Annotated in this window: 46 protein-coding genes, 1 tRNA gene and 1 pseudogene (1 of these 48 running past the window's edge); 34 read left to right on the top strand and 14 right to left on the bottom strand. The window is 39.5% G+C overall.

The annotated features are described in order from the left end of the window. Positions 1 to 751 precede the first annotated feature (751 nt). The 5 genes from ACOVQQ_RS11575 (at position 752) to ACOVQQ_RS11595 (ending at position 5,428) form a co-directional block, all read left to right on the top strand. Positions 752 to 1,507, top strand: a complete 756-nt coding sequence (locus ACOVQQ_RS11575) for a Rossmann-like and DUF2520 domain-containing protein (protein ID WP_421818333.1) — start codon at positions 752 to 754, stop codon at positions 1,505 to 1,507. Then, the gene (locus ACOVQQ_RS11580; RefSeq protein WP_421818334.1) at positions 1,494 to 2,018 is read left to right on the top strand and encodes a KdsC family phosphatase; all 525 of its coding nucleotides are present in this window, start codon (positions 1,494 to 1,496) and stop codon (positions 2,016 to 2,018) included. Before ACOVQQ_RS11575 ends, ACOVQQ_RS11580 begins: the two co-directional genes overlap by 14 nt. A 46-nt stretch (positions 2,019 to 2,064) precedes the next feature. Continuing rightward, positions 2,065 to 3,282, top strand: coding sequence for an RsmB/NOP family class I SAM-dependent RNA methyltransferase (locus tag ACOVQQ_RS11585; RefSeq protein WP_421818335.1), 1,218 nt, complete (start codon positions 2,065 to 2,067; stop codon positions 3,280 to 3,282). Then, positions 3,279 to 4,355 carry an endonuclease gene (locus ACOVQQ_RS11590; protein ID WP_421818336.1) on the top strand — a complete coding sequence of 359 codons (1,077 nt, stop codon included), beginning with the start codon at positions 3,279 to 3,281 and terminating at the stop codon, positions 4,353 to 4,355. The genes ACOVQQ_RS11585 and ACOVQQ_RS11590 overlap by 4 nt, the downstream gene beginning before the upstream one ends. Positions 4,356 to 4,735: 380 nt before the next feature. Beyond that, a complete protein-coding gene (locus ACOVQQ_RS11595) occupies positions 4,736 to 5,428 on the top strand; it encodes a DUF4197 domain-containing protein (protein ID WP_421818337.1) in 693 nt (230 codons plus the stop codon). 232 nt (positions 5,429 to 5,660) lie between these two features. Here the strand turns inward: ACOVQQ_RS11595 and ACOVQQ_RS11600 are convergent, their stop codons facing one another. Next, positions 5,661 to 6,434, bottom strand: a complete 774-nt coding sequence (locus tag ACOVQQ_RS11600) for an alpha/beta fold hydrolase (protein WP_421818338.1) — start codon at positions 6,432 to 6,434, stop codon at positions 5,661 to 5,663. Next, entirely contained in the window at positions 6,434 to 7,231 is a 798-nt protein-coding gene (locus tag ACOVQQ_RS11605; protein ID WP_421818339.1) for an ABC transporter substrate-binding protein, read from the bottom strand. The genes ACOVQQ_RS11600 and ACOVQQ_RS11605 overlap by 1 nt, the downstream gene beginning before the upstream one ends. A 42-nt stretch (positions 7,232 to 7,273) precedes the next feature. Between ACOVQQ_RS11605 and rlmH the strand changes: the two genes are divergently transcribed. Further along, on the top strand, positions 7,274 to 7,747 hold the full coding sequence (gene rlmH, locus ACOVQQ_RS11610) for a 23S rRNA (pseudouridine(1915)-N(3))-methyltransferase RlmH (RefSeq protein ID WP_421818340.1): 474 nt from the start codon (positions 7,274 to 7,276) through the stop codon (positions 7,745 to 7,747). Positions 7,748 to 7,922: 175 nt separating this feature from the next. Here rlmH and ACOVQQ_RS11615 read toward each other — a convergent pair whose 3' ends face one another. Then, positions 7,923 to 8,603, bottom strand: a complete 681-nt coding sequence (locus ACOVQQ_RS11615) for an Abi family protein (RefSeq protein WP_421818341.1) — start codon at positions 8,601 to 8,603, stop codon at positions 7,923 to 7,925. Positions 8,604 to 9,238: 635 nt separating this feature from the next. Beyond that, positions 9,239 to 10,069 carry a dihydropteroate synthase gene (gene folP, locus ACOVQQ_RS11620; protein ID WP_421818342.1) on the bottom strand — a complete coding sequence of 277 codons (831 nt, stop codon included), beginning with the start codon at positions 10,067 to 10,069 and terminating at the stop codon, positions 9,239 to 9,241. 73 nt (positions 10,070 to 10,142) lie between these two features. Here folP and ACOVQQ_RS11625 point away from each other — a divergent pair, with 73 nt between their 5' ends. The 6 genes from ACOVQQ_RS11625 (at position 10,143) to ACOVQQ_RS11650 (ending at position 16,385) form a co-directional block, all read left to right on the top strand. Then, positions 10,143 to 10,685 (top strand): DUF1599 domain-containing protein, encoded by a 543-nt coding sequence (locus ACOVQQ_RS11625; protein ID WP_421818343.1) that lies wholly within the window; start codon positions 10,143 to 10,145, stop codon positions 10,683 to 10,685. Between the two features lie 55 nt (positions 10,686 to 10,740). Further along, positions 10,741 to 11,829, top strand: coding sequence for a MauE/DoxX family redox-associated membrane protein (locus ACOVQQ_RS11630; protein ID WP_421818344.1), 1,089 nt, complete (start codon positions 10,741 to 10,743; stop codon positions 11,827 to 11,829). Then, complete coding sequence (locus ACOVQQ_RS11635) at positions 11,829 to 12,329, top strand: TlpA family protein disulfide reductase (RefSeq protein ID WP_421818345.1); 501 nt, start codon at positions 11,829 to 11,831, stop codon at positions 12,327 to 12,329. The genes ACOVQQ_RS11630 and ACOVQQ_RS11635 overlap by 1 nt, the downstream gene beginning before the upstream one ends. Further along, complete coding sequence (gene tpiA, locus ACOVQQ_RS11640) at positions 12,326 to 13,078, top strand: triose-phosphate isomerase (protein WP_094486130.1); 753 nt, start codon at positions 12,326 to 12,328, stop codon at positions 13,076 to 13,078. The genes ACOVQQ_RS11635 and tpiA overlap by 4 nt, the downstream gene beginning before the upstream one ends. 597 nt (positions 13,079 to 13,675) lie before the next feature. Continuing rightward, complete coding sequence (locus ACOVQQ_RS11645) at positions 13,676 to 15,529, top strand: DEAD/DEAH box helicase (RefSeq protein WP_094485563.1); 1,854 nt, start codon at positions 13,676 to 13,678, stop codon at positions 15,527 to 15,529. A gap of 85 nt (positions 15,530 to 15,614) precedes the next feature. After that, the gene (locus ACOVQQ_RS11650; protein WP_421818346.1) at positions 15,615 to 16,385 is read left to right on the top strand and encodes a carboxypeptidase-like regulatory domain-containing protein; all 771 of its coding nucleotides are present in this window, start codon (positions 15,615 to 15,617) and stop codon (positions 16,383 to 16,385) included. Here ACOVQQ_RS11650 and ACOVQQ_RS11655 read toward each other — a convergent pair. Next, positions 16,382 to 17,050, bottom strand: coding sequence for a TrmH family RNA methyltransferase (locus tag ACOVQQ_RS11655; RefSeq protein WP_421818347.1), 669 nt, complete (start codon positions 17,048 to 17,050; stop codon positions 16,382 to 16,384). The genes ACOVQQ_RS11650 and ACOVQQ_RS11655 overlap by 4 nt on opposite strands. 61 nt (positions 17,051 to 17,111) lie before the next feature. Here ACOVQQ_RS11655 and ACOVQQ_RS11660 point away from each other — a divergent pair, with 61 nt between their 5' ends. The 3 genes from ACOVQQ_RS11660 to ACOVQQ_RS11670 all read left to right on the top strand — a co-directional run bounded on the left by ACOVQQ_RS11660 (position 17,112) and on the right by ACOVQQ_RS11670 (position 21,632). Next, complete coding sequence (locus tag ACOVQQ_RS11660) at positions 17,112 to 17,798, top strand: SIR2 family NAD-dependent protein deacylase (protein ID WP_421818348.1); 687 nt, start codon at positions 17,112 to 17,114, stop codon at positions 17,796 to 17,798. A gap of 48 nt (positions 17,799 to 17,846) precedes the next feature. Further along, the gene (purB, locus tag ACOVQQ_RS11665; RefSeq protein ID WP_421818349.1) at positions 17,847 to 19,193 is read left to right on the top strand and encodes an adenylosuccinate lyase; all 1,347 of its coding nucleotides are present in this window, start codon (positions 17,847 to 17,849) and stop codon (positions 19,191 to 19,193) included. Positions 19,194 to 19,391: 198 nt separating this feature from the next. Beyond that, positions 19,392 to 21,632: a cation:proton antiporter gene (locus tag ACOVQQ_RS11670; RefSeq protein ID WP_421818350.1), complete on the top strand. Its 2,241-nt coding sequence runs from the start codon at positions 19,392 to 19,394 to the stop codon at positions 21,630 to 21,632. On the opposite strand, the gene guaB is transcribed toward ACOVQQ_RS11670, so the two are convergent. The 3 genes from guaB to ACOVQQ_RS11685 form a co-directional block, all read right to left on the bottom strand. Beyond that, a complete protein-coding gene (guaB, locus tag ACOVQQ_RS11675; RefSeq protein WP_094485569.1) occupies positions 21,620 to 23,092 on the bottom strand; it encodes an IMP dehydrogenase in 1,473 nt (490 codons plus the stop codon). The two genes, ACOVQQ_RS11670 and guaB, sit on opposite strands and share 13 nt — an antisense overlap. A gap of 701 nt (positions 23,093 to 23,793) precedes the next feature. Next, entirely contained in the window at positions 23,794 to 24,657 is an 864-nt protein-coding gene (locus tag ACOVQQ_RS11680) for a hydroxymethylglutaryl-CoA lyase (RefSeq protein WP_421818351.1), read from the bottom strand. Positions 24,658 to 24,699: 42 nt separating this feature from the next. Then, positions 24,700 to 25,725, bottom strand: a complete 1,026-nt coding sequence (locus ACOVQQ_RS11685; protein WP_421818352.1) for a quinone-dependent dihydroorotate dehydrogenase — start codon at positions 25,723 to 25,725, stop codon at positions 24,700 to 24,702. A 191-nt stretch (positions 25,726 to 25,916) separates the two neighbouring features. Between ACOVQQ_RS11685 and ACOVQQ_RS11690 the strand changes: the two genes are divergently transcribed. The 7 genes from ACOVQQ_RS11690 to ACOVQQ_RS11720 all read left to right on the top strand — a co-directional run bounded on the left by ACOVQQ_RS11690 (position 25,917) and on the right by ACOVQQ_RS11720 (position 35,117). Further along, positions 25,917 to 26,300: a hypothetical protein gene (locus ACOVQQ_RS11690; protein WP_421818353.1), complete on the top strand. Its 384-nt coding sequence runs from the start codon at positions 25,917 to 25,919 to the stop codon at positions 26,298 to 26,300. 192 nt (positions 26,301 to 26,492) lie between these two features. Continuing rightward, a tRNA-Ser gene (locus ACOVQQ_RS11695) sits at positions 26,493 to 26,577 on the top strand. Between the two features lie 138 nt (positions 26,578 to 26,715). Then, positions 26,716 to 27,042, top strand: a complete 327-nt coding sequence (locus ACOVQQ_RS11700) for a DUF6660 family protein (protein ID WP_421818354.1) — start codon at positions 26,716 to 26,718, stop codon at positions 27,040 to 27,042. Positions 27,043 to 27,139: 97 nt separating this feature from the next. Further along, positions 27,140 to 31,453, top strand: a complete 4,314-nt coding sequence (locus tag ACOVQQ_RS11705) for a CusA/CzcA family heavy metal efflux RND transporter (protein ID WP_421818355.1) — start codon at positions 27,140 to 27,142, stop codon at positions 31,451 to 31,453. Between the two features lie 11 nt (positions 31,454 to 31,464). Further along, positions 31,465 to 32,679: an efflux RND transporter periplasmic adaptor subunit gene (locus ACOVQQ_RS11710; RefSeq protein ID WP_421818356.1), complete on the top strand. Its 1,215-nt coding sequence runs from the start codon at positions 31,465 to 31,467 to the stop codon at positions 32,677 to 32,679. A 26-nt stretch (positions 32,680 to 32,705) separates the two neighbouring features. After that, entirely contained in the window at positions 32,706 to 33,062 is a 357-nt protein-coding gene (locus ACOVQQ_RS11715; RefSeq protein ID WP_421818357.1) for a heavy-metal-associated domain-containing protein, read from the top strand. Between the two features lie 3 nt (positions 33,063 to 33,065). Continuing rightward, the gene (locus ACOVQQ_RS11720) at positions 33,066 to 35,117 is read left to right on the top strand and encodes a heavy metal translocating P-type ATPase (protein WP_421818358.1); all 2,052 of its coding nucleotides are present in this window, start codon (positions 33,066 to 33,068) and stop codon (positions 35,115 to 35,117) included. Positions 35,118 to 35,119: 2 nt separating this feature from the next. Here ACOVQQ_RS11720 and ACOVQQ_RS11725 read toward each other — a convergent pair whose 3' ends face one another. The 4 genes from ACOVQQ_RS11725 to ACOVQQ_RS11740 form a co-directional block, all read right to left on the bottom strand. After that, entirely contained in the window at positions 35,120 to 36,145 is a 1,026-nt protein-coding gene (locus tag ACOVQQ_RS11725) for a protein rep (RefSeq protein WP_421818359.1), read from the bottom strand. Between the two features lie 31 nt (positions 36,146 to 36,176). Continuing rightward, the gene (locus ACOVQQ_RS11730; RefSeq protein ID WP_421818360.1) at positions 36,177 to 36,452 is read right to left on the bottom strand and encodes a helix-turn-helix domain-containing protein; all 276 of its coding nucleotides are present in this window, start codon (positions 36,450 to 36,452) and stop codon (positions 36,177 to 36,179) included. Between the two features lie 81 nt (positions 36,453 to 36,533). Next, positions 36,534 to 37,904 carry a hypothetical protein gene (locus ACOVQQ_RS11735; RefSeq protein WP_421818361.1) on the bottom strand — a complete coding sequence of 457 codons (1,371 nt, stop codon included), beginning with the start codon at positions 37,902 to 37,904 and terminating at the stop codon, positions 36,534 to 36,536. Beyond that, positions 37,904 to 39,178 (bottom strand): tyrosine-type recombinase/integrase, encoded by a 1,275-nt coding sequence (locus ACOVQQ_RS11740; RefSeq protein ID WP_421818362.1) that lies wholly within the window; start codon positions 39,176 to 39,178, stop codon positions 37,904 to 37,906. The genes ACOVQQ_RS11735 and ACOVQQ_RS11740 overlap by 1 nt, the downstream gene beginning before the upstream one ends. A 602-nt stretch (positions 39,179 to 39,780) precedes the next feature. On the opposite strand from ACOVQQ_RS11740, the gene ACOVQQ_RS11745 reads away from it, so the two are divergent. The 12 genes from ACOVQQ_RS11745 to ACOVQQ_RS11800 all read left to right on the top strand — a co-directional run bounded on the left by ACOVQQ_RS11745 (position 39,781) and on the right by ACOVQQ_RS11800 (position 56,945). Beyond that, complete coding sequence (locus ACOVQQ_RS11745) at positions 39,781 to 40,398, top strand: TetR/AcrR family transcriptional regulator (RefSeq protein WP_421818363.1); 618 nt, start codon at positions 39,781 to 39,783, stop codon at positions 40,396 to 40,398. A 50-nt stretch (positions 40,399 to 40,448) separates the two neighbouring features. Further along, positions 40,449 to 41,789 carry a TolC family protein gene (locus ACOVQQ_RS11750; protein ID WP_421818364.1) on the top strand — a complete coding sequence of 447 codons (1,341 nt, stop codon included), beginning with the start codon at positions 40,449 to 40,451 and terminating at the stop codon, positions 41,787 to 41,789. Between the two features lie 10 nt (positions 41,790 to 41,799). After that, on the top strand, positions 41,800 to 42,828 hold the full coding sequence (locus ACOVQQ_RS11755) for an efflux RND transporter periplasmic adaptor subunit (protein WP_421818365.1): 1,029 nt from the start codon (positions 41,800 to 41,802) through the stop codon (positions 42,826 to 42,828). A gap of 1 nt (position 42,829) precedes the next feature. Then, positions 42,830 to 45,883, top strand: a complete 3,054-nt coding sequence (locus tag ACOVQQ_RS11760; RefSeq protein WP_421818366.1) for an efflux RND transporter permease subunit — start codon at positions 42,830 to 42,832, stop codon at positions 45,881 to 45,883. A gap of 12 nt (positions 45,884 to 45,895) precedes the next feature. Next, complete coding sequence (locus tag ACOVQQ_RS11765; protein ID WP_421818367.1) at positions 45,896 to 46,318, top strand: DUF2147 domain-containing protein; 423 nt, start codon at positions 45,896 to 45,898, stop codon at positions 46,316 to 46,318. 6 nt (positions 46,319 to 46,324) lie between these two features. After that, complete coding sequence (locus tag ACOVQQ_RS11770; protein ID WP_421818368.1) at positions 46,325 to 47,104, top strand: SDR family NAD(P)-dependent oxidoreductase; 780 nt, start codon at positions 46,325 to 46,327, stop codon at positions 47,102 to 47,104. An 11-nt stretch (positions 47,105 to 47,115) separates the two neighbouring features. Beyond that, positions 47,116 to 47,748 carry a hypothetical protein gene (locus ACOVQQ_RS11775; RefSeq protein ID WP_421818369.1) on the top strand — a complete coding sequence of 211 codons (633 nt, stop codon included), beginning with the start codon at positions 47,116 to 47,118 and terminating at the stop codon, positions 47,746 to 47,748. A 46-nt stretch (positions 47,749 to 47,794) separates the two neighbouring features. Next, positions 47,795 to 48,568 carry a hypothetical protein gene (locus tag ACOVQQ_RS11780; RefSeq protein WP_421818370.1) on the top strand — a complete coding sequence of 258 codons (774 nt, stop codon included), beginning with the start codon at positions 47,795 to 47,797 and terminating at the stop codon, positions 48,566 to 48,568. Positions 48,569 to 48,866: 298 nt separating this feature from the next. Beyond that, complete coding sequence (locus ACOVQQ_RS11785) at positions 48,867 to 51,788, top strand: HD domain-containing protein (RefSeq protein ID WP_421818371.1); 2,922 nt, start codon at positions 48,867 to 48,869, stop codon at positions 51,786 to 51,788. After that, positions 51,775 to 52,392, top strand: coding sequence for a Pycsar system effector family protein (locus ACOVQQ_RS11790; RefSeq protein ID WP_421818372.1), 618 nt, complete (start codon positions 51,775 to 51,777; stop codon positions 52,390 to 52,392). Before ACOVQQ_RS11785 ends, ACOVQQ_RS11790 begins: the two co-directional genes overlap by 14 nt. Positions 52,393 to 52,402: 10 nt before the next feature. Continuing rightward, positions 52,403 to 56,071, top strand: a complete 3,669-nt coding sequence (locus tag ACOVQQ_RS11795; protein WP_421818373.1) for a metallophosphoesterase — start codon at positions 52,403 to 52,405, stop codon at positions 56,069 to 56,071. Positions 56,072 to 56,075: 4 nt separating this feature from the next. After that, positions 56,076 to 56,945 (top strand): hypothetical protein, encoded by an 870-nt coding sequence (locus tag ACOVQQ_RS11800; protein WP_421818374.1) that lies wholly within the window; start codon positions 56,076 to 56,078, stop codon positions 56,943 to 56,945. A 66-nt stretch (positions 56,946 to 57,011) separates the two neighbouring features. On the opposite strand, the gene ACOVQQ_RS11805 is transcribed toward ACOVQQ_RS11800, so the two are convergent. Then, positions 57,012 to 57,560, bottom strand: a complete 549-nt coding sequence (locus tag ACOVQQ_RS11805) for a chlorite dismutase family protein (protein WP_421818375.1) — start codon at positions 57,558 to 57,560, stop codon at positions 57,012 to 57,014. Between the two features lie 16 nt (positions 57,561 to 57,576). After that, positions 57,577 to 57,671 (bottom strand): annotated as a pseudogene (locus ACOVQQ_RS11810) (patatin-like phospholipase family protein) (its annotated part continues 4 nt past the right edge of the window); the annotation flags it as partial.

The raw sequence follows: 57,671 nt of genomic DNA on the forward strand, positions 1-57,671 counted from the left end.
AAAGTAGAACCACATACCGAACTGATTTGTATTGAGAAGAGGTAGTGGGAAGATTTAAAGATTTAAAGATTGAAAGATTGGCCTTCGACAGGCTCAGGCACCAGCTTTTTAAGCTCACAGAAAACACTGAATCTCACAGAATTTTGCGCAATAGGGTACCGTTGAGGAAAACACAGAACGTGTCAAGCCACTAAAAAATCGCACCAGCCTTCGACAGGCTCAGGCACCGATGATACGTGGTTTGGGTTGGGTAAAACGATACGTGGGTTAGGGAGGTTAATAGAATCGTCACAGGGTGAATTCATCGGAGTTTATCCCGATAGCTATCGGGACTCGTGTCTAGCTTCTAGTTTCTCAAAAAAATCTCCACCAGCCTTCGACAAGCTCACGTACCAGCTTTTTAAGCTCACAGAAAACACTGAATCTCACAGAATTTTGCGCAATAGGGTACCGTTGAGGAAAACACAGAACGTGTCAAGCCACCAAAAAATCGCAACAGCCTTCGACAGGCTAAGGCACCGATATTACGTGGGTTGGGTTGAGGAAAACGATACGTCTAGTGGTGAACGTCGCTGAGTCTTAATACTTAATACTCCCATCTTAATACTAACAAAAAACCTCTTTGCGAACTTTGCGCTTGCCTTTGCGAACTTTGCGGTTGCCTTCGACAGGCTCAGGTACCAGCCTTCGACAGGCTCAGGCAACTTATTTATCATCCGAGAAAAACAATCAAATTTGTACCTTTACCTCCATGTTGCACATTTCAATTGTCGGTACCGGAAACGTCGCCTTTCATTTGGCTCAGGCTATTGCCGATTGTAAAACGCTTAAACTTGTCGAAGTTGTTGGAAGAAATCCGGATGTGCAAGGCTTTCCCGTAAGTTGCTCAACATCTTTTAACCATATTTCTGAAACCGATTTAATACTAATTGCCGTTGCCGATAAAGCAATTGCTAGCGTAGTTGAGCAAATTCCAATTTCATTCCAAGGAACTGTTGCACACACAGCAGCTTCGATAGCAATGAGCGCACTCGGGCGATTCGAAAATCGCGGTGTTTTTTATCCGCTGCAAACCTTTTCGAAAACTAAAGCACTTTCGTGGAACAAACTACCTGTTTTTCTTGAATCGAATACTAATCAAGCGCAAAAATACTTGGAAATTTTAGCAGAGAATTTGCAAGCACAACTGCACTCTGCAAGCTCAGAACAACGGTTAAAACTGCATTTAGCCGCCGTGTTTAGCTGCAATTTCGTAAACGCTTTATTCGCTTCCGCAGAAGAAATTCTCGACGCCGAAAATGTGCCGTTTGACGTTCTAAAACCCTTGATTTACGAAACGGTCGACAAAGCGTTTTCATTAACGCCTAAAAAAGCACAAACCGGTCCGGCATTACGAAACGACCAGACAACGATGCAAAATCATGTACAAGCTCTAACTGATGCGGAATTGCGCAATTTATATCAAAAACTTTCCGAACTAATCCAAAATCAACATGGAATCTTATAAGCACCTACTCAATCATATTACTACATTCATTTTTGATGTCGACGGCGTGTTAACCAACGGCGAGGTTCACATCACCAGCGACGGAGAAATGTTGCGTACCATGTACATCCGCGATGGTTTTGCCATGAAAGCAGCAGTAGAATCTGGCTATCGTGTCATTATTATTTCTGGTGGTAAAAACGATGGCGTGCGCATTCGATTACAAAATTTGGGAATTACCGATATTGTTTTGGGTTCGGCCGATAAAGTCGAAACCTTTCACGAGATTATCGACGGTTATCAAATCAATCCGCAACACGTTTTGTATATGGGCGATGATATTCCGGATTATCATGTCATGAAACTAGTTGGCTTACCTACTTGTCCGCAGGATGCAGCGCCTGAAATCAAAGCCATTTCCAAGTACATTTCGCATAAAAATGGCGGTGTAGGAGCTGTGCGCGATGTTATTGAACAGACGATGCGCGTTCAAGGTAAATGGACCACGTATTTTGACGGCAAACACGACTAATGTTCCAAAAGAATGAGCTACCTTTGCGGGCTGATTTTTTTATAGCATGAGATTACACCGAAATCTGGTTTACACCACGATTGATTCCTTGAACATGATTTTCAACGAAGATGCCTACGCCGATAAAGTCGTTGCATTGGCTTTGAAAAAAGATAAGCGTTGGGGAAGCCACGATCGCAAATTTGTTGCCGAAACCATTTACGAAATTGTACGTTGGAAGCGACTATACGCGGAAATTGCCGACGTAAAAGCGCCCTTCGACCGACCAGACCTGTGGCGAATTTTTGCCGTATGGGCAGTGTTGCGCGGTTATCCAATTCCAGATTGGACGCAGTTACAAGGCGTGCCTGAACGAAAAATCAAAGGCCGTTTCGACGAACTTTCTAAACAACGCGTGTTCCGTGAAGCCATTCCTGATTGGATGGATGAAATGGCCGTCGCCGAACTCGGAGAAGAATTATGGACCAAAGAACTTCAAGCACAAAATCAGCAAGCAAAAGTTATTTTACGCGTAAATACGCTTAAAACGACACCTCAAAAATTGCGTGCGATTTTAATGGATCTCGATATAGCTACCGATTATCTTGAAGAGCAACCGCACGGTCTCGTACTTCGCGAACGTGCCAACGTATTTTTAACAGATGCTTTTAAAGAAGGTTTATTCGAAGTTCAAGATGCCAGTTCGCAGTTGGTAGCTCCCCTACTCGATGTTAAACCCGGGATGCGCGTAATCGATGCTTGTGCTGGAGCTGGTGGAAAAACTCTACACTTGGCTTCGTTGATGGAAAATAAGGGCCAGCTTATCGCGATGGATTTATACGAAAGCAAACTCAAGCAACTGAAACTTCGCGCCAAGCGAAACGGTGCTTTTAATATTGAATACCGCATTATCGATTCCACGAAAGTGATTAAAAAACTACACCAAAAAGCCGATCGTGTATTGATTGATGCGCCATGCAGCGGTTTGGGTGTGTTGAAACGCAATCCGGATTCGAAATGGAAACTACAGCCCGAATTTATCGATAATATTCGCGAAGTACAGCGCGATGTATTGTACCGCTACTCGGAAATGGTAAAGCCAGGTGGAAAGTTGGTTTATGCTACTTGTTCTATATTACCATCTGAAAATCAGCAGCAAGTAGCTGCATTTTTAGAAACCAACCACGGAAAAAACTTTAATTTTGTAACTGATAAAAACATCTTTGCCCACGAAACTGGTTTCGACGGATTTTACATGGCATTGTTAGAACGTAAAAACATATGAAGAGAATTATAAACGCACTATTTATAATAGTTGCCGCCGGCGTTTTTGCACAAGCTGGTGCACCCGCGGCGTATTACAACGGTTTTAACTGGAATCTTACAGGAAATGCCCTAAAAACAGCACTAACTACCAAGATAACAGACACCGATGTGGTAGACATTAGCTACAGCGATTTGTGGACTATTCTTAAGTTCACCGATTTAAACCCACAAAACTCCGCGCAAGTATTGTTGATGTACGGTTACGAAAACGGCACCGACGGCATGGCATTTAACGACCGTGCTCGCGACAAAAACAACGACGGTGGTGGCGCTGGACAATGGAATCGGGAACACGTATACGCGCAATCTGTTGGTACTCCCGACTTGGGACAATCAGGTCCGGGTGCCGACCCGCACATGTTGCGCCCTTGCGATGTTACGCAAAACAGTGCACGAGGCAACCGAAAGTTTGCTTCTGGAAGTGGTAATGCTGGAACAACGGGACAAAATTGGTATCCGGGAGATGAGTGGAAAGGAGACGTAGCGCGTATCATAATGTACATGTATTTGCGTTACGGAGATCAATGTCTTCCCGTTAATATTGGTGCGGGCAGTACAATTGCTTCCGACAGCAATATGCCGCAAATTTTCTTACAATGGAATGCCGAGGATCCCGTATCGCCGTTTGAAGATCAACGCAATACGTATATTCAAGTAACGGCACCTGCATCTTTACGCCAAGGAAACCGCAATCCGTTTATCGATAATCCTGTTTTAGCGACCCTAATTTGGGGCGGACCAGTAGCCGAAAACCGCTGGCCAAATTTATTCTTGAGCACCGAGACACGTACTCTAGACGAAGCTACTGCCATTTACCCAAATCCAGCTAAGGAAAATTACGTGTACGTAAATGCTTCGATAGATTTAGAAACTATTGAAGTAATTAACATTAACGGACAACTCGTTCAGCGAATTGCTAGACCAACGGAAGTTAACGACACCTATCAAATACAAAATTTAACCAAAGGGTTTTATCTCGTAAAACTTACGGCTAACGGTCAAACAACCACAAAGAAGCTTTTGGTGAATTAAGGTTTTTCATCAAAAACAAGGAAACAGCAGCTGAAATTTAGCTATTGCTTGTTTCTCGAAACCTTTCGTAACTTAAAGAAAGTTGAGCAAACGCACTATGTATGTATCGCTCAAAATCTGCTGTTGCAAAGCCTTTGTTCATTGTTTTACAGATGAAAGAGTCGCTATCATAGGAGCACATCTGTTTTCAAACATCTTTGCATTGCAACAGGTTTGTTCCTTATGGCAAAGAAATGTACAGATTTTAAAAATGCTATTTTAGCTACTTATTTTGTCGAGTAACAAGTTGAGCAAAAACTAACTCAACTTATGATTGATATTCCTTAGATTACAAATCAGTAGACAGCCAAGAGTAGGAAATGATTAAAAAATGTATTGCTATGAAAAAACTAAGTCTAATTGTACTCGTTCTTGTTCTAAGTTCCTGCGCCGAAATGCAAAAAATCGCATCGGAATACGGTGGAATGGCAAACCCTGATATTGCGGCCGGACTGCGACAAGCACTGCAATTTGGCATTGATAAACAAGTTCAAAAACTTACGGCAACCGATGGCTTTTTTAAAAACCAGGCTGTAAAAATTATGTTGCCCGACGAGCTTAAAAAAGTAGATGCTACGCTTCGTAAAATTGGCTTAAGTTCATTAGCCGACGACGGGTTGCGCGTACTGAATCGCGCTGCTGAATCGGCTGTAAAAGAAGCGACGCCCGTATTTGTTGACGCCGTTCAAAAACTTAGCTTCAATGATGCCAAAAACATACTTTTAGGTGGCAAAACTGCGGCAACACAATACTTGCAACAAACAACCACAACACCGCTGTACGGAAAATTCAATCCGGTGGTAAAACAATCGCTCAGTAAAGTTGGAGCTGATAAAGTGTGGAAAGAAATTATCTCAAAATACAATGGGGTTCCGCTTGTCAGCAAAGTAAATCCAGACCTCACCGATTACGTGACAAACAAAGCACTAGAAGGCGTTTTTAAAATGATTGCCGTAGAAGAACAAGAAATTCGAAGCAACCTGCAAGCACGAACAACGCCATTACTTAAACAAGTATTTGCTATGCAAGATTAATTTAACGGCAAATCAAGCTAAAGTTTTGTGACAGCAATAACAAATTAATAACACAGCATTAACACATTGAATGTGAATTACTAAGCATCTTTGTATTGTAGAAATACATACATTGGTTTGGTTAGTTAGCAAAGGAGAGGTGATATTCGTATCACCTCTTTTTTTGTGCATACTCAAGTGAAAACGACAAACAAAAACACCTCATTTTCAATACTTAAGACAGTAGTTTCTTCTATTCTTCTTTTAGAAACGACTCGACCAGTTGGTTAAAAACGTCGGATTGTTCTACATTCACCACATGTCCGCAGTTAGGAATAACAGCCAGTTTAGCGCTCTTTTGTTGCTGAACAGTGGCTCGTACGCTGGGTAAAAACATAAAATCTTCACTGCCACTGATGAAAAGTGCCTGCGTTTGCAGCTGCGTTTCGCGCAATAGACGCAATTCGGCATTCACGTTTAAAGTAAGTTTGTACCAGCGAACAAACTCGCCTTCGCGTAAACGTTTGGCTTCTCGGATGAACAAACGTCGGGATGGAGCATGATTCTTCTTCGGCATGATAATCCACGCGAAAAAAATATACAGCCATAAATAAGGAACAGCATTCTTCAGAACTTTTCCCAAATTCATCAGAACTTGTGCACGAAAGTTAAGTTGCAAAATAGCGCCGCCGGGCACCAATTTATTGCATAAATCTGGACGCAGTTGCGCCAATTTGAAAATAAGAATCGACCCCAATGAAATTCCTACAAAATGCGATTTCTGAATCTTCAGATGATCTAACACTTCGATAATTTCTGCCGTAATATCTACAAAAGTGTAGGGTTTCTCGGAAACGGCTTGTTTGGCCGACGCGCCGTGTCCGCGTAAATCGATCAATAAAATCCGATACTTCGGCGCAAAATAACGCAGCTGTTTGTACCAAATTGCCGAGCTTCCGCCAGCGCCGTGAATAAACGTAATCCAAGGAGCGCTGGTATCCGATCCGTATATAGTGTACGCCAACATTAGCCGTTGATTTTCTCTTGTAACAATTCAAAATACGCCAATGCCGTGTGCAAACCCGTTCCGAACCACGAAAAAGCTTCGCCGTCAACAAAAACGGTTTTGGCGTGATGTGTAAACCGACCTACTTCAAACGCATCGGCATCAGAAAATGGATACGGCTCCGACGACAAGAAAACAAAATCGGGATCATAATCTTGACGTACAAAAGGCATCAATATTTCTGGATAACGTGTTAACTGCGCACAAACATTGGTAAATCCAGCAAGGTCTAACATTTCATGTATGTACGTATCGCCGCCAACACTCATCCAAGGATTCTTCCAAATGAAATACAAAACTTTGGGCTTTTCAGTGAAATTGCGTTGGCAAAAAAGTTCAAGCCGTTGCTTAATTTTACCCAACCATTTATCGGATTCTACGCGCTTTCCGAGCAAAATGCCAAACTGTTCAATCATTCGAAAACTGTCGGCAACATCTTTAATATCGGTTACAAAAACTGGTGCGATTTTTTGGAGCTCCAGCACATCGTCGCGCGTGTTTTCTTCCTTATTGGCAATAATCAAATCGGGATTCAATGCCGCAATTTTACCGATGTTTACATTTTTAGTTCCGCCTATTTTCTTTGCTGTATGCCGAATATGCGCCGGATGTACACAAAATTTTGTGACACCTACCAGCTGACTTTCTCCACCTAAATCGCAAATCGTTTTGGTAATCGACGGCACGAGCGAAATAACGCGTTGAGGCACTTTTGCCAAACTAATTTCTGTTCCTAAATCGTCGGTTATGCGAATCATCGGTTACTTTTGCAACGAAAGTAAGCAATAAGCTCAAGTTTTATGACGCTAAAATTAATGGCCGTTGGAAAAACCGACGATAAGCAACTGGAAGCGCTGACCGACAGGTATGTAAATAGACTTAAACATTACATAAAGTTTGAGATCGATTTTCTAGCCGATATTAAAAACGTTAAGAATTTATCGGAAGCGCAGCAGAAAGAGAAGGAAGGACAGCTCATTTTAGCTAAGGTGGCCAACACCGATTTTCTGGTTTTACTCGACGAACGAGGAAAGTCGTTCACCAGCGAAGCTTTTGCCGAATACTTGCAACAGCGCATGAACTCGGGCGTTAAAAACTTAATTTTTGTTATCGGCGGTCCGTACGGGTTTTCAGAAGCGGTTTATGAGCGTGCAAATGCAAAAATTTCGCTCTCTGCGATGACGTTTTCCCATCAGATGATTCGCTTGTTTGTGGTTGAACAACTGTATCGCGGCTTTACTATTTTACGAAACGAACCCTATCACCACGGGTAACTTTTAACATACGGGCGCTCCCCTGCCCTTACAGTTCCCAAGCAAGAGAAACAACACGCTTCTTTGCAAACGAGCACGCTTTAAACCGTCTTATTTGAGCTTGTTTTGATCAGGAAGTCTATATTTCGGCGAAAGATGATATGTAGGTAAAAGTTACGTCTGATCGCGGTAGATTTTACAAGCTATCAATTTCATTACATAGCGTTTGCACATGATCCAATCCATATAACAATGCATTTTCGTTGATATTCATCCATTGAAAAAGCTGTAAAATTAAGTTGTAATGTTGTAGCGTATGGGTTGTATCGATGTTCGTTGTTCCAGGTTGAAAGCAGATTGGTTCGTGATGTGCAATTCGATTTCTAATATCATTTACAAGTTTTAATTGTTTAAATATATATGTCTGATTATATTGTATAAATGCAGTACTTGTTGGCTTTAATGGAAAAACCCTCAACAATGTCTGACCGCCAGCGAAATATTGAGGTTGTGCGTAAAGATATCTCCAAAAACCAAAATCAAAACAAGAAAGTAATTTAGGATGTGTATACACAGCTAAGTTTTTTTGTGCTTTTAAAATAATACTTTTTGTTTTTATACATCGAGGAGAACTAAAAAAACCTGTTGGTGTTACACTATCCCTAATCCAGTTTGCTCCATGTTGTAAGACATATTGGTCATTGATTTTATTTCGTAAAGCGACTTCGAAACAACTAATTACCGTAAACATTTCTTGAGAAAGTTGAAGATTTTTTCTGTACAAGGTCATTGCTTTTCTTGAATCATTTCCACAAGCAACATAGTAACGATGCATTCTCGCACTCGACATAACCTTCACAAAATCAACATATTTCATGTATTAACTTGTTTTTATAATTAATTTAATTACCTTTGTTTTATATTATTCCCAATAGCCCCTGAATTATCAAGCTGTTGGGTTTTCGTTTTTAATTCTTTTCTGTTCCAAGTCGTTGTATATCTTAGCTCGTCTGAAAGCTCACTGATAACTTTACTATCGGAGAGTTTCCCCCTCTTTGTTGATTTTCAAAAAACACCCGTAAATTATTCAATAACAAATTATTGGATAAAAAACTATGCGTGTTTTGTAGATGTCAAATTGAATACTCGTTTCGATTATAGTGATATACTAATATAAGTTTTTTCCACTAAACGTTAGTTACGATTTTCATAGCCCCGATTGCAGCGGCAGCCCGGAGAAAAATACGCTTGTTTGAACCGTGCTCCATACGGCGCCGCAAGAAGCCGGATGAGGCGCGTGTGAAAACAGCGTGTTTTTTGAGGACTAGAGCGAAAAGCGGGAATAGCTACTGAAAAATACCTTGAAAACTATTGTGCGCAAATATCTTGACTGTGCGATTAATCGTAATCAGCTATTATTTAGATTTTTGCAAAATGCCGCCACTCGTGGCAATAATTAAATAACATCTTTTGCGAAAAACGTTTACGGAAAAATCATTGAAAAACAAACAATTACAATTGTAATTTCTCAAACAAACTAACCGCTTCTACTGCCTCCTTCACATCGTGCACCCGTAAAATATTCGCACCGCCTTGTAACGCAAAAGCATGTAAAAAAGTAGTGCCATTCAAGGCCTGGTCGGCAGTGGTTCCTAGAGTTTTATAAATCATCGATTTTCTCGAAATCCCTGCCAACAAAGGCAAGCCCGCAATCTTAAAATCGGCAAAGCGTTGCAACATCATAAAATTCTGGTCCACGTTTTTCGCAAAACCAAAGCCTGGATCTAAAATCAAGTCGTTTATACCTAAGGCACGCGCAGCTGCAATTCGCTCGGAAAAATATGTGAGTACTTCTCCAATCAAATCGTCGTACTGGTTAAGTTGCGTCATCGTCTTGGGTGTTCCACGCATGTGCATCATCACATACGGAACTTGGTGTTTGGCAATCACGTCGAACATCGCGCTATCGCCCAAACCTGCCGTCACATCGTTAATTAGTGCTGCGCCTTCCAAAATAGCTGCGTCGGCAACGGCTGCGCGAAACGTGTCTACTGAAATCAACACTTCGGGGAATTCGCGACATAAATGAGATACCGCACTAACCACACGTTGCATTTCAAGCTCTACCGGAACATCGTCGGCACCCGGACGTGTCGAATACGCACCGATGTCGATAAAATCGGCACCGTCGGCAAGCATTTTTCCTACCGTTTCTAATAAAATGCCTTCGCCCGAATCGGCAAAACGGCTTCCCGAATAAAACGAATCGGTCGTCAGATTCACAATTCCCATGATTTTCGGACGTTGAAAATCGATTAATTTTCCTTTACAATTGATTGTCATAGATTTACGTCGAGTAGAAAAAATGCAGCTAAATGTGTACTTTTGAAACTTTCCGAACAAAGATAAGAAGTTCATGAGCACAACCTCTGCGCAGTACGACAAGATCATCGCCATGTGTCGCGATTTGTATGCCAAAAAACTAACCGATTACGGAGCCGCTTGGCGTATTTTGCGCTTGCCGTCGTTAACCGACCAAATTTATATCAAGGCGCAACGCATTCGAAGCTTGCAGCAAAATACTGTGCGTAAAATCGACGAAGATGCAAACGGCGAGTTCATCGGTATTATCAATTACGCAGCTATGGCATTAATTCAGTGCGAATTAGGAGTTGCCGATCAGCCCGATCTACAACCGTCGGATGCCATTCGCTACTACGATCAAAAAATTGCCGAAACCAAAGAACTCATGCTCGCTAAAAACCACGATTACGGCGAGGCTTGGCGCGAAATGCGTATCAGTTCGTTAACCGATTTAATCTTACAAAAGTTACTTCGCGTGAAGCAAATCGAAGACAATGCCGGCAAAACGCTCGTTTCCGAAGGTATCGAAGCCAATTACCAAGACATGATTAACTACGCCGTTTTTGCACTGATTTTAGCGAAAGTTAACGAATAACATAGCGTTAACACAAGCATACTTACAATCGATGTACATTTGAAAAATTGATTTTATGACTGAATCAACAAAACACAATCTCAGTTTTTTTATCCGAATTCTGGTGTCTGCACTTTTTATCGTGTCGGCAATCGCAAAACTCTATCCTTCACCCTATTTTGCTATTTCCACATTCGAGGTCAAGCAGTTATATCCGCTCGGCTTTTCCGAACAACTAGCACCGTTCTTTTCACGTATCCTAATTGGTATCGAACTTGGTTTAGGTTTACTCCTGCTCCAACGCCGATTACTCCGCATTTTGGTACTGCCCGCGACCATTTTATTGCTGCTCGTTTTCATCATTCACCTGTCTATTGAAACTTTTGGAAGTGGTGGAAATGCAGGAAATTGCGGGTGTTTTGGCGAATTAATTCCAATGACGCCTATCGAAGCCATTATCAAAAATGTGGTTACAGTCATTTTACTCGCAGTTGTCTATAAAATCACACCTGTACGAAATGAGCGTCAGGATAACTTTTGGTATTTGTGCAGTATTGTTTTAGCGAGCATCCTCGCGCTATTTATGCTCGCACCCATTCAACCCATTGCTGCAGAAAATCAAGAAAATCAAGCGGTTGACACGCTTACAGTTGATAATCCGGTCTTGCCCGCCGAAACTGTGCCCGTAAATGCCGATACCATTAAAACAGCTGCTAAAGTAAAAGACACCGTAGCAGTTGCCGAAAAACCAAAAGCTCCCGCAGCAAAAAAATCAGGCTATGCCTCCTATTTCCGAGACATCGACAGCGGTAAAAAACTGTTTTGCTTGTTTGTTCCTGGCTGTGAGCATTGTAAAGATGCGGCACGTGATTTAACGAATTTGAAAAAGAAAAACAAAGACTTCCCTGACATTCGAATTGTTTTCATGAACGAAGAAGCCGACTTAATTCCTGCCTTCTTCGAATATGCCGGTGCCGAATATCCGTATAAAGTCATCGAAATCATACCGTTTTGGAAATTACTCGGCCAAGGTCGCGACACACCCGGAGTTAAATACCTATGGAACGGAAACGAATACATTTTCTTTGACGGCATAAACGACAACCAGTTTTCTGCGAAAGCGCTCGAAAAGGTAATTTCTGAAACCGATAAAAAATACAAATAATGAAAAACTTCATTCCATCACTACTGCTGCTTTTTTTAATTACAGCCTGTGGAAACGCACAACGCACCAATTTCAAAGAAGAAGCGTTGAAGATTAATTTGAAAACCGAAAACAACACCGATATCGCCTTTCAAGATGTGCTCAATCGCGCAAAAGGAAAAGTAACGGTTATCGAATGTTGGGCGTCGTGGTGCGGCGATTGTGTGAAAGCTATGCCCGACTTGAAAAAAATGCAAGCGGCACATCCCGACGTAAACTTTGTTTTTATTTCGTTCGATAAAAGCCTTGAAAAATGGCTCGATGGTATCGCACGTCACGAATTAAAAGGCAGCCATTATTGGTCGCCCGAAGGCATGAAAGGTATTTTTGGTCAAGCGCTCGACATCGATTGGATTCCGCGCTACATCATTATAGATAAAAACGGTAAAATTATTACATACCGCGCTATCGAAAAAGACTTTGAAGCAATGAACAACACACTAACCAAATTAAAATCATGAGAACTAAAATTGTTGCGGGTAACTGGAAAATGCACAAAAATGCTGAGGAAACAGAAGATTTGTTGAACGATCTAATCGCCGCAGTTCCGCAAGATAAAGAGGTGCAAATTATTGTGGCACCTACATTCGTAAATTTGGCTGCCGCAGTCGAGCATTTAGAATTTACCAATATTTACGTAGCAGCACAAAACATGCACCAAGCCGAAGGTGGCGCCTTTACTGGTGAGATTTCGGCCGACATGCTAAAAAGTATCGGCGTTAAGACGGTAATTTTAGGACATTCGGAGCGCCGTGCCTATTTTAACGAAACCGACAGCATTATCGCTTCGAAAGTGGCAACCGCTTTAAAGCACGATATGACGGTAATTTTTTGTTTTGGCGAAGAGTTAAAAGACCGTCAGAGCAACAATCATTTTAACATCGTTGAACAGCAGTTACTCGACGGAATCTTTTTTACCGAAGCGGCACACTGGGAAAACATCGTTCTCGCTTACGAGCCGGTTTGGGCTATCGGAACTGGAGAAACTGCTAGTCCGGAGCAAGCGCAAGAAATGCACGAGTTTATACGCGAAACTGTTCGCAAAAAATACGGAAGTCAAGTTGCCGATAGCGTTCGCATTTTGTACGGCGGATCGGTTAAGCCGGAAAATGCGGCGGAAATTTTCGCAAAACCAGACGTCGACGGCGGATTAATTGGCGGAGCTTCCCTAAAAGCAGCCGATTTCGCAGCGATTATAAACGGAGCTTAATCTTTTGGGCGTGCCGGCGGCTTAACGTGTTATTAGCAAAAAGTATAAGCCGCCGTCGGGCCATTCGCTACAAACTTGTTCACTTGTTTTGCAACTGTCAGGCGCTTACAAGTGCTCCTAAGGTCGCAGTGCCGCTGCCGTCAGTTGAGAAAACAAGTTTCAAAGGTTTTTCGCTGCTGTCCCTCACCCAACCTCCCAAACCACCTATCGTTTTCCAAAACCAACTCGAAACAAATTCGAACGATTTTTTGCAATTGAATGGCGTTATATCCTTCACAAATAACCAAACAAACATCCTGAAAGCACGACAAAGCTGTCGTTTTTAGGTATCGAATGATAATTTATGCGCCCTTATTTTAGTGCATTTTTATTCTAAAAGTACGGTCACTTTATTTGAATTTCGCTGCAAAAAAACAAGCTTGAAACCGCAGTACGCGCTGTTTTCTAATTGAATTGCGGTACTATTTCGCGACTGAATTTAGCTACCGCATCATTAAATAATTGATTTTCAAATACTAATAATTCAAAACCTTTACAACAAACGTTAGGCAGTGCCGATTTAACGACGTACTTTTGCAGCAAATTTTAATACCCTTTATGAATAACTTTGAACAATTAGGATTGAGTGATTCGCTACAACGCGCGATTGTCGATCTGGGATTTGAAAATCCTACCGAAATCCAGCAAAAAGCGATTCCAATTCTATTGGAGCAAGAAACAGATTTAGTTGCATTGGCACAAACCGGTACAGGCAAAACAGCCGCCTTCGGTTTCCCGCTTATCCAGAAAATGGACCTAAGCCAACGCGCAACTCAGGCACTGATTCTCGCTCCCACACGCGAACTGTGCTTGCAGATTACAAACGAACTTAAAAATTACGCCAAATACGATAACGGTCTTCGCGTAGTAGCCATCTACGGCGGAGCGAGTATTTCAGAACAAGCACGAGAAATCAAAAAAGGCGCACACATCGTTGTGGCCACACCAGGTAGAATGCAGGACATGATCAACAGAGGTTATGTCGACATCTCTCAAATCAATTATTGCGTTCTCGACGAAGCCGACGAAATGCTTAACATGGGCTTTTACGACGATATCGTAAGCATCTTGTCGACCACTCCCGACGAAAAAAGAACATGGCTTTTCTCCGCAACGATGCCCGCAGAAGTGGCGCGTATCGCGAAAAAGTTCATGGAAGAACCTATCGAAATTACGGTCGGAGCCAAAAATTCAGGTTCTGCAACCGTATCTCACGAATTCTACCTTGTAAACGCTAGAGATCGTTACGAAGCACTTAAACGTTTAGCTGATGCCAATCCAGATATCTTCTCTGTGATTTTCTGTAGAACCAAACGCGATACACAACAAGTTGCCGAAAAACTTATCGAAGACGGATACAATGCCGCTGCTTTACACGGCGATTTATCCCAAGCACAACGCGACGGTGTAATGAAAGCGTTCCGTGGCCGACAAATTCAAATGCTAGTTGCCACCGATGTAGCTGCGCGCGGAATTGACGTCGACAACGTAACACACGTAATCAACTACCAACTTCCCGATGAAATTGAAACCTACAACCACCGTTCAGGACGAACTGGTCGTGCAGGAAAATCGGGTGTTTCTATCGTAATCATCACTAAAAGTGAACTGCGTAAAATATCTGCTATTGAGCGTATTATCAAACAGAAATTCGAAGAAAAGCCAATTCCTTCAGGAATCGAAATCTGCGAAATTCAGTTACTGCATTTAGCAAACAAGATTAAAGATACCGAAGTTGATCACGACATCGACAACTACTTACCAGCAATTAATACCGTTCTCGAAGGTCTTACCAAAGAAGAACTTATTAAGAAAATGGTTTCTGTAGAATTCAACCGATTTATCAACTACTATAAAAAATCGAAAGATCTTTCTTCATCTGGCGAAAAACGCAGCAGCGCCGAACCACGTGAATTCTCCGGCGGAGCTATTCGCTATTTCGTGAACATCGGTTCTCGCGATAATTTCGATTGGATGTCTTTAAAAGATTTCCTTAAAGAAACGCTCGACCTTGGAAGAGACGCAGTGTATAAAGTTGACGTTAAAGAAGGATTCTCATTCTTCAACACCGATCCGGAACATACCGATCATGTGATGGAAGTTTTGAACAACATGACGTTGGAAGGTCGTCGTATAAATGTAGAAATCTCTAAAAACGAAGGCAGCAACAACCGCAGAGATCACAACGGTAGAAAATCGTTCGGACCGAGAAGCGAGTCGAAACCACGCGAACAATTTGGCACGCCAAAAAGAGAGCGTACATTCCGTCGCAGCGACAGTGCTCCAACGGAAAATAAAGGACGCCGATCTTCTTTTGCAGATGTCAAAAAGTCTGATCAACCCAATAGAGCATCACGCCGCGCCAATCAATTTGGTGCTGGAGACAAACCAAAAAGCCCTAGGCGAAGCTAAAGTTTGTTAATTTTTGCTTACAAAGAGCGGAACGCAGCAAAATATATCCGAGTTTTACAATTCCAAAAACGATGAATAAACTCAAATGAAATATCTTGTTGCGTTGCTCTTTTTTTGTTTTATACCTTTCTCATTTGCGCAGTCTGATTCGCAGCAAACAGTTATTTCCGCAACTATAGTTAATGAAGCCGATAACCGCCCGATTGCTAACGCTAACATCATTAACATTAATACCGTAAAAGGCGCTATAACCAACGAAAACGGTAAATTCACCTTAGCAGCTTCTGTAAACGATACTTTGCACGTTTCTATGCTCGGATTTAAATCCTTGCGTTTACGTGTTACAAACGACTGGATTAAAAACAAAGAAACTACCATTTACCTCACCGAAAAAGCCTACGCTCTGGAAGAAGTAGTATTACGTCCATACACACTTACCGGATACATTGAAGTTGACGCGAAAATTGTGCCTGTAAAAGAAAATTACCGGTATTCAATCAGCGGAATATCTGCGGGTTACGAAGTTGGCGACACCTCTCCACAAGCATTTAAACGCGTGGTCGAATCGATTTTTAATCCGACCGACTTACTGTATAATGTCTTTGGGAAAAAGCCGCGAGAGCTGAAACGTTTGCGCGAAATGAAAAAAGACGATACTGTTCGAAATCTGCTTGAATCTAAATACGACCGCGAAACCATTTCCATCCTGTTGGGCGTTTCTCCAAAAGAAATCAGCGAAATTCTAGAACGCTGTAACTATTCCGAATCGTTTATCAAATCGGCAAATGATCTCCAAATTATGGATGCAATCAGTGCCTGCTACGAAGAGTATAAAATCCTGAAAAAGAGAAGCTAACTCAAAGTACTAAAATACCGCTCTTCGATTAATTTTATATCTTTTATCGACGCTTTTGTCCAACGCAGTTTCGTTTCATAATACGAGCGTTCATCGAGCTGCCACTGAGGTACTTCGCGCCGTATCCGATCTGTTAATTGCTGAATGATAATAGCAGCACTTACCGAAATATTCAAACTTTCCGTAAATCCAACCATCGGAATTTTCAAAAACCGATCGGCTTGATCCAGCACTTCCGCACTCAAACCGTGGCGCTCCGTTCCAAAAAATACGGCAAACGGCTGCTGAACATCAAAATCGTGTAAATCGCAGTCGGTTCCACGCGGACTCGTAGCCACAATTTGATAACCGCGATTTTTCAAATCTAAAACGCAAGCATCCACACGATCAAATCGATGCACATCTACCCACTTTTGCGCTCCCATCGCAATTTCTTTATCGATTCGCTTTCCAAAACGCTCTTCAATAACATGCAGCTGCTGCACTCCAAACGACTCGCAACTGCGCAACACCGCACTGGTATTGTGTAATTGATACACATCTTCGATGGCAACGGTTAGATGATTAGTTCGATTCACCAAAACTTCATCAAACCGAGCTTTGCGCGCATCAGTCAAAAACGTCTCTAAATATTGCAAGTAATCTTGTTCTGCTTTCGAAATCATTTTCAGAAAATTCTTGTGTCAAAAGTCGGCGAAATTTCCGTAATTTGACTAAAACCGAAGCATGAAAGAGAAATTAGTTGTACTTACCGGAGCCGGAATTTCTGCTGAAAGCGGCCTTAAAACGTTTCGTGACGCCGACGGACTCTGGGAAGGCCATCGTATCGAAGACGTTGCAACACCCGAAGCTTGGCAACGAAATAAACAACTGGTTTTGGACTTCTACAACGAACGCCGACGCCAGTTATTACAAGTAAAACCCAATCCGGCGCACTTCGCTTTAGTCGATTTTGAAAAACACTTTCACGTAAATATCATTACACAAAACGTCGACGATTTACACGAACGCGCCGGAAGTTCAAACGTGTTGCACTTGCACGGCGAATTGCGAAAAGCTCGAAGTACCCGCAATTACAAATATGTGGTGGATTTTGATGGAGATATGTCGGATTCCGATCGCGACGACCAAAACCACCCGCTTCGACCAAACATCGTTTGGTTTGGAGAAGCCGTTCCCGAATTACCCAATGCTGCAAATATCATTGCCGAAGCCGACGTAGTTTTCATCGTAGGTACTTCCATGCAAGTGTATCCGGCGGCTTCTTTAATCGATTACGCACCGCCTCACGCTCAAGTGCATTACATCGATTTAAATCCGGCCGATGTAAGTCATATTCGCAGAAAAATCGCCATTCACAGCGGAAAAGCAGCCGAAATTTTACCTGCGCTTTTTCAAAAATTCACCAGCTAAATCGGGTTTTCTGGCTATCTTTGCCACTTCTTTAAAACAACAACAACTATGAGCGCGCTCAGTGCTTTAACCGCTATTTCACCGATCGACGGTCGCTACCGTAAAAAAACAGAAGCTCTTGGATTATTCTTCTCCGAACGCGCACTAATGTATTACCGCGTGCGTGTAGAAATTGATTACTTTATAGCTCTGTGCGAAATTCCACTTCCACAGCTTAAAGATTTTCCAAAAGACAAATTCGATACGTTAAAAAGTATCTATCAAAATTTTAGTGACGAAGATGCGAAGCAAATCAAAGAGACCGAAAAAACGACCAATCACGACGTAAAAGCGGTTGAATACTTCATTAAAGCTAAATTCGATTCTTTACAATTATCTGGTTTTAAAGAATTTATACACTTCGGTTTAACCTCGCAAGACGTTAACAACACCGCGATTCCGCTATCGTTGAAAGAAGCGTATTTTAAAGTTTATCTGCCGCTTTTCACCGAACTTACCGCGAAACTCAAAGAACTTTCTATCACGTGGAAAGACATTCCAATGCTGGCACGCACGCACGGACAACCCGCCTCTCCTACCCGTTTGGGCAAAGAATTCGAGGTTTTTGTTGTACGACTCGAGGAGCAGTTGCGCTTGTTGCAAAACATTCCGTTCGCAGCAAAATTTGGAGGCGCAACCGGAAACTTTAACGCACATGCTGTGGCCTATCCGCAGATAGATTGGAAGCAATTTGGAACCACTTTCGTGGAAGATACACTCGGACTCAAGCACTCTTTTCCGACAACACAAATCGAACATTACGACCATCTAGCGGCATTTTGCGACGCCCTGAAGCGTATTAACACCATTGTAATTGATTTAGATCGCGATATCTGGACCTACATTTCGATGGATTATTTTAAACAGCGCATCAAGGAAGGCGAAATTGGCTCGTCGGCAATGCCGCATAAAGTAAATCCGATTGATTTTGAAAACAGCGAAGGAAATCTCGGTCTGGCAAACGCCATTTTTGAGCACCTTGCCGCAAAATTGCCGATTTCACGTTTGCAACGCGACCTAACCGACAGTACTGTACTTCGAAATTTAGGTTTGCCCATTGCCCACACTGTAATTTCGTTCGACGCTACTTTAAAAGGACTAAACAAACTCTTGTTAAACGAGCAAAAAGTTGCCGCCGATTTGGAAGACAATTGGGCTGTTGTTGCCGAGGCAATTCAAACGATTTTACGTCGCGAAGGTTTCGAAAATCCGTACGAAATGCTCAAAGATTTAACGCGTAAAAACACAAAAATTGACCGCCAGGCCATTGCCGATTTTATCGAAAATCTTCGTGTTTCCGATGAATTGAAATCAGAACTCAAAGCAATTTCTCCTGCAACTTATGTAGGAATTTAATTTTTTTGGGGGTTCCGGCAGCAATTCGTAGCAGCTTCGCTAATAAAGTAGGCTGCCGTCGCGCTTTACGCTGCAATCTGCTTTTGCCCTTCCCAATGCCTTGCCAAAAGCAGGATTTACGCTGCAATCGCTAACCCGGGCAATCGTTGCCGAAAAACGTTGTAAAAAAATCGTAACTTCCGACAACAAACTGTAACTATGCTTGCATTAGCTTCTTCTACGTTTCATCTCGATCCGTTGATCTACGACCTCGGACTCATTCTCTGTTCCGCGGGAGTTGCAGCACTCATTTTCAAACGTTTAAAACAACCTTTAGTTCTCGGCTACTTAATTGCCGGCTTCCTTGCTGGGTCAAAATTCGATTATTTCCCAACGGTAACCGACATCAAAAGCGTGAAAGTTTGGGCTGAAATCGGGATCATCTTTCTCTTGTTCAGTCTTGGTTTGGAGTTTAGTTTTAAAAAACTTCTTAAAGTTGGCGGAACGGCTTCGGTAACAGCGGGCACGCAAATTGGCGGTATGCTCGTTTTAGGCTATCTCTGCGGAACGGCGCTTGGCTGGAAAACCATGGACAGCATTTTTCTAGCAGCCATGCTTGCCGTTTCATCCACCACAATCATTTTGAAAACATTCGAGGAATTGGGCGTTAAAACCCGACGCTTCGCAGTAAACGTCTTAGGTTCGCTGATTGTACAAGATATTTTGGCCATCATCATTTTAGTACTGCTCAGCACCATAGCCGTAACCCAATCGATTTCTGGAATTGCGCTCGTTACAGTTATTGTAAAACTGGTTTTTTTCTTAACACTTTGGTTCATCACCGGCATCTTCTTTATACCGTCGCTGTTGCGCTATGCCGGCAAATTAATTACCGAAGAAATGCTGTTAATCATTGCCATCGCACTTTGTTTAGTCATGGTAATTTTAGCGGCAAACGTAGGTTTCTCGCCAGCCTTGGGTGCTTTTGTTATGGGTTCTATTATTGCAGAAACCACCAAAGCCGAGCAAATCGAACATTTACTAAAACCCGTTAAGGATCTTTTCGGAGCAGTTTTCTTTGTTTCCGTTGGTATGCTTATCGATCCGGTTACGTTGCAACACTACGCAATACCTGTCCTGATACTTACCTTAGTAACCATATTCGGTCAAAGTATTTTGGCCACTGCCGGTTCGCTGCTTTCGGGAATGCCTCTGAAACAATCCGTTCAAAGTGGCGTGAGCTTTTCACAAATCGGGGAGTTCTCTTTTATTATTGCAACACTCGGTGCCTCGCTTGGCGTTACAAGCGACTTCCTCTACCCGATCATAGTTGCCGTTTCTGCTGTAACAACTTTTACTACTCCTTACCTGATTAAATCGGGAGATCGCGTTGCCTTATTCGCCGAACGTATTTTGCCTCGAAAATGGATTAAAAATATCGAGCGTTACAGCGCAAACGCACAATCGATTCGAGCACAAAAAGATTGGCACATTTTATTGCGAATGTACTTTTTACACATCGCGTTGCATGCCAGTATCATTGTTGCTATCGTTTTGCTTTCCGAGAAATTTATCTTGCCCTTTGCAAAAGACAACAGCAGCCTTCGATTTGTCGTTGCATTGAGTACTTTATTCGCCATAGCTCCTTTTATCTACGCCTTGGGTTGGCACAAAACCTCAGAAATTCAGGTGCAAAACCTACTAAACAACAAACGTTATCGCGGTCCGATTGTCATGATGGTATTGTTCCGATTTTTGTTGTGCGTTTTACTTGTTGGATTTCTTATCGACCATTTCTTTAGCACGCTGTTTGCCATCATTTTATTGGGTGTTTTCATTAGCTTGTATCTACTTTTTCCCAAAAAACTTAAATCGCAATACGCTAAAATCGAACGTCATTTTATTCACAACTTAAATGAACGAGAGATTTATATGCGAAACCGCAGCCGAAGCGACTTAACTCCGTGGGACGGACACATGACCAGTTTCGAAATAGATCCGGCTTCCGATATTTCTGGTAAAACGCTCGAAATATTAAAGTTACGTGAACTTTTCGGCGTGAATATCGCTTACATCAAACGTGCCGATTTCGTAATTCCAACACCCGACAAAAACGAAAAACTATTTCCTGCCGACGAAATTTTTATCATCGGAACAGACGAACAAATTCAGCGGTTCTCTAAATTCCTGGAAGATCACGAAGTACATCCAGCATCGACCATAGCCGATCCGGATATTTCCCTAAATCAGTTTGTACTTAAAAACGAAACGTTTATCGGTAAATCGATACGCGATTCGAAAATCCGAGAAGAAACTTCGGGCATCATCGTTGGTATCGAACGCCGCGGCAACCGCACGTTTAACCCAGAATCGGATATGATTTTGGAGAAAAACGACATTTTATGGATCGTCGGAAACCGTCGTAAGCTAATAGATATGATTGAATCTTATCGCGAATAATTCGGTGCTTCTTTCGTAATCGTTACGTTGTGCGGATGACTTTCGGTAATTCCGCTTGAGGTAATGCGCACAAAACGACCCGTTTTTTGCAAGGTTTCAATGTCTTTGGCGCCGCAGTAGCCCATTCCGGCGCGCAAACCGCCCACAAATTGCTGCATCGATTCGTTTAACTCGCCTTTGTAAGGAACGCGACCCACAATTCCTTCCGGAACCAATTTTTTAATGTCGTCTTCAACATCTTGGAAATACCGATCTTTTGATCCTTCTTGCATCGCTTCAACCGATCCCATACCGCGGTACGACTTGAACTTTCGTCCTTCGAAAATGATGGTTTCGCCTGGCGATTCTTTAGTTCCGGCCAAAAGCGAACCCAACATCACACAAGACGCTCCGGCTGCAATGGCTTTCGGAATGTCTCCAGTGTATCGAATACCACCGTCGGCAATAACGGGAACACCACTTCCTGCAGCGGCAGCAGAGACTTCTAAAACCGCCGAAAATTGCGGATAACCAACGCCGGCAACCACACGTGTAGTACAAATTGAACCCGGACCAATACCCACTTTTATACCGTCGGCGCCGTGCTCAATTAAATATTTGGCTGCTTCGGCTGTGGCAATATTTCCTACCACAACATCCAAACTTGGAAATGCAGCTTTTACGGCTTTCAGAATTTCCACAACGCCTTTGGTGTGTCCGTGCGCCGTATCGATAACAACCGCGTCGACACCGGCTGCTACTAGAGCCGCTGCACGTTGTACCGCATCGGCCGTTACGCCCAAAGCCGCTGCTACGCGGAGTCTGCCAAAGTTGTCTTTATTGGCTATGGGTTTCTGTGTAAGCTTGGTGATATCGCGGAAAGTAATGAGTCCGACGAGCGTATTATCTGCGTTTACAACAGGTAATTTTTCAATTTTGTTGCCTTGTAACACCACTTCGGCTTCTTGCAAAGAGGTGCCTTCGGCTACGGTAATCAAACCTTGCGAAGTCATTACTTCAGATATGGGTCGGCCGTTATCTTTTTCAAACCGTAAATCGCGATTGGTAACGATGCCTTTTAGCTTTTTGTTTTCGTCGACAATTGGAATACCGCCGATTCCGAATTCGCGCATTGCAGCTTTTGCATCGGCCACGGTCGAGTTTTCGGGTAAGGTAACCGGATCGATAATCATGCCCGATTCGGCGCGTTTTACTTTGCGCACTTCGGCGGCTTGCGCTTCGGCAGTCATGTTTTTGTGCAGCACGCCAATACCGCCTTCACGTGCAATTGCAATAGCCATAGCACTTTCGGTAACGGTATCCATCGCTGCGGAAACAACGGGCACATTGAGGGGAATATTTCGCGAAAAATGTGATTTAATACTGACTTCTCTTGGTAAAACCTCCGAAAAATTCGGAACCAGAAGCACATCATCGTACGTTAGACCTTCGGCGATGATTTTTGAAGAATTTGGAAGCATGGCAATTATAGTTGTGTGATAATTGCGTGCAAATATAGTTCAAATCTGCGAGTTTCTGAAACCTAAATAGCTTGCCTTTTCAATCAGTTGTAGCATTATTTGGGCGGCATTTCGCGCTTTTCGTTGCAATACCGCTTTGTTGCGGTGGTTTGGGCAGTGTTTTGCACAGCTTCCGTTGGTCGCTGCGCCAAAAACGCCCGCACACGCCGCCACTTCGGCGTTATTTCCACTGCAATCGCGGCCGCGGCGATCGTTACCAAAGAATTCTTTTTCAGAGACGTATTTTCGCACAAGGGAATGCAACGGAAAGCCGTGCTTTTGAACAGCGATTGAAGCCGCATTTTTTGCAGGCGACCAGCGGAAGCCCAGAAAAAGGTAGGCTGAAACGCTGAGCAAAAGTGCGCCTTGCAGTGAAATGCCCGACCTGCCGCTGCGGTATTTCCACTAATTTTTTGCGGCAGGATGTGCCCAAAAATATTTAACGTGAGTTCGCTGTAAAAATCTTTGTTAGAACGCTTGAATTAAGAAGTTTAAATATTTTACGGAAATCTTTGCTCCGCTATTTTTAATGCTAAACATTTAAACAGTCGCTTACTGCGTTATATTTTTTTGAGATACCTCGGTATCCCAAAGAAAATACGCCTTGTAATCAACTATTTAAATGTTTTCTAACTTTAATTTTTACAGCGAACTCACGTTACCTAGTGATATTGCGTGAAAATCTTCGTGGCTTCGTTGTAGGCGCTTTCGAAGTTAATGGCGTGGAGATGTGAATCGGCTTTTTGTGCGGTGAAATACGACAGCAATTTCTCGGTGGGCATGTTACCCGTGAGTTCGTCTTTAGCCATCGGACAACCGCCAAAGCCTTGAATAGCGCCGTCGAAACGCGTGCAACCGGCGCGATATGCCGCATCGACTTTCTCGAACCACTTATCGGCAGTCGTGTGTAAATGCGCGCCAAACTCGATATCGGGATACAGCGGAATGAGCTTGCCGAAGAGATACGTGATGACTTCGGGCGTCGAACTTCCGATGGTGTCGGACAACGAAATAATTTTGATGCCCAATTGCGCCAACTTCTCCGTCCACTCGCCTACGATCTCCACGCTGTATGGGTCGCCGTACGGATTTCCAAACCCCATAGACAAGTACGCCACAATCGATTTTCGGTGCGTATCGGCTATTTCGCAAATCTCTTGCAAGGTTACGAGCGACTCGGCAATGGTTTTATGGGTGTTTCGCATCTGAAAGTTCTCGGAAATCGAAAACGGGAAACCCAGATAGTTAATTTCGGGATGCGCACTGGCGTCGATGGCTCCTTTGGTATTGGCAATGATGGCCAGTAATTTCGAGGAAGTTTGCGATAAATCGAGCTTAGATAAAACCTCGGCCGTGTCTTGCATTTGCGGAATGGCTTTCGGCGAGACGAAACTTCCGAAATCGATCGTATCGAACCCAACGCGCAAGAGCGCTTGGATGTAATCGACTTTTTTTTGTGTGGGAATAAAGTCTTTGATGCCTTGCATGGCATCGCGCGGACATTCAATGATTTTTACTGGCTTCATCGGGGTCAAAGATAACAATCGTAACGAACTCACGAAATCGTTTTAGTTGGGAATTCGATGTAATATCGCACGATTAATTTCTTTGATGAGCGCCGGACCTTCGTAAATGAAACCGGTGTACAATTGCAGTAAGCTGGCGCCCGCATCGAGTTTTTCTAGGGCGTCATGTGCCGAGTGAATACCGCCAACGGCAATGATTGGAAATGCGCCCTTACTTTTGGTGTGTAAAAAACGTATCACTTCGGTTGATCGTTTGCTGAGCGGTTTTCCGGATAATCCGCCGACTTCAGTGCGGTTTTCGCTTGTTAGCCCGTCGCGAGCAATTGTTGTATTGGTAGCAATTACGCCAGCGATTTGCGTTTGCTGCACAATGTCGATGATGTCTTGTAACTGCTCGTCGGTTAAATCGGGAGCAATTTTTAGGAAGATAGGTTTCGGGTTTATGTGCGCTCTGTTTTCGTCTTGGAGCGTTGCCAATAAATCGGTTAAAGGCTGTTTTTCTTGTAGTTCGCGCAGGTTTGGCGTGTTTGGCGAGCTTACGTTTACGACAAAATAATCGACTACCGGAAAGAGTTTTCGAAAGCAAAGTAGGTAATCGGTTACGGCATCGGCATTGGGTGTGAGTTTATTTTTACCGATGTTTCCGCCAATGAGCACTGATTTGTGTTTTGAGAGCCGATGCGCTACGGCTTCGAGTCCGCCGTTGTTAAAGCCCATGCGATTGATAATGGCTCGATCTTCTTTAAGGCGAAAGAGTCGTGGTTTTGGATTTCCGTCTTGCGGTTTAGGCGTTACGGTTCCTATTTCGATAAATCCGAATCCGAAATTGCCTAATTCGTTAAAAAGTTTGGCGTCTTTATCGAAACCCGCGGCGAGACCAACGGGGTTTGGAAACTGGATTCCGGCGACATTGCGTGCCAAACGAGGATCAGCAACTACGAAGGTGCTTCGGATGAGGTTGGAAACGCCGGGAATGGCATTTAAAAACTTAATGGCTTTGAATGAAAAATGGTGCACGCGCTCGGCATCGAATTGAAAAAGAACGCGACGAATAACTGATTTATACATGGTAGTTGTGTTGCTACAAAGCTAAAAAAAGCTGCGCAAACAAGATACCGCTGGCAGATAAAGTTGCTTGGAAGCTATAAAAGCAGCATTAAAGCGTACAAAACACGGTTGGTATAAAAGAATCGTGAAATTATGTAAGAGCGAACGGCGTTTGTGGCATTAACTTGGTATAAATTTCTAAAAGCATAATTATGAAAACGATACGAATAACGATGTTGCTTGTTTTACTGTTCGGTGGAACGGTATTTTCGCAGGTTCAGGTACAAATTAATGTGGGAACTCCGGCGTGGATTCCACCTACTCCGGTGGCGGTTCAGTATTATTATTTACCGGAAATCAATGTGTATTATGATGCTCCCGCGGCACAATACTTATATGTATCGCGAGGAAATTGGGTGCGTACAAAGGTACTTCCGGCGCGTTACAAGAATTACAATTTTGCTCGTGGCAAGGTAGTTTGTGTGGAGAATTATCGCGGAGACAGACCATATGTGTATTACAAAAAGCAGCATGCTAAACGTCATTATTCCAAAGCGCGTGGTCACAAAAAAGGACATGGGAAGCATAAGGATTAGGGAAAACGGTATTTTTCGGTGTGTTTTGGAAGCTACTTGTGAAGCCAAATTTCTAAAAAATTGATTTAAAGGAACTTATCAAAGCGTTAAAAAAATCCCTGCGTTTACAGGGATTTATTTTTGAAATTAGTTTTGAAAATCGATTTTTTGTCTATATTTGCACTCGCATTACGAAAATGATGCGCTTTTATTGGAGAAATGGCAGAGTGGTCGATTGCGGCAGTCTTGAAAACTGTTGACTGTAACAGGTCCGGGGGTTCGAATCCCTCTTTCTCCGCTTGAAACATTGTAAAGCCCCGTTATTTGGGGCTTTTGCTTTTTAGTTGACAATGTAGTTGACAGTTCTTTGTTTTTTAAGCATCGTTTAAGCATCAATAATCATAATTTTCTAAAAAATAATTTTACATTTACAACAGTGAAATTTTTAACTGTCATATTATCCATTTACATCTTTGCGCTCTCAGCTACGCCTTGCGTGGATATTGAGAGCGATAGTGCAGCGCATAAAACAGTTACTTGTTCATCAGAAAAAGAAAATCATTCCCATAATAGAGAGAATGATTTATGCTCACCGTTTTGTATTTGTAATTGCTGTGCAGGGGTAACACTGACTTATGTTCCAACAATCATTTATGATTTTCCGGTTCAGTTTGAACAAATTCAATCGTCTATTTCAATTTATACCTCAGCTTTACATTCCAATTTCTACGGAAGTATTTGGCAACCACCTCAGATAGTATAATGAAACCCGAGTAATTTCGGGTTAGAAAGTTGTGCGATAGCACGAACAATGGCAAATATCCTATTTGCTTATTTTCTAATTCATTATATATTTTTCAATGTTAGATAAAATTATACAGTTCAGTATAAAGAACAAGTTCGTTATACTACTTTTTACCCTTGTGCTTTTGGCTTGGGGTAGTTATTCCATTAAGCAATTACCGCTTGATGCTTTGCCTGATGTTACCAATAATCAGGTGCAAATTATTACAACCGCACCAACTTTAGCAAGTCAGGAAGTTGAGCAGTTAATTACATATCCATTAGAACAATCTGTAAAAACCATCCCTAAAGTTGTCGAGTTGCGAAGTATTTCACGCTTTGGGCTTTCTGTGGTAACAGTAGTATTCAAAGATGATGTGGATATTTATTGGGCAAGGGAGCAAATTTTCCAAAGAATCAAAGATGCTGAAGAAAACATCCCAAAATATGCCGGTTCACCTGAGTTAGCTCCTATCTCTACCGGACTTGGTGAAATATTCCAATATGATGTTTATGCCAAAAAGGGCTACGAAGATAAATATGATGCTATTAAGCTCAGAACCATTCAGGATTGGATAATCATTCCGCAATTGCAAGGTGTTGAAGGTGTTGCTGAGGTTAGTAGTTGGGGTGGAAAACTAAAGCAATACGAAATTGCAGTAAATCCCAATACGCTTAATAGTCAGGGTGTAACCATAACTGAGATTTTTGATGCTTTGGAAAAAAACAATCAAAATACCGGTGGAGCTTACATAGAAAAAGACCAATATGCTTATTTCATTCGTGGTGTCGGAATGGCTTCAGGGATAAGTGATTTGCAAAACGTGGTTATTAAAAACAGAAACGGTTCACCTGTTTTGGTTCGGGATGTGGCAACAGTTCGTGAAGGTATTGCTTTGCGTTATGGCGCATCAACCAAAGACGGAAAAGGTGAAATAGTTTGTGGATTGGTTCTAATGCTCAAAGGCGAAAACTCAAGCGCAGTGGTTGAGCGAGTAAAAGAGCGTATGAAACAAATCAATAAGAGCTTACCTGAAGGAGTTGTTGCTGAACCATTTATTGACAGAGGTAAATTAGTGGATAATGCCATTGGAACTGTCACCACAAACCTCATTGAAGGAGCATTAATTGTAATATTTGTATTGATTTTATTTCTTGGAAACCTTCGTGCAGGGCTTATCGTTGCTTCAGTAATTCCATTATCAATGCTTTTTGCTGTTATCCTGATGAATTACTTCGGTGTTAGCGGTAATCTAATGAGTTTAGGAGCTATTGATTTCGGAATCATTGTCGATGGTGCAGTAATTATAGTTGAAGCTACTATGCACCATTTATCTAAACTCAAAAGGAAGAAAGAGCTAACACAAACCGAAATGGATAACGAAGTTTATTTATCGGCATCCAAAATCAGGAATAGCGCAGCCTTTGGAGAAATCATCATTCTAATTGTTTATCTGCCAATCTTAGCTTTAGTTGGAACGGAAGGTAAAATGTTTAAACCAATGGCTATGACAGTTGGCTTTGCTGTTATTGGAGCATTTATTTTGTCGTTGACTTATGTACCAATGATGAGTGCAATGTTCTTATCCAAAAACACTGAACATAAAGCCAATTTCAGTGATAGAATGATGACTTGGTTTGAGCGTAAATATACTCCATTGCTCAATAAGGCTTTAGAAATGAAAAGAGCTGTCTTATTGATTTCAGTTGGTTTGTTTGCATTAGCCCTATTTACTTTTCAAAATATGGGTGGTGAATTTATTCCAACAATTGAGGAAGGCGATTTAGCTTTAAATGTTACAATAATGACAGGCAGCTCATTAAGTCAAACGGTAGAAACCACAACCAAATATGAAAAGATTCTAAAGGCGAAATTTCCTGAAATCAAAACCATAGTGGCAAAAATAGGAAGCGGTGAAATTCCAACTGACCCAATGCCTATTGAAAGTGGCGATTTGATTATTGTGTTGAAGGATAAAAGCGAATGGACTTCTGCCGACAATTGGGAAGATTTAGCCAATTTGATGAAAGAGGAAATGGAAGCGATTCCTGGAGCGAACATCGAAGTTTCACAACCAATACAAATGCGCTTCAATGAGCTTATGACCGGAAGCAGGAGTGATGTAGCTATTAAGATTTTCGGTGATGATTTAGAGGTTTTAGAAAATAAAGCCAAAGAACTTACAAGCAAAATTAAATCTATTGAAGGTATTGGCGATTTGAAAGCCGATAAGGTAGCAGGGTTGCCACAAATCACTGTAAAATATGACTACAACAAAATAGCCCTTTACGGATTAAATATTAGCGACATCAATCAAATTATTCGTTCCTCATTTGCCGGAGAAAGCGCAGGGAAAATTTACGAAGAAAACAAACGCTTTGATGTAGTAGTAAGGTTAAACAAAGATAATCGGGCTGATATTTCAGATGTTAGTAATTTATTTATTCCTTTACCAAATGGACAACAAATCCCACTTTCACAAGTAGCATCAATAAGCTATGAGCAGGGAGCTGTTCAGGTTGTGCGTGAAGATGGGAAACGAAGAATCACTGTCGGTTTAAATGTTCGTGGAAGGGATGTTAAAAGCGTAGTTGAAGAAATTCAATCTAAGTTGGATAAAAACTTCAAACTTCCTGCCGGTTACTATATTACTTATGGCGGTCAGTTTGAAAACCTCATCGAAGCTAATAAAAGGCTATCGGTTGCACTTCCTATTGCTTTAGGTTTGATTTTAGTGTTACTGTACTTTACATTCAACAGCATCAAACAATCCCTTTTGATATTTACAGCTATTCCGCTTTCTGCTATTGGTGGTGTTTTTGCATTGTGGCTAAGAGGGATGCCATTTAGCATTTCAGCCGGAATTGGTTTCATTGCTTTGTTTGGTATAGCCGTCTTAAATGGAATTGTGCTTATATCCTATTTCAATCAGCTTAAAACAGAAGGCATCACTGACCCATTGCAAAGAGTTTTAATCGGAACAAAAACAAGGTTACGCCCTGTATTAATGACCGCAGCTGTGGCATCTTTAGGATTTATGCCAATGGCATTATCCACAAGCGGTGGTGCTGAGGTTCAAAAGCCTTTGGCAACAGTTGTAATTGGTGGTTTACTTTCTGCAACACTTTTAACGCTGATTGTATTACCAATACTTTATTTATTATTTGAAACAAAAATCAAAAGAAGAAAAAATATGAAAACTCCAATCATTACAGTTGTGATACTGCTATTGAGTACCTTTTCTTTTGCTCAGAATCCTCAAACAGTAACATTAGAACAGGCTGTTGATTTAGCCAAAAAGAACAATAGCACTTTGAAAATAGCTGATAAGGAAATTGAAAAGCAGAAAGCACTTAAAAAGGGAGCTTTTCAGGCTGACCCTTTACAGATTCAATATCAGGGTGGACAATTCAATAGTGATGCCTATGACCACAATGTATCTGTTCAGCAGTATTTCCCAATAGGGAAAATCACTAAAGCTAACAGGCAGTTACAGGAAGAATTGGCAAACTTGGCAGAAAAGAAAAAAGCACTATCTGAATTTGAGATTGAAAAGGCTGTAACATTGGCTTACTATCAGTATTTATACGGAATTGAATTGCAAAAACTCAACAATGAATTGAATGAGATATATACTAAGTTTCTCAAAAATGCTGAATTGCGTTTTGAAACCGGAGAAAGCGGTAAAATCGAAGTCATCAGTGCCAAAGCCAAAGTAAAGGAAATAGAAACTGCCAAAGCACAGATTGAATATGATTTGGCTATTTATCAGAAACAATTGCAATACTTCGTGCAAAGCGATAATACAATAATCCCCGATACTGCTTCTGCATTGCAATACAAAAACACTTTAGACGGCAATTCAAAGGCAGATGGTTTGGTAAATGATTATTATTCCCAACAGGTTTTACTCAATCAAAAGGAAACGAATGTTTTCAAAGCCCAAAGAACACCAAAGTTAGGATTAGGATATTTTGCCCAAACCATTGACACTAAATCAATGTTTCAGGGATTTACAGCCGGTTTACAGATTCCTTTGTTTGGTGGGGCTAATACAGCCAAAGCCAAAGCATCAGAAATCAACGTTTCACAATCCCAATTGATGTTGGACAGAAATAAACTAACCCTGAAGTTGAAAAAAGAAGAATTGCAAAGCGAATATGACAAACAGAAAAAAGCTCTTGACTACTATCAAAATGAAGGTTTGGAATATGCCAATCAAATCATCAATACAGCCCAAAAAAGCTATGCCAATGGTGATATGAGCTATTGGTCATACATCAGCTTCTTAAATCAGGCTATTGATATAAAGAAACAAAATGCTGAAGCGGTTAATCTTTTCAATCAGAGTGCAATACAGTTGCAGTTTCCATCAATCCTTAACAATTAATAACAAGTAAAATGAAAAATATAATCATAAATAAATCATCGCTATTTATACTTTCAATTTCGCTATTCCTGCTCGTTTCCTGTGGCAAAAAAGAAGCTGCTGAAGAACACGAAGAAGAAAAGTCAGAAACGGAAGTAGCACTGACCGAAGTACAAGCGAAAACAATTGGCATTGAAACCGGTAGTATTGAAATGAAGAACCTCAACACCATTATCAAAGCCAATGGTTATACAGTAGTACCGCCACAAAACAGGGCTGATATTTCTACGCTGATTGGCGGCGTTGTCAAGGATATTTTTGTTTTGGAAGGTACATTTGTAACTAAGGGCAAAACATTGGCTACAATCCAAAATCTTGAGGTTTCCGAAATGCAGGAAGAATATCAGTCAGCCGTTGCCAATATAGAATATTTGGAGCAGGAATTTAAACGCCAAAAGACCCTTACCGATGAAAATGTAAATCCACGAAAAGCATTTCAGGAAGTAAAGTCAAAATTGGCATCAGAAAGAGCCAAAGCTCAGGCAGCCAAAAACAAATTACAAGCGTTGAATGTAAGTCCAAACGGTAATACTTCTTTAGTGCCTATTGTTGCTCCAATTAGCGGTTATGTTGGTAAAATCAGTATTACCAAAGGTGCTTTTGCTGAAACTGGTGTAACATTGTTTGAGGTTGTTGACAATACTCAGATGCACCTCGATTTGAATGTGTTTGAAAAGGATTTAGGCAAAATTTCAATTGGTCAGGAAGTTGATTTTGTATTGACTAATCAATCCAATAAATCCATCAAAGGGAAAATCTTCGGAATCAATAAATCTTTCTCCAATGAAAGCAAAACAGTTGCCGTTCATGCCAAAATAACGAGCAGCACCAAAGATTTGATTTCGGGAATGTATGTAGCAGCAAACATCAATATTTCAAATCAAACCGTTCCGGCATTGCCTAAAGATGCTGTGGTGCGAAATGGCGATAAGTATTTTATCTACATTCAGGAAGAAGGACACGAAGAAGCACCGAAAAAAGAAGCTGAAGAACACGAACACAAAGAAGGAGAAGAAGCACCCAAAGAAATACACTTCAGAGCCGTTGAGGTAGCAATAGGCACGACTGATTTAGGTTATACTGAAGTAAAATTAATTGAAGAAATCCCTTCAGATGCCAAAATTGTTATTAAAGGTGCTTATTATCTATTGGCACAATCTAAAGGCGGTGGCGAACACGAACATTAATAAATTACTAATTATATCAATACACTATGAAAACTACAATTTTAAAATCTATTTTTTGTTTGACTGTAATGCTGTTTATTTCCAATTCAGCAATGGCTCAAAAGAGCAACCAAAAAGCGGTAATCAAAACAACTTTACATTGCGACCACTGTAAGCAATGTGAAACCTGCGGATTGAAATTCAAAACTGAAATGCTAAAAATAAACGGAGTGAAAATGTATGAACTTGATGATAAAGCTCAAACTTTTACCATCTATTTCAATCCAAAGAAAACGACTTTATTGGAAATCAAAAAAGGAATTGCCAAATTAGGCTATGATGCTGATGAGGTAAAAGCTACTGAAGAAGGATTGGCTTCCTTAGATGGTTGCTGTAAAGCATAAATTATGAAACATCAACATAAATACGATGCTAATGGAAAGCAGCTTTGTTGCACTCAGGAAGAAAAAATTTATACCAAAGCCGGTGCAAAGGATTTGATTCAGGATGAAAGCTGCTGTTCCACTAAAAGCAAAAAAAAGCACGAACATTCTGAGGGTGATGGACACGACCACGAACATAGTCATTCGGCAAATGAAAGCACTTTCAAAATGTTTTTCCCTTCCATCATTTCTTTGGTATTGCTTTTAACTGCCATAGGCTTTGACAATGTTTTTGCTGCTGATTGGTTTACAGGATGGATAAGGATTGTTTGGTATGTAGTAGCTTATATCCCTGTTGGTTTTCCGGTTATAAAAGAAGCATTTGAAAGTATTAAGGAAGGTGAAATCTTTTCCGAATTTCTTTTGATGGTCATTGCCACTGTTGGAGCATTTGCCATTGGCGAATATCCCGAAGCGGTGGCTGTAATGCTGTTTTATTCCGTTGGTGAGGTTTTCCAAACATTAGCCGTAACAAGGGCAAAAGCCAACATCAAATCCTTATTAGACCAAAGACCTGATGAGGTAACAATTTTGATCGATTCTGCTCCGCAAATTATCAAAGCTGCCAATGCCAAAATTGGTGATATAATCCAATTGAAATCGGGTGAAAAATTAGGCTTGGATGGTGAATTGCTTTCTGATTCAGCTTCATTCAACACAGCAGCCCTAACAGGCGAAAGCAAACCCGATACAAAGTCCAAAGGCGATATGGTTTTAGCCGGAATGATTAACCTCAACAAAGTATCTCAGATAAAAGTTACCACAGCTTATACAGATAGTAAATTATCCAAAATATTAGAGTTGGTGCAAAACGCCACAGCGCAAAAAGCACCTACTGAATTATTCATCAGGAAGTTTGCCAAAATCTATACTCCTATTGTGGTTTTATTGGCAGTATTGATAGCTTTTGTGCCTTATTTCTTTGTAGAGCATTACATCTTTTCAAGTTGGTTGTATAGAGCTTTGATATTCTTAGTTATTTCCTGCCCTTGTGCTTTAGTAATATCTATCCCTTTGGGCTATTTTGGAGGAATTGGTGCAGCGAGTAGAAACGGAATATTATTTAAAGGAAGTAATTTCCTTGATGTGATTGCCAGTGTTCAAAATGTTGTGATGGATAAAACCGGAACAATGACTGAAGGTGTTTTCAAAGTTCAGGAAGTGGTATTTGATAAGCAGTTTAAGGAAAAGGAAATACTGCAAATGGTCAATGCCTTAGAAAGCCAAAGCACTCATCCGGTAGCTACTGCCATTCACGAATTTGTTGGCAAAGTTGATTCTTCTATCAAACTCGGAAAAGTAGAAGAAATTGCAGGGCAAGGACTGAAAGCAACCATTGACGGGAAAAGCTTATTAGTGGGTAACTTTAAACTAATGGATAAACATTCTATTTCATACGATATTGACCCAAATTCAATCGTTTACACGCTCATAGCTGTTGCCTACGATATAAAGTTTGTTGGTTATATAACAATAGCCGATATAATCAAAAAAGATGCTCAGGAATCAATTAACAAGTTTAAGGCTTTGAATGTAAAAACCACTATGCTAAGTGGCGATAAAAGTACCGTTGTTCAGTTTGTAGCTGATAAATTAGGTATTACTAATGCTTTTGGGGATTTATTGCCGGAAGATAAAGTGAATAAAGTCAAAGAAATCAAAGCCAAAAATGAAACCGTTGCTTTTGTTGGTGATGGTGTAAACGATGCTCCGGTTGTTGCTTTGAGCGATGTAGGTATTGCGATGGGTGGTTTAGGTAGTGATGCGACCATTGAAACCGCTGATGTTGTTATTCAGGATGATAAGCCGAGTAAAATCCCAATGGCAATTAATATCGGTAAACAAACCAAAAGGATAGTTTGGCAAAACATCACATTGGCTTTCGTAGTAAAAGGGATTGTCTTAATTCTTGGCGCAGGTGGTTTGGCTACTATGTGGGAAGCGGTTTTTGCTGATGTAGGTGTAGCATTATTGGCTATCTTAAATGCAGTTAGAATCCAACGAATGAAATTCTAACTTTATTGTGAAGTTATATCAATGCAATTTGACAATATAGCTGTTAGCTGAGGTTTTGGCTTATATCCGGTTAAAACCTCATCTGTGGCTGTATTTTGCCAATCAAAAAGCTGTGAATTATATTCCCATTGCTCAGAGTTAATAACTCGTTGAGGTTCTTTAACGATAATTTGCTCTTTCTTTTCAGCATTGAACCCAAATCGCTCAAAAATTCGGATTCCTTTCATTGCTGTTAGAATGTTATCCAAAGCAGAAACATAGATTTGATAAGAGGCACTATCTCCTTTTTTCTTTATATCCGGTTCAGTAAATATTTTACTTCCATATTTGATTATTTCAATCAATCCGATTTCTACATTAAATACTTTACGCATATCCTGAGCTTGTCTATTAGTATATCCCTTTTTACTTCTATTTAGCCATTCCTGAATTATTGTTAATGCCATTTGCTTATTAGCTACAATGATATGGAAATGGGGGTTGTATGTTTTTTTTATTGGATTGAAATTACATTCCAAAGATTTTACGCCTACTAATTTTATTCCTGTACCTCTTTGATGTTGCTTTTTATATTTATCTGCAATTTGTTTAAATGTAGTCATCATTGATTTAATGTAACCTTTCAATTGATTAGCTTTACAAGCTTTGACTGTCAGTGTTACAAAATGCGGTTCTTCCCAAGTCTGTATAACAGGATAATATTTGTTTATGATTTCGGCTTTCCTAATACTGCAACAAAGAGTACAAAATCTATTTTTACAGTAGTTACCATATAAACGACCATCAACACTTGTAACCCGATTTTGGCAGTAGTAGGTATTCCAATATGCCTTTTGCTTTTCATTATCGCCTTTTTCTTTCGCTACATCCATCAGGTTTAGCATCATATTTTGAGTGATAAATTTGCGCTTTGCCCTTCCTCTCAAAACCTCATCATTGCTAAGGTCAGAGCCATTTCCTGAAATAAAAACCGGTCTTTGTCCCGTTTTATTTGTCCCGTTTTGTCCTAATGTATAGATGTTTCCCATTTCCGGCAGATTATTACCTTAGCTTTGAGGCTTAGGCTCTTTTGTACTTTAGGGATTTCACTTCTTGGAGCGATTGCTCAACATCAATACGTTTTATAAGCAGGATTCTACCAACTTTTTGAGCCGGTAAAAAACCTCTTTTGATGTAATTGTGTATTGATTGTTCAGAAACCTTTAGCAGTTCAGAGGCTTCTTTTACCGTTAGATTTTCGGCTTTGTCTTCTTCTGTTGGTTTATGCTTAATATCCAACAGAAGGTTTTCGATGTTTGATAATCTTTGTTCGATTATCTCAAAGGGATTGTTCATTGTGCTTATATTTAGAATTGTAAGCACAATATTATTTTGTTGAGCTATTTTATACTCCCAATAGTAACTATGTAGTAGGTACTATGAATTTAATTCAGCCAATTTAAGTTCATCTTTTGCCAAATCTGAAGCCTTACCATAAGTCGACAACATATTGTCAATAACGTAATTAATATTGCCAATTTTCGATTTCGCTAATCTCAAATTCCTATCCTTAGTTATTTCATTATAGACTTGCTGTATGTTTTTACTATTTTTATTATGTAACTCTCCAAACTCCTTCCAAGCTGCATCACTTGGAAAAGTATTTTTTAGAATTGATTGCTTTGTTTCCGAGAGATAATATATAAAATAAGCTAAATCAGTCCTATTAGGTCTAATAGAATCTGTTAGTTTTTTCGTATTTGTATTTTCTATAATGGGTGTAATTTCTTCAATGAATTTCTTTTCGGACTTAAACCAATTTTTGAGAATTTTAATATATCCTTTTGTGTCTATTCCCTTAACCGAATTTATAGCAGATAACTCTAAATCTCTATTTTTCAATATTAATTCAAATCGAATATTTTGAGCATCTGTCAGTAATCCTTTTTCGTATAATCTCAGTCCGTTTATGTTTGTTATAATATTCTTAGTCAGCTGTACTAAAAATTGAGTGAAATTCTCCTTTTTCTGAAGCTTTGCAGTAGTTAATCCGGTGTATTTATTATATCTGATACTGCCATCCAAAATTGGCAATGTCCTGCTGTACTTTTGTTGCAGCGGCTTAAAATAAGAGAGTTCAAACGGAAAAGTTTTATACCATTTATTATAAGTAGACAGTAATAGATTCATATCTTTTCCTACGTTGGAAGTTGAAGCTATCTTTTTCTCTTCTTCAATCGGATAGAAAGAATTGTTTATATGATTCAATATACAATCTATTCTCCTATCTATTTCTTCCTTCGGCAATTTGTTATATTGGTATTTATCTTTTATACCTTCAACTAAGTCCGGTAGAAATCCGCAAAAGTTATTAAATGCGTACGGTGAGCCGTAACCATTTGGAAAACTACCAAGACTGTCAACCACATATTCAAAATAATTCTCAAAATCTTCAAACCAATCATCGTTCTCAATATGGTTAATTACAAATTGATGAGTAAACATTATCTTATCGGCAACACTTCCCTCAATTCCTGTAAAATCAGACATTTTGAATTCCCTTAACTGATGCAGTTTTTTGTGCCACTCACAACAATTAGGAAATTTATAAACTCTTATTATTTCATTGATTATATATTCACGTTGTTTTGTACATCCCGAACACACTGAATAATTATGTTCTCCGTCAGCAGGTTTAATGTCATAAGGCAACTGAAATGCTCCTCCGTTAAAAGAAAAGAATTTTGAGCCACAAACTTCAATTTCTTCTAAATAATCAACATAAAAAGTTTTCTGAATAGCTGCCATTAATCTATTTTTTTAAGTTGCACTTTTTCCATTTTCCAAACCGATGTCATAAAGTCTTTTTTATCATCATTGTTTGGCTTATAATATTTGTTAAACACTTCTAAGCTTCTATGACCTGTATAGCTCATAATTACCTTATCAGGGATTTTATTGTTCTTCATAATCGTAATAAAGCTTCTTCGTGCTGTATGTGATGAAATCCTTTCAAAAAGTGGATTAACTTGTTCTATAATATCTTTCCCAACTTTCACCGTCTTTTTGATGTTTTGATTATATCCTATGGTTTGAAACACTTCTTTGATATAATCGTTAAACTTCTGATTGGATATAATTGGTAGTTTATACTCATACTTTTTCAGAAGGAAAATAGAGAAATCATTTAACGGTATTTCCAAAGCTTTATCAGTGTTCTTTTTATCCCTAACCTTTATAAATCCATCCTGAATATCTTTCTCCTGTACATCGGAATAATTACTGATTCTCATTCCGGTTGCACAACCAAACACAAACAAATCTCTAACACGCTCTAATCTTTTGTTATTGCTGAAATCAAACTCAAAGACTTCCTGAACCTGTTCCAAAGTCAATGCAACCTCATCTGTCAATTGAGATTTTGGCGATTTGAATTTTTGATAATCTATTTTATAAGTGTGATTGTTTTCGGTTGCCCAATAAAGGAATGTTTTGAGTAATCCAACATTTCTTCTAACCGTATTTGCTGAGTGCTTTTTTTCTGAGATTGAAAACTCAATAAAGGAATTATAAAAAACTTTGTCTATTTGATTAAAATTAATCTTTTTGCCGTTGAAGGTTTGAAAGTCGAAAAGCAGCTTTTTGTTGTACTCATATCGTTTTATTGTAGTTTCAGAATTAGCTTCATCCGTGAAATCACTTTTCCTTTCGGTTAGAAACAAATCGTAAACCTCAAAAAATTTGCTTGAGATGGCAGTAGTGCGCTTAAATTCAATATCAAAATCATCTTTAATATCGGCAATAGTTATATCCCTATTAGAAAGCTTATACTTCTGTATCAAATCAGAAAAGAAGTTTGAATAACGCTCTAATTGCCTATTGATTCCTCTCAGCCTGTTAGCTGATTCTGTTCTTCCGTTGAGGTTCTTAGGCTGTCTGTTTTCAAAATCCCAATCTTCAGGATGAATCATTTCACCTGTTGAGTAGACAAATTTGCGCCCTTCCATTTTGAAATAGGCTGAAAACAGAATCAAACTTTCCTTATCCTTGTTAGGCTCTTTTAAGTTGAATGTACTTCTCATAAATTTCTCTCAGTTGACAGTTTAGTTGACAGTAAAGGTATGATTTAATACTATATTTGAGTTATATTAAATATTAACATTACGCTGAAGTTATTGACAATAAAGGAGTTTGTTAAAATTGGCTATATCAAAATATATAAGGTTCAAATACCTCTTTCTCCGCAGCAGAAACCCAAAATCGGAAGATTTTGGGTTTTTTTATGCGGTTTGGCAGCGCAAATTTCATTTACAAGCTGACAAAGCGCATAAAAACCCAAAAGTTTGCAAAACTTTTGGGTTTTGGCTGCTGGTTCTACCCGTTTGGGATCAATGGAATTCATCAACTTTTTTTTTCGGAGGAAACCCAGTATCAGTTTGCGAGCATTTCCATATTACCCGCTCACCTACAAATTCCATTTTAAAAACAGTCTCTATTTGCTAAGAAAAATCGGCATTGTTGGTGTATGTGGTTTTGAATTGAATTAAACTACGTACTTAGAGTCCGGCTATTAACTTTCTGGTTTTCAATATTAAATAAGCTAAGGTCAACCAAAAATCTTACAATTCAGCCAAAAATTTTAAAAAAATGAACGTTGTTCAAAAAATAGTTTTACTTTTGTACCATGACTATTGCAGATCGAAAAGCAAGGGAGAAAGAGGCACTACGTACACTGATTTTAAAAGGTGCGAAGAAGCTCTTCATTGAAAAGGGAATTGAACAAACCACTATACGAAATATAGCGGATGAGATCGATTACAGCGTAGGGACAGTTTATGTGTATTTTAAAGATAAAAATGCCATACTTCACGATTTGCATTCGATAGGATTTCAAGAATTGGGCGGTTATTTTCAAGAGTTGTTTAGCATTGAAGATCCTATGGAACGATTGAAAAAGATGGGAATCACTTACATGAAGTTTGCCCTTGAAAATCAGGAAATGTATGACCTGATGTTTAACGTTAAAGCGCCCATGGAATCTATCGAAAGTTCTGAAAAAGAAGATTGGAACGAAGGCGTTAACACGTTTGGAGCACTAAAAAATACAGTCGCACAATGTATGGAAAACGGACATTTCAGCGGACATTCGCTAGAACCACTATCTTTTATGATATGGGGATTAGTGCACGGCATGTGTTGCCTAGAAATTAGACAGCGCACAAAGGGCGTGAAATTTGATAATCCGGACACCATTCTATACGATGGATACAAAGAGTTTTTAAAAATCTTAGAGAAGTTATAGTTTTTTTTGTCTAATAATTTGAACAATGTTCATAATATAAACAACGTACAATGAAGTATTTATTTATCAGTTATTCGGTGCTCTGTTTTGGGATGCTTGGCTATTCTCAAAGTAAACTCGACAACTACATCAAAATCGGTCTTGAAAACAACGAGGTTGTTAAGCAATACAATTTCAACATCAATAAAAGTATCTGGGCATTGAAAGAAGCCAACAGTCTTTTTTATCCAACTACCTCGTTTAATGCTAATTATACAGTTGCCGATGGAGGAAGAACCATAGATATTCCCATTGGTGATCTGCTAAATCCGGTATACAGTACTTTAAATCAATTAACTAATTCGAATGTTTTTCCACGCTTAGAAAATCAATCGGTACTTATCAATCCGAATAACTTCTATGACGCAAAAATTCACACTACGGTTCCGCTGCTGAATTACGAAATCATTTACAACAAGCGTATTAAAACGTATCAAAACCAACTTTATAAAGTGGAAATCGACATTTATAAACGAGAATTGGTTAAGGATATCAAGGTTGCATATTTCAAATACATGCAGTCGAGAGAAGCAATAACTATCTACGAAACCGCTTTAAAACTCGCTAAAGAAAACCAAAGGGTAAATCAATCGTTGTTTGCGAATCAAAAAATCAATCGCACCGCTGTCTTACGAAGTGATAACGAGGTAAAACGTATTGAAGCTAAGCTGGAAGAAGCTCATCAAAACAGCAAGAATGCACAAGCGTATTTCAATTTTCTAATCAATCAAAAATTAGACACCGAAATTGAAATCGACTCCAGCCTTTCTGCAATTCCCACTGATTTTAATTCCGAAAACACTCAAAAAAGAGAAGAGTTTACTCAACTTCAGAAAGCGGCCGAAATAAATACTGCAGTATCAAAACTAACAAAATCTGCGTGGTTTCCGAAGCTAAGCGGATTCTTAGATGTGGGCTATCAAGATTTTGATTTTGAGGTTACTGAGCAGTCGCGCTATTATTTTGGAGGTATTGCTTTAGAGTGGAACATTTTCTCGGGAAATAAAAACAAGTACAGGCTAAAACAAATTGAAGAAGAAGCGAAAAGCATCAAATCGCAAACCGAGAATGTAAAGCAGCAGTTCCTGCTCCAATATGAGATAAGTAGGAATAATCTAAACTCAAAACTAGAAATCTATAAATCGGAGAAGAGTCAAAATATTGCTGCAAAAAAATACAACGACGATGTTTCGAAGCTTTATAAAGAAGGTCAAGCACTTTACATCGAACTTCTAGACGCCCAAAACCAATACATAAATGCACTGCTTAACTCAAACATAGCACTTTATGAAACTTGGATTGCTTACGCCGAATTGGAACGGGCTAATGCAACTTACACCATTAACTTTTAAAAACTACAAAATGACAACGCGTAATTTAATGTTTGTGATTCCGCTAATCGCTGTATTGTCGTGCACAAACTCAAAAAAAACAATTGAAAACAAGGAAATTATTCCCGTGAGAATAATCACTTTACAAAGTTCATTCAGTAATGAAAATGTTATAGCTACTGGCTTACTAGCAACTGAAAATGAAAACAAACTAGCTTTTAAAATTGGTGGCGTAGTTGATCGTATTTTGGTACGTGAAGGACAATCGTTTTCAAAAGGACAGCTACTGGCTACACTCAAATTAACTGAAATCGATGCACAGGTTTCACAAGCAAGATTGGGCTACGAAAAGAGTAAAAGAGATTACACTCGAGTTTACCATTTATATCAAGACAGTGTGGCGACCTTAGAGCAGGTACAAAACTCGAAAACACTGCTCGAGATTTCTGAAAAAACGCTAGAGCAAGCAAATTTCAATAAAAAATATGCGTTCATTATTGCAACTACCTCTGGATTTGTTACTAAAAAATTAGTGAACGAAGGAGAAATTGTTCAAGGCGGTTTTCCGGTGCTTGCAATCAATGAAAATACGGACCAGAAAAATTGGATCATAAAAATTGGAGTTTCTGAAAGCGATTGGTCGCTAATCACTGAGGGAAACAAAAGCCAGATTGATGTTAATGGAAAACTTTACTCGGGAATAGTATCTCAAAAAAGTAGAGCTATTGACGTCAACTCTGGAACATTTCAAATTGAAGTTAAAATTAAAAACGCTTCGAAAGATTTTGCTGTTGGAATGTTCGGTAAAGTACTAATCGATGTTGCTCGGAATAAATCGGCCAATATCATTCCCTATGAAGCTGTTATTGAAGCCAATGGCAAAAACGCCTATGTATTTGTTCCCGCTTCAGCTACCACGGTTAAGAAGATTCCCATAGAAATTGAAAGCTTCAACGAAAACGAAGTGATTGTAGCCAAAGGACTAGAAGGTGTTTCACGCATCATCACTGCCAATTCTCCTTTCTTGAATGAACAGTCGATAATAAAAATCATCAAATAAAATGAGACTCACCAATTTTACTATCAAAAACTACCCATTTACCATTGTAGTTTTTGTAATGATAGCAGTTGTTGGTTTTGTAACGCTATTTACGATGCCACGAGCCGAGGATCCGCAGATAAATCCTCCCTCCTATCCTATTGTTGTGGTTTATCCCGGTACGAGTCCGAAGGATATGGAAGAATTGGTAGTAAAACCAATTGAAAATAAATTATATGAGCTGGATAACGTCGACAAAATCGTGACGTCGATTGAAGATGGATTAGCCGTAATTCAAGTCGACTTTAAATATGGAGAAGATGTCGACAACAAGTATCAAGAAGTTATTAGAGAAGTAAACAATTTACGCAGTGAGTTACCGCAAGACCTTCAAAAAATTGAAATCCGAAAAGTAGATCCGTCAGATGTAAATATTTTTCAGATTGCCCTAATTTCCGAAAACGCCTCGTACAAGGATTTAAAAAAGTACGGAGACGAATTAAAGGAAAAACTGGAAAAAGTCAAAGATCTCAAGAAAGTTAAAGTTTCAGGTGCGCCGGAAGAAACCATCAGAATCGATTTAAAACTCGATAAACTCGCTGAATTGAAAATTCCATTAAATGTTGTCGTTGGAAGTTTGCAAAGCGAAGCCTTGAACATTCCGGGTGGAAGTTTAGATGCAGGTATTAAAACATTCAATGTAAAAACAAGCGGAAAGTTTGAAGATGTAAAAGCTATTGAAAACACGGTAGTTTACAACGGAAATGGAAAAATTATTACACTTAAAGAAGTCGCAGAAGTTGACTTTAAACTGCAAGAAGAAAAACACATTACTCGATTAAACGGACACCGCTGCATTTTAGTTACGGCAGCTCAGAAAGTGGGCGCCAATATTAGCACGACTCAAAAAAAAGCACTGCCAATTATTTCAGAGTTTGAAAAATCGCTGCCACCAAATATTGCGCTAATCAAAAATTTTGATCAAGCTAATAACGTTGCGTTACGACTTTCTGGACTAGGAATCGATTTCATAATCGCATTAGGCTTAGTACTGATAACGCTTTTACCACTGGGAACACGCGCATCGGTAGTAGTTATGATTGCTATTCCGTTATCATTGGCCTTGGGTTTAATTGGTTTAAATGCGTTTGGATTCTCACTAAATCAGTTAAGCATAGTCGGACTTGTGGTTTCGCTAGGTCTCTTAGTTGACGACAGTATTGTTGTGGTTGAAAACATTGAACGCTGGTTGAGAGAAGGACACACAAAAAGGGAAGCTGCCTTGAAAGCAACGAAACAAATTACCTTGGCTGTTATCGGATGTACTGCAACACTGGTAATTTCGTTTTTACCCCTAGTGTTTTTACCTGCTGGGCCGGGTGAGTTTATCAGAGGATTACCGATGGCCGTCATCTGCACAATTCTGGCATCTATGATAGTGTCACTAACTTTAGTTCCATTTTTATCAAGCCGGATTTTAAAAGAACATCACGACGCGGCGGGTAACATATTTCTTCAGTATCTACAGAAATTTATCAGCAGAACCTACACGCGATTAATGCATAAAGCCTTGGCTAAGCCGCTGATCACCTTAGTAATTACTTTAGCACTTTTTATTGGTTCTCTAGCTCTTTTCCCTGTAATTGGATTTAAACTGTTCCCTTCCTCAGAAAAACCTATATTCTTAGTAAACATTAGAATGCCGTTACAAACAAGTTTAGCGGAAAGTAAAAAAATAACCTCGTTAATAGAAACTCAAATTGCTAAAAATCACGAGATAAAGTTTTTTACATCAAATATTGGAAAAGGAAATCCTCAAATTTATTACAACGTACCCCAAAAGGAAGAAAAAAACGATTTTTCGCAAATTTTTATTCAACTAGCGGATAATGCGCAACCTCAGAATAAAATCGCACTGATTGAAAAACTACGGAAACAATTCAAAGATTTTCCATTTGCAAAAATCGAAATTAAAGACTTTGAACAAGGTCCGCCCATCGAAGCTCCGATTTCAATTCGAGTCTTCGGAGACAATCTAGATACTTTAAGAAGATTGTCGTTTGATGTGGAAAAAATCGTTAAGTCAAATTCCGGCGCCATTTACGTAAACAACGATTTAAACACGCTGAAAACAGATTTGAAAGTTAACATCAATCGTGAGAAAGCTAGAACTCTCGGAGTTTTAACAGCTGATATCGACAAGACAATACGATTAGCAGTTGCGGGAATCTCGATTGGAACTTATACTGATGAAGAGGGAGATGATTTTGAAATGGAATTAACTATTCCTAAGAGCGATAAGACAACGCTCGCTGCATTAACAAACTTATATGTTAACAATGCCGTTGGAACACCAATTCCGTTAAAACAAATCGCAAATACTGAATTTGTAACATCGCCAAATAACATCAACCATTTTGATAAAAACCGCTTTATAAAGATTACCGCATCTACAAGAGACGGAATATTGGCAAATGATGTATTAAAAGATATCGTACCAAAGTTAGATCAATTGAAAATGCCTAAGGGCTACTATTACAAATTATCTGGGGAAGCAGAAAGTGAAGGCGATGCCTTTGGCGGCAATTTTATCACAATTATTATTCTAACTGTTTTCTTATTCATCGCAGTACTAATCTTACAATTTAAAACATTCAAAGGAATCCTGATAGTACTATCTGTAATACCTTTAGGGGTAATCGGTGGCGTTTCTATGCTGTGGCTTTCTGATAATCCGATGTCGTTTATTGCTATAGTTGGCTTTATTGGATTGGCGGGGATAGAGGTAAAAAACTCCATTTTATTGGTCGATTTTACCAATCAGCTGCGGCTGGAAGGAGTTCCTTTGGAAGAAGCCATCGAAAAAGCAGGTGAAATACGCTTTTTGCCTGTTGTACTTACCTCGCTAACTGCAATAGGAGGTTTAATTCCACTTGCAATGAATCCTAATCCACAGATATCTCCGCTTGCACTTGTATTAATCGGAGGTTTGATAAGCTCTACAATCTTATCAAGAATAGTAACTCCCGTAATGTATAAACTTATTCCTCCAAAAATAGAAATCACTAAAAATTAAATACTTATAACTATGAAAAACGTTTTTTTACTACTGCTTTTAGTTGTCGGTTCGGCTAGTACAGCACTTGCACAATCTAAAGCCGATGCCATTTTAGGAGAATGGATTAACGAAAAGAAAGATGCAAAATTTCAAATTTTCAAACAAGATGATAAATACTACGGGAAAATCATTTGGGGAACAGGCGATCAGAAGAAAGATGTTAAAAACCCAGACAGTAAGCTGCGCAACAGAGACGTTATCGGGTTAACCATTTTAAAAAACTTTGTCTTTGACGGTGACAACACTTGGGAAGACGGAACCATTTACGACCCACGAGAAGGGAAAACGTACTCATGTAAAATAACACAGAAAGGCGCCAATAAAATAAATGTTCGAGGCTATGTTGGTATTTCACTTTTCGGGCGAACAGAAGTGTGGACAAAAATAAAATAAAGACGTATGGAAAATTACATATTAATAACAGGCGCCAGTTCCGGAATTGGTCTTGAAATGGCTGAAAAGCTGGCTGAAAGAAAATATAATTTAATTCTAGTCGCGAGAAACTACGAACGTTTACAGCGGTTAAAAACCGATTTAGAACTCACTTACGGCGTTAAAGTAACGATTTATCAAAGAGATTTATCAAAGGTATCTAATGCTGAAACACTCTTTGAAGAAGTTAAAAAAAACAAATTGCATGTGAGTCATCTGATAAACAATGCTGGAATCGGAGTTTACGGCGAATTTACTAACACATCGTTGCAAGAAGAACTAGAAATGATAGAGCTAAATTGCTCCTCTTTGGTAGTTCTCACAAAGCTCTTTGCTCAAGATATGCGAAAAAAAGGAGCTGGAAGTATCATGAACATCGCTTCCCTGCTTTCATTTCTACCCTTTCCCTACTACTCGGTTTATTCAGCAACTAAAGCTTTTGTATTAGCCTTTTCTGAAACTGTAAATGCCGAATTGGTTGGTAGCGGCGTACAAGTGAAAGCGCTCTGTCCCGGACCTATTGACACGAAGTTTACGACTCCAGAAATGGCAAAAACAACTGCTTACAAAGTAAACAAACCCGTGAACTCAAAAATTGTAGCTGAAGAAGGAATTGATTTACTGTTCAATAAGAAATCAAAAAAAATAGTCGGCTTCAACAATTGGTTTATATCGAATTTACCGCGCGTCACTCCCGATTTCATTATGATGAAAATCAAAAAAAACTTAGCTAGCCAGGCCAATTAAATAACAGAATTATGAGAAAATTAATGATAATAACACTCGTTTTGTTGGTTTCTACAACAGGTCGGGCGCAAGAGAACAAAGAAAGTGGAATCTATTTTGGTGCGATTGTAGGTACGAGGTATAATCAGCTCGAAAAGCATTTTGTTGCAGCTGTTGATCCTGAATTGTTTTCATTTTCTATTGGCGCAGGTAGCGCATGGACCAAAAACAATTTCCTAGTAGGCTTTGAATTTTTGTATTCTAATGGCGAAAAAAGCAACGCATTGGGAACCGTGCAGCTAACCGGATTTAGCAATACACTTTGGTTTGGCTATAATATTTCCAAGAACAACAGATGGAAATTCGAACCGAACTTGGGATTGGTATTAATTAACAATCAATTAATTGCGCAAAACAAAACAACAAACTCATTTCAAAACGTAACAAATAATCAATTGATGGGAAACCTGGGAATAAACGTTAAAGCCGTTGGAAAAAACGGACTCTTCACCGGAATAAAAATGGGCTATATGCTTCCTTTTGCTGGTGAAACTGAATGGGAAAATAAAGTTGAAGGCACTAAAACTGGTTTGAATGATCATTTAGGTACTTTCTATTTCCAACTAAATCTCGGTGGATTTTTGGACCTATCAAAAACTAAATAGATTCAAAAATCATATACCATCACAAGCAATAAAATAAGTAAAAAGTATGAAAGAATTTCTTTTTGAACTCAAGACGCGAAATGAAACCCTGTTCTATTTTGGTGCTATTTGTCTGTTCTTTGCCCTAGTATGCTTTATCCTGTCAAAAACTACAAACACTCAAGTATATCAAGTCAACGCTTATCTCAAACCTCTAAAGTTCGCTTTTTCAACTTTCCTTTTTTCTTGGGCAATGGCTTGGTATTGCTATTATCTTCAAGGTTTTAACGTCGGTCTCTTCAACGGATCGGTTATTTTTTTGATGAGTTTTGAAATTATCTATATAGCCGTAATGGCTAGTAAAGGAAGTACTTCTCATTTCAACACTTCTACTCCGTTTTATGCACTGATGTTTTCATTAATGGCTGTGGCCGCAACTTTAGTTACGCTGTACACCGCATACGTTGGTATACTGTTTTTTATGCAATCGTTCCCAAATCTTCCGAGTTACTATGTATGGGCAATCCGTTTTAGTCTTATAATTTTTGTAATCTTCTCTTTTCAAGGATTTGCAATGGGTGCCCGATTGAGTCATTCGGTTGGTTTGGATAACGATAATTCCAACCTCTTTATCTTAGGATGGAGTAAAACCGTTGGCGACTTAAGAGTAGCGCACTTTATCGGTATGCATGCCTTACAAATTTTACCTGTATTGTCGTACTATGTTCTAAAAAATACTAAGGCAACAATTTTTATATCTTGTCTCTATCTAATTTTAGCAATCTACTCTTTTGTCACAGCGTTACACGGAAAATCTATTTTTCATAATCCGTTTAAGTAATTTTCTTCCACATTAAACGCTCAAATACCACCAACGATTGAGTTCGTATGATTAAAGCTTGTTTTCGAATTTTGATATTGAAAGACGATCGAAGTAATAATTGTCTTCACTAAAAAACGAACGGAAAAATGTAGTAATTTTAGTACACGATTCGTGCGCTCAAGCTTAACCACTTAATGCGTTATGAATCTACTAGTTACCAGAATTTTCTAATTACAACGTAACGATTTTGTTTTTACGAACGCCCAAAATCAACAAGAAGTCTTCCGCAGCGAGAGACTTCCTAAAGCAATCCATCATGGTTCAGAACTACAAGTATATTAGTCCGTTTAAGATTTTAATTGCTTTCCATAAAATAATTGAAGGTTTAGAACAAATTGCGGTAACCGATGTGAGCTACAGAGCCAATTATGCGAAAGCGCTACTGAATCAGATTGAAGATAAACCCGAGTTTCGAGTAGGCATCGACAAGCTCGATTTCATAGAAAAAAATCAGGAACTCATTCAACATTTGTTGGCCGACCTATTCCCTACCGCACTCACTAACAATGAGATAAAAGCAGCGACGATTCCTTTTTATGATTTCACTTTCAACTATTCGCAACGATTCAAAAAGATTTTAAACGACGTGGAAGCCTCGTTCGATCTCAGTATCCGAAATATGGATGAGCACCAGTTCTTTATCATGAATTGCACGCTCATTTTAAACTTTTACTTCCATCAAAACATCGATTTTGGAAAACCAATATTTTACGACATTCCCGACAAAAACGGCATTCTAAAACACTATCGAATTTTATATAACGTAGATTTTCTAGAGATTTTTCCGACAGAAAATGCCAAGTTCCTCAATCAAACCGAAATCGATGAATTGGTCGACAACTACGATAATCTAGATTTATGGAAAAAAGCTTTTCCAGAGCATTCCTGGATTTTAAAAGGATTTGCAATTGTTTCTTTAGTTGACGTTACCGTGGAAAGTGCCGTCTCTAATTTAAAATCGAATTTGCTAAAATCGGATACCGAAAAAGCGGAGTTGGGCGAAAGTTTTGAATCTATTTTCAGATCGGTTTTCAAAATTCCTGATTTACGTGTCGGATTTACTTTTTACGATGAAGAGGAAGATTTATTTTTGAAACCACCTTTTAACGACGAAAAACTCCACAGCTATATACTGCTCAACGAACAAGAAGCCGACTGTAAAAACGCACTTTGCGGCTGTTCGTATCAACATTTGATCGAAGATAAAAAGCCATTCGTTATTCCTAATGTTGCCGAATATACCGCGGAACCAAACAACCTAAACTTCGCGACTCATCTTATTAATCAAGGAGTTCAGAGCTTTTTGCTCGCACCTGTGATCAAAGACAAAAAACTCTTGGGATTACTCGAATTAGCTTCTGCAACCGGCCGTGCGCTAAACTCGGTTAACGCAAACAAGTTGGAACTAATTTTGCCATACTTGTCGGATACCATTGAAAAAAACAACAGCGACATGATGAATCAACTTGAGGCTATTATTCAAAAAGAGTACACCTCGATTCACAAAAGTGTTTATTGGAAATTTAAAAAGGAAGCCAAGAATTACTACTATTCGAGCAGCGCTCGAGAGGATTACAACTTTAAAGAAATTGTTTTTAAAGAAGTGTATCCGCTGTATGGACAAATCGACATTAAAGGATCGTCAGAGAATCGAATCAGTGCTATTGTTGCCGACTTAAAAGCACAGATTAATCAGATTATTCAAATTCTGGATGTGATAAACGCGGATCGGAAGATCAGTATCATTGAAAAGAAACAATTCGAATTGACCAGCTTTCTAGAGGAACTCGAGCAGCCTTTTAAAAGCGAATTAGAACAAATCATTCATCATTACATTGAAACCGAAATTCATACATTTTTGCAGAATTCGGCTTCTAATCAAGAAATAAAAAGTCGAATTGAAGCGTATTTCGAGAAAATCGACGTAAAAACGGGAATTTTTTATCAAACGCGAAAAGATTTTGAGGATGCCATTATGAGCATCAACAAAAAAATGGCCGCCATTTTAGATGCCAAACAAGAACAAGCCCAAGAGATTTTCCCGCATTATTACGAACGCTTTAAAACCGATGGCGTAGAACACAATTTGTACATCGGCGCGTCGATTGAGCCTAACCGGGAATACAACGAAATGTATCTCCAAAATTTGAGACTTTGGCAACTCGAAACGCTCTGTGAGATGGAACTAGAACACCACAAGTTAAAAAGTTCATTACCATATCGTTTAGACGTAACCTCACTGATTTTAGTGTTTAGTTCTCCCATTTCAGTACGTTTTCGGATGGATGAAAAACGCTTTGACGTAGATGGATCGTACAATGCACGCTACGAAGTAGTTAAGAAGCGAATCGACAAAGCGTACGTGAAAAATTCGAACGAACGAATTACTCAAAAAGAAAAAATTACGATTGTATATTCAAATGCAGCCGAAGAAAAAGAATACATCAAATACATCAAATATTTACAGCACAAAAATATACTTGAAGACGACATTGAGAAATTAGAAGTCGAAGATTTACAAGCCGTTACTGGTTTAAAAGCACTGCGCGTTAAAGTAAAACACCAAGAAAACACACTTGTTCTGCAAGCCGAAATCTTTGTTAGTAATTTACTTAAAGAACGTCTCGACTCTAAATTCTCGTATCACAATTTAGAACATACTAAAAATGTAGTTGCGGGTATAGAAACGCTTTGTAAAGCTGAAAATTTAGATACCAAAACATCAACTATCTTACATTTAGCGGCTTGGTTTCACGATGTTGGCTATGTTGAGTGCACAAAAGGACATGAAGAAAAGAGCGTGGCTATAGCCCGCGAATTCCTTCAAAACAAACAAATAGCAAACGATATTTCCGATAAAGTAGCCGAACTAATCATGGCAACGCAGTTTGATTATACGCCAATAAACCAACTGGAATACATTATTAAAGATGCCGATAATATGCATCTTGCCAATCCCGATTATCCGCATACGTTAGAATTGCTCAGAAAAGAATGGGAATTGTCTGGCGATAAGGCATTTTGCGACAGAGATTGGTATCGACTAAACATCGATTTTCTGAAAAATCATAAATACTACACTTCCTACGCCCAAGCGAATTGGCAAAAGTTAAAAGAAATAAATTTGGATCTCATTCAACAACAACTACAAAACTACACAACACATGGAAATCAATAATCCGAAAGAAAATGCAAGCGCGCCAACAATTTCTGTCGAAAACGAAAAACCCAAAAAGAAAGATAAAAGTCAGAAGTCAGAGCGAGGTATTGACACCATGTTTCGAACCACGCTCAACAATCACAACAATCTGAGCGGATTAGTCGACAATAAAGCAAACATTTTACTTTCTGTAAATGCCATAATTATCTCAGTTTCACTAACAACAATCATTCCTAAACTCGACAATCCTTCCAACGCGCACTTAATTGTTCCGACCTTAATTCTTGTTGTTTCCAGTGTTTTTGCAATAACTTTTGCCATTTTGGCCACTCGTCCTAACATAACCGGTGGAAGCTTTACGCGAAAAGAAGTTCATGAAAAAAAGGTAAATCTGCTCTTTTTCGGTAATTTTTACAAAATGCCTTACGAAGACTACAGCTGGGCCATGAACGAATTGATCAAAGACAAAGATTACGTTTACAATTCGATGATAAAAGATTTGTATCATCTAGGTATCGTTTTGGAAAAGAAATACCGATTGTTACGCATCGCCTACACCATTTTTATGTTTGGTATTATAATTTCTGTTATTGCATTTTTAATTGCTTTCCAATCGAGATAACGCCACTTTTATGAAAAAAGTTATCCTGATTCTTTCATTGCTTTCCATACTAATTCAAGCTTGTGCCACTTACCAGCCGCAGCTTAATGAGAAATACATTCAAGAAGTAGGTAAAGAAAATGAAAAAATAGCCCATACGTTCTTCCTTGTTGGCGATGCAGGGAATGGTTTGTTGAAAGATAGTTTACCAAGCGTTAATGCGCTTATCTCTAGATTAAAAAAAGCGGACAAAAACAGTACGCTTATTTATCTGGGCGACAATATTTATCCCTCGGGCATGCCCGCAGATACTGCTGTCGCGAGAAAAGACGCAGAGAACAAACTTCAAGAGCAAATTGATGTCTCGCAATCATTCAAAGGAAAAACGGTTTTTATTCCGGGAAATCACGATTGGTACAGTCAAGGAAATGAAGGTTTAAAAAGACAGCAAGAATATGTGGAAAAACAACTCGGGAAAAAATCGTTTTTGCCCAAGAACGGTTGTCCGTTGGAAAGCATCGATATCACCGACGACATCACGCTAATAATCGTTGATTCTCAATGGTATATCACAAATTGGGATAATTACCCAACAATCAATGAAAGTTGTGAAATAAAGACTCGAAATCAGTTTTTAGATGAATTTAGAAGCGAAATAAAAAAAGCGCGCGGCAAAACTACCATCATTGCCATTCATCACCCGATGTTCACCAATGGTTCTCACGGCGGAAAATACGCTTTCAATAGTCATCTTACTCCCATTCCAATTCTAGGAAGCTTGAAAAACCTGCTTCGCAAAACAACCGGAGTGAGTAATGCCGATATTCAAAACACGCATTACAACGAACTGAAAAAGCAATTGGTTGCCGCCGCACAACACAACGAAAATATTGTCTTTGTTTCCGGCCACGACCATAATCTGCAATACCTCATCAAAAACGATATTCCACAGATTGTCAGCGGATCTGCTTCAAAAGTATCGCCAGTAAAATTAAGCGATGGTGGAATCTACGGACACGGAGTACCTGGATTTGCTGTTTTACAAGTCTTTGAAAACGGACGTTCGGAAGTACAATTCGTAAACGCAAAAAATAATACCGTTGAATTTCAAACAACTGTAATTAAGCCAAAACAACAATCGTACACAGTTAGCGCAGTTTCGAAGTTTCCAGATTCTATTCAAACGGCAATTTACACGGAAGCCGAAACAACAAAAAGCAAGTTCTACCAATTTCTTTGGGGAAATCGTTACAGAAAATACTATAGCACACCTGTTACCGCAAAAGTAGCAACCTTAGACACCTTGCTTGGCGGATTAACGCCCGTGCGGAAAGGTGGAGGAACACAATCGCGATCGCTACGCTTGAAAGCCAAAGACGGCAAACAGTATATTATGCGTGCGCTCAAAAAAAGTGGTGCACAGTACATTCAAGCGTCGCTGTTTAAGAATCAATACGTTCAGAAAGATTTTGAAAATACAGCTTCCGAAAATTTGGTAAAAGACGTTTTTACAGGTGCGCATCCCTTTGCGCCGCTCGTTGTAGCTGAATTATCTGAATCGTTGAATATCAATAAATTAAATCCTAAATTATACTATATTCCCAAACACGAAGCGCTGGGTGCTTTTAGTGCAGAATTTGGCGATGAACTGTATCTGTTTGAAGAACAAGCCTCCGACGGTAGTCTTTCCATAAACGATCCGAACTTTACAGGCGCCGTTTACAGCACTTACGATGTGTTTGAGAAAATTCACGAGAATGAAAATCAGGTGGTCGACGAAAGGGAATACATCAAAGCCCGACTTTTTGATATGTTGATCGGCGATTGGGATCGACATCAAGATCAATGGCGTTGGCTCGAATTTAAAGAAGCTAATAAAATCGTTTTTAAACCTTTACCTCGCGATCGAGATCAGGCATTTTCAATCATGTCCGACGGTTTTGTACTCGGCGCAGCTGTTCGTTTAATCCCAATGGCCAAGCTTCTACGAAAGTATGAAGCCGATTTAACCGACGTTAAAGGCTTTAATTTAGAACCATTTCCGCTCGATAAAGCATTTATCCGCCATCTGAACAAAAACGACTGGAACGAACAAGTAGCGATTATTCAAAATTCGATTTCCGACGAAGCTATCGATGAAGCATTTTCAGCCATTCCCAAAGAACTAAACGACGAATCGGTTTCCAAATTGAAAGATTTATTGAAAAAGCGTCGAGCCAATTTGCAAAAAATAGCCGATCGTTACTTTCAATTTCTTAGTCGTTACGCTGTCATTACCGGAACCAACAAAAAAGACATCATCCGCATTCGCAGTTTGAACAATTCTGAAGTCGAAGTTTCTATGCAACGAAATAAAAAAGATAAGAACGGAGAAACGTACTATAAAGAAGTTTTTTCGGCAAGCCAAACGCGCGAAATCTGGATTTATGGTCTCGACGATGACGATGTTTTTGAAGTAATTGGAAAGAGTAAGCAAATAAAAATCAGACTCATTGGTGCTCAGAATAACGACACCTATATTGTTCCGAACGGAAAAAATGTGGTGATTTACGATTACAAGTCTAAGAAAAACGACGTCGATCTGGCAAAGAACGCAAGTCTGCGGCTAAGCGATTCCTACAATGTAAATACGTTTGATTTTAAGAAAGTTAAAAAATCTCAAAACCAGCTGATTCCGATTTTAGGTGCAAACCCAGACGATGGTTTAAAAGTGGGATTCAACAACACATTTACCAATTATGGTTTCGAACGCAACCCGTTTACAAGCCAACATCAACTCAAAGCAGCCTACTATTTTGCTACTTCGGGTTACGAAATCTTGTACCGATTCGAATTTGCAAACGTCATAAAAAATATAAATCTCGAAGTAAATACCGGATTGCAAAGTCCGAATTTTACCTTAAACTTTTTTGGCTACGGAAACGAAACGCCCAACTTTGACGATGATTTCGGCTTAAATTACAATCGGGTAAAAGTTCGGAGTTTATATGTCAATCCGCAGTTAAAGTGGAAAAGTCGTTCGGGCGTTGCATTAAGTGGCGGCGCATTATATGAAAACGTGGAAGTAAATAACACCAGAGGCAGGTTTGTGGAAAACAATACGCAATTACCAAGCTATTTATTTGACGAAGTACAGTTTTTGGGAACTCATTTTGCTTTTAATTTTGAGAATTACGACAACAATGCCTACCCAACTATTGGAATGAAAACCAGTGTACAAATCGGACACAAAAGCAATTTAGATAACAACAGCAGAAGCTACAGTTACCTAATTCCGGAGTTTAGTTTTACGCACAAACTCGACGCCCAAGGAAAATGTGTACTGGCTACCAAATTAAAGAGTCATATTAACTTTGGAGACGATTTCGAATTCTACCAAGCGGCGTCTATTGGTGGGAACGACGGCTTGCGCGGATATAGAAATCAGCGTTTTATCGGAAAACAATCTTTTTATCAAGATACAGATATTCGCTACAGCTTTAGTTCGATGAAAACCCGACTCATTCCGATTCGACTAGGTGTTTTTACTGGATTCGATTACGGGCGCGTCTGGTTTCCAGAAATCGATTCCGAACAATGGCATAACTCGTACGGAGGCGGATTTTTCATCAATGGAGCTGAATTACTTTCCGCAAACGTCGGATTATTTCATTCGTCAGACGGTTTTCGAGCCGCATTTTCATTAGGTTTTCAATTTTAAAGCTATGCATACCTTAAAAAATATCGTTTTACTCGCTGCGCTCACGGTGTTTCCTTCTTGCGAAACAAAGAACGAAGCTGTGGTGCTCAAAGAAATAGCTCAGTTACCGAAGGAGCTGAAAGAAATTTCGGGAATTGCCTTTTCAAATCAAAAACTTTATACGCTCGAAGACAGCGGAAATCCGAATGAAATTACCGTAATCGATACACTAGGTCGAATTTTACAAATAAGTCAGATAAAAAATGTTACGAATACCGACTGGGAAGATCTGTCGTTTGATACCCATGGAAATTTGTACATCGGCGATTTTGGAAACAACGACAACGACAGAAAAGATTTGGCAATTTACAAGATTGAAAAAAACGATTTGCAAAAGAAAGAAATAGAAACGTCGTATAAAGTGTCTTTTTATTATCCCGAACAAAAGGATTTTCCGCCAAAGAAGAAAGATTTACTTTTTGATGTCGAAGCCTTTTTTGAGTATCAATCGCATTTTTATTTATTTACGAAAAATCGAAGTAAAGGATTCGACGGCAGCAGCTATGTGTATAAAATTCCGAACACAGCCGGACACCACGAGGCCAAACTTATCAAAACCATAAAAACCTGCGGAGATTACCACAATTGTGCCATTACCAGTGCCGCAATTGCGCCCGACGGATCGAAGTTTGTGCTCCTCTCCCACTCCAAACTGTGGTTATTCGACGCGTTTCCACCAGAAAATATAGCCGACGGAAAAATGTCGGAAATCGACTTACAACATTACTCGCAAAAAGAAGCTGTTTGTTTTAAAAACAAGAGTCAAGTTTTCATAGCCGACGAGCGTGTCAAAAAAGTGGGTGGAAATTTATATGAAACGACGATTAACGACTGAAAGCGGTTTTGCAGGAAATGTAAGCAGTCGTCTGTCAGATTTCATAAAAATGGCTACATAATTTAGTTACAATTTCCTTTTTAATCTGATATCAATTTCGCGGTCAACAAAATTCCATTCTTCGGATGTCCGGAGTTTTAGTAGTAAATCTTCGAATTCGGCTTCGTGCTCGGGAGCATATTCAAACCAAGTTAAGAAATCGAAAGGTTCTTTTAAATCTCTGCAGTGATACAATCTTCTTGCAATTGCCGGAAGGTATTGCAGGCCAGTTTCGGTATGATGCGACTGATTTTCAAAGATTATTCGGCGTTCATCTTGTGCTAAATTCCACCAAGCAGAGTTTTTACGAATCGGTATCAAAGCCGCATAAATGGCTTCACTCCTTCCCAGTTCGGCTTGAATAGCAGTAAGCTGCTCTTTTTCATGCTTTTCGGTGTACCGCAGGTGACTTCTTACTCCCTTTAATGTCCAGGCACCCTGATTCTCTTTCTCTAAAGTACTTTGAATAATACGAAGGTGCGAAATCGGTTGCAAAGGATTCCCACAAATTGTTTCTATAGACCTAACTTCCCATTCGCCGTAAGATCCACCAATAAAGTCAAAAATTGTATCCATAATCTTTAATTCAATTCATTTCGTAGTTCGAACAGCAGTCGTTAATCAAATATTCGGCTATGCCTCCCGCAAATGCACCTTTACTACCGCCGCCGGAAATAACCAATGTTT

The sequence above is a fragment of the Flavobacterium sp. genome (assembly GCF_049240005.1).
Classification (GTDB): Bacteria; Bacteroidota; Bacteroidia; order Flavobacteriales; family Flavobacteriaceae; genus Flavobacterium.

Coding starts and splice junctions, on each gene's coding strand:
- ACOVQQ_RS11805 (WP_421818375.1), bottom strand. CDS start 57,560: ATGGATACAATTTTTGACTTTATTGGTGGATCTTACGGCGAATGGGAA.
- ACOVQQ_RS11775 (WP_421818369.1), top strand. CDS start 47,116: ATGAGAAAATTAATGATAATAACACTCGTTTTGTTGGTTTCTACAACA.
- ACOVQQ_RS11705 (WP_421818355.1), top strand. CDS start 27,140: ATGTTAGATAAAATTATACAGTTCAGTATAAAGAACAAGTTCGTTATA.
- ACOVQQ_RS11575 (WP_421818333.1), top strand. CDS start 752: ATGTTGCACATTTCAATTGTCGGTACCGGAAACGTCGCCTTTCATTTG.
- ACOVQQ_RS11760 (WP_421818366.1), top strand. CDS start 42,830: ATGAGACTCACCAATTTTACTATCAAAAACTACCCATTTACCATTGTA.
- ACOVQQ_RS11690 (WP_421818353.1), top strand. CDS start 25,917: ATGAAAACGATACGAATAACGATGTTGCTTGTTTTACTGTTCGGTGGA.
- ACOVQQ_RS11595 (WP_421818337.1), top strand. CDS start 4,736: ATGAAAAAACTAAGTCTAATTGTACTCGTTCTTGTTCTAAGTTCCTGC.
- ACOVQQ_RS11750 (WP_421818364.1), top strand. CDS start 40,449: ATGAAGTATTTATTTATCAGTTATTCGGTGCTCTGTTTTGGGATGCTT.
- ACOVQQ_RS11670 (WP_421818350.1), top strand. CDS start 19,392: ATGCTTGCATTAGCTTCTTCTACGTTTCATCTCGATCCGTTGATCTAC.
- ACOVQQ_RS11780 (WP_421818370.1), top strand. CDS start 47,795: ATGAAAGAATTTCTTTTTGAACTCAAGACGCGAAATGAAACCCTGTTC.
- ACOVQQ_RS11650 (WP_421818346.1), top strand. CDS start 15,615: ATGAAATATCTTGTTGCGTTGCTCTTTTTTTGTTTTATACCTTTCTCA.
- ACOVQQ_RS11590 (WP_421818336.1), top strand. CDS start 3,279: ATGAAGAGAATTATAAACGCACTATTTATAATAGTTGCCGCCGGCGTT.
- ACOVQQ_RS11720 (WP_421818358.1), top strand. CDS start 33,066: ATGAAACATCAACATAAATACGATGCTAATGGAAAGCAGCTTTGTTGC.
- folP (WP_421818342.1), bottom strand. CDS start 10,069: ATGACAATCAATTGTAAAGGAAAATTAATCGATTTTCAACGTCCGAAA.
- ACOVQQ_RS11795 (WP_421818373.1), top strand. CDS start 52,403: ATGAAAAAAGTTATCCTGATTCTTTCATTGCTTTCCATACTAATTCAA.
- ACOVQQ_RS11800 (WP_421818374.1), top strand. CDS start 56,076: ATGCATACCTTAAAAAATATCGTTTTACTCGCTGCGCTCACGGTGTTT.
- ACOVQQ_RS11785 (WP_421818371.1), top strand. CDS start 48,867: ATGGTTCAGAACTACAAGTATATTAGTCCGTTTAAGATTTTAATTGCT.
- purB (WP_421818349.1), top strand. CDS start 17,847: ATGAGCGCGCTCAGTGCTTTAACCGCTATTTCACCGATCGACGGTCGC.
- ACOVQQ_RS11585 (WP_421818335.1), top strand. CDS start 2,065: ATGAGATTACACCGAAATCTGGTTTACACCACGATTGATTCCTTGAAC.
- ACOVQQ_RS11680 (WP_421818351.1), bottom strand. CDS start 24,657: ATGAAGCCAGTAAAAATCATTGAATGTCCGCGCGATGCCATGCAAGGC.
- ACOVQQ_RS11600 (WP_421818338.1), bottom strand. CDS start 6,434: ATGTTGGCGTACACTATATACGGATCGGATACCAGCGCTCCTTGGATT.
- ACOVQQ_RS11745 (WP_421818363.1), top strand. CDS start 39,781: ATGACTATTGCAGATCGAAAAGCAAGGGAGAAAGAGGCACTACGTACA.
- ACOVQQ_RS11580 (WP_421818334.1), top strand. CDS start 1,494: ATGGAATCTTATAAGCACCTACTCAATCATATTACTACATTCATTTTT.
- guaB (WP_094485569.1), bottom strand. CDS start 23,092: ATGCTTCCAAATTCTTCAAAAATCATCGCCGAAGGTCTAACGTACGAT.
- ACOVQQ_RS11710 (WP_421818356.1), top strand. CDS start 31,465: ATGAAAAATATAATCATAAATAAATCATCGCTATTTATACTTTCAATT.
- tpiA (WP_094486130.1), top strand. CDS start 12,326: ATGAGAACTAAAATTGTTGCGGGTAACTGGAAAATGCACAAAAATGCT.
- ACOVQQ_RS11725 (WP_421818359.1), bottom strand. CDS start 36,145: ATGGGAAACATCTATACATTAGGACAAAACGGGACAAATAAAACGGGA.
- ACOVQQ_RS11735 (WP_421818361.1), bottom strand. CDS start 37,904: ATGGCAGCTATTCAGAAAACTTTTTATGTTGATTATTTAGAAGAAATT.
- ACOVQQ_RS11625 (WP_421818343.1), top strand. CDS start 10,143: ATGAGCACAACCTCTGCGCAGTACGACAAGATCATCGCCATGTGTCGC.
- rlmH (WP_421818340.1), top strand. CDS start 7,274: ATGACGCTAAAATTAATGGCCGTTGGAAAAACCGACGATAAGCAACTG.
- ACOVQQ_RS11615 (WP_421818341.1), bottom strand. CDS start 8,603: ATGAAATATGTTGATTTTGTGAAGGTTATGTCGAGTGCGAGAATGCAT.
- ACOVQQ_RS11630 (WP_421818344.1), top strand. CDS start 10,741: ATGACTGAATCAACAAAACACAATCTCAGTTTTTTTATCCGAATTCTG.
- ACOVQQ_RS11770 (WP_421818368.1), top strand. CDS start 46,325: ATGGAAAATTACATATTAATAACAGGCGCCAGTTCCGGAATTGGTCTT.
- ACOVQQ_RS11685 (WP_421818352.1), bottom strand. CDS start 25,725: ATGTATAAATCAGTTATTCGTCGCGTTCTTTTTCAATTCGATGCCGAG.
- ACOVQQ_RS11605 (WP_421818339.1), bottom strand. CDS start 7,231: ATGATTCGCATAACCGACGATTTAGGAACAGAAATTAGTTTGGCAAAA.
- ACOVQQ_RS11790 (WP_421818372.1), top strand. CDS start 51,775: ATGGAAATCAATAATCCGAAAGAAAATGCAAGCGCGCCAACAATTTCT.
- ACOVQQ_RS11730 (WP_421818360.1), bottom strand. CDS start 36,452: ATGAACAATCCCTTTGAGATAATCGAACAAAGATTATCAAACATCGAA.
- ACOVQQ_RS11715 (WP_421818357.1), top strand. CDS start 32,706: ATGAAAACTACAATTTTAAAATCTATTTTTTGTTTGACTGTAATGCTG.
- ACOVQQ_RS11740 (WP_421818362.1), bottom strand. CDS start 39,178: ATGAGAAGTACATTCAACTTAAAAGAGCCTAACAAGGATAAGGAAAGT.
- ACOVQQ_RS11635 (WP_421818345.1), top strand. CDS start 11,829: ATGAAAAACTTCATTCCATCACTACTGCTGCTTTTTTTAATTACAGCC.
- ACOVQQ_RS11655 (WP_421818347.1), bottom strand. CDS start 17,050: ATGATTTCGAAAGCAGAACAAGATTACTTGCAATATTTAGAGACGTTT.
- ACOVQQ_RS11645 (WP_094485563.1), top strand. CDS start 13,676: ATGAATAACTTTGAACAATTAGGATTGAGTGATTCGCTACAACGCGCG.
- ACOVQQ_RS11660 (WP_421818348.1), top strand. CDS start 17,112: ATGAAAGAGAAATTAGTTGTACTTACCGGAGCCGGAATTTCTGCTGAA.
- ACOVQQ_RS11765 (WP_421818367.1), top strand. CDS start 45,896: ATGAAAAACGTTTTTTTACTACTGCTTTTAGTTGTCGGTTCGGCTAGT.
- ACOVQQ_RS11755 (WP_421818365.1), top strand. CDS start 41,800: ATGACAACGCGTAATTTAATGTTTGTGATTCCGCTAATCGCTGTATTG.